Genomic DNA, 55,709 nt, shown 5'->3' with positions numbered 1-55,709 from the left:
GCCAGCGTGCCATTCCTCACCGGGCGTCACGCCAGCGTGGCGGACCGCTGCAGAAGGCGCTGCTAGTCGAGCAGCACCGTGGCGAAGGTGCCGATCTCGGTGAAGCCCACGCGGGCGTACGCGGCGCGCGCCACGGTGTTGAAGTCGTTGACGTACAGGCTGGCGGTTCGCCCGGTGCCGACGATCACCGCGGCGACCGTCGCGGTGCCGGCGGTGCCCAGGCCGGCCCCACGCCACTCCGGGTGCACCCATACGCCCTGGATCTGGCCCACGCCCGGAGACTGCGAGCCGACCTCGGCCTTGAAGACGACCTGGCCGTGCTCGAACCGCGCCCAGGCGCGACCGGCCGTGATCAGGCTGGCGACGCGTCGCCGGTAGCCGCGTCCGCCGTCGCCGACCCGCGGGTCGACACCCACCTCGCCGATGAACATGTCGACGGCGGCCACCAGGTAGGCGTCCAGCTCTTCGGGCCGGACCTGTCGCACCCCGGGGTCGAGCTCGCAGCAGGGGTGGTTGGACAACGCCAGCAGCGGCTGGTGGTCGCGCACGTCACGCGCCGGGCCCCAGGCCGCCTCAAGCCGCTCCCACATCGGCATCACCAGCTCGGCCCGGCCGACGAGCGACGAACAGCGCCGCGTCCCACGCATGGCCTCGTCGGCGAACGCGCTCAGATCGGCCGGCGCCCCGCGCAGCGGGATCAGGTTGGCGCCGGCGAAGCACAGCGACTCGTCGGCACCGCGCAACGTCCACAGTTCGCCGCCGATGGAATTGGGATCGATGCCGTGGTCGGCCACCCGCGCCGCGACCATGCACGACGCGACGGGGTCGGCGTCGAGCACCCGCCAGACGGCGGCCGCGTCGCGCACCACGGACACCCGTCGCTCACCGACAAGGCGGAACAGGGGCGGAGCCGACATATGGCGAACTCTCTGTGGTGCGAACTCTTCGACCGGGCGCTGGCGATAATCAGCTTACGGTGACAACAGGTGAACCGCTCGATGTTGCATCCGGTCCGCCGTCGGTGCCCATTTCCGCGGCGATTCGCATCGCCTCTTCGATCAAAGTCTCGACGATCTGGGCTTCGGGCACCGTCTTGATCACTTCGCCACGAACGAAGATCTGGCCCTTGCCATTTCCCGACGCGACGCCCAGGTCGGCCTCGCGGGCCTCCCCCGGGCCGTTGACGACGCAGCCCATCACGGCCACGCGCAGCGGCACGTCGAGGCCGTCCAGCCCGGCGGTCACCTCGTTGGCCAGCGTGTAGACGTCGACCTGCGCGCGCCCGCACGAGGGACACGACACGATTTCCAGACCGCGCGGCCGCAGGTTCAGCGATTCGAGTATCTGGATGCCGACCTTGACTTCCTCGACCGGCGGCGCCGACAGCGACACCCGGATGGTGTCGCCGATGCCGCGCGACAGCAGTGCGCCGAAGGCGACCGCGGACTTGATGGTGCCCTGGAACGCGGGGCCGGCCTCGGTGACCCCGAGGTGCAGCGGGTAGTCACATTGCTCGGCCAGCTGCTCGTAGGCGGCGACCATCACCACCGGGTCGTTGTGCTTGACGCTGATCTTGATGTCGCCGAAGCCGTGCTCCTCGAACAGCGAGGCCTCCCACAGCGCCGACTCGACCAGCGCCTCGGGGGTGGCCTTGCCGTACTTCTCCATGAACCGCTTGTCCAGCGAGCCCGCGTTGACGCCGATGCGGATCGGGATGCCTGCCGCACCGGCGGCCTTGGCGACCTCGCCCACGCGGCCGTCGAATTCCTTGATGTTGCCGGGGTTTACCCGCACCGCGGCGCACCCCGCGTCGATGGCGGCGAAGATGTACTTGGGCTGGAAGTGGATGTCGGCGATAACCGGGATCTGGCTGTGGCGGGCGATCTCGGCCAGCGCGTCGGCATCCTCCTGACGCGGGCAGGCCACCCGGACGATGTCGCAGCCGGCCGCGGTCAACTCGGCGATCTGCTGCAGCGTCGTGTTGACGTCGTGCGTCTTGGTGGTGCACATCGACTGCACGGAAATCGGATGATCGCTGCCGACCCCGACGTCACGGACCATCAATTGGCGCGTGGTACGCCGGGGAGCGAGCGTGGGCGCCGGTGTCTGCGGCATGCCCAGGCCAATGGTCATTTGCGCCACTCCTCCTCATCGCTACACTCTGCATCGTCGCCGGCGCGGGTCACGGTGTTGATTCCTTCGGTCTCGTTACTGGAAGAGCCTGATCGGGTTGACCAGATCGGCGGTCACGGTCAGCAGCATGTAGCCGACCACGAACACCAGCACGACGTACGTCGCGGGCATGAGCTTGAGGTAGTTCACCGGCGCGGCCGCGACCATGCCACGGGCCGACCGGATCAGGTTGCGGATCTTCTCGAACACCGCGATGGCGATGTGGCCGCCATCGAAGGGCAGCAACGGCACCAGGTTGATCGCGCCCAGGATCAGGTTCAGCTGGGCCAGGAAGAACCAGAACGCCACCCACAACCCGTGGTCGACGGTGTCGCCGCCGACGATGCTGGCCCCGACGACGCTCATCGGCGTCTCCGGGTCGCGCTGCCCGCCGCCTATGGCGTGCACCAGCGCACCGACCTTCGTCGGGATCGCGACGAGCGCCTTGCCCACCTCGCGAGTGAGGTCACCGGTGAAGGCGAGGGTGGCGGGGATCGCCGTCAATGGCCCGTAGTGCGTGGGCGCGACCTTGACCGCGCCGACGCCGATGGCGCCGACCGTCGAGGGTTGCTGCCGACCGCCCTTGGCGTCGGACCCGGTGCTCAGGTAGCGCTGGGTGGTTGTGACGTCGACGTAGGCGGTGATGGTCGTGCCGTTGCGCTCGGCGACGATCGGGACGTTGCCGTGCAGCTTGCGGATCGCGGCGGCCATGTCCTCGAAGGTCGAAACCGGGGTGTTGCCCACCTTGACGATGACGTCGCCTGGGCGGATACCGGCGAGCGCCGCCGGACCGGGCCCGGTGCAGTCCGCGACCTTGCCCGGCGCCACTTCCGGTGCCACGCAAGCGGTTTCGCCGACCACCGCCCGAGTCGGCGGATGCAGGTTCGGCAGGCCCCAGATCAGCGCGATGCCGTAGAGCAACACCAGGGCGATGACGAAGTTCGCGGCCGGACCGGCGAACAGCACCGCCACCCGCTTCCACACCTTCTGCTTGAACATGGCGCGGTCGGTCTCGTCGGGCGCCAGCTCCTCCACCGAGGTCATTCCGGCGATGTCGCAGAAGCCGCCCAGCGGAACCGCCTTGAGGCCGTACTCGGTCTCCCCGCGCCGGGTCGACCACAGGGTGGGGCCGAAGCCGACGAAGTAGCGCCGCACCTTCATGCCGGTCGCGCGCGCAACCCACATGTGCCCGCACTCGTGCAGGGCCACCGAGATCAGGATGGCCAGTGCGAACAGCACAATGCCGATAACGAACATCATCTGGTCTGCTGGACCTTTCTCACACCACTCCGGAGGCTTTTGCTGACACCTTGGCGGGCTGGACTTGTGCGACGGAACGCCGCGCCCGGTCACGTGCCCAGCGCTGCGCGTCGAGTACCTCATCCACGTTAGCGGGTACTTCCCCAAATTTGGGTGCCCACTGGTCGGCGGCGTGCAGCACGTCGGCGATGGTTTTGACGATCGCGGGGAACCCGACCCGGCCAGCGAGGAAGGCCTCCGCCGCCTCTTCGTTGGCCGCGTTGTAGACGGCGGTCATGCAGCCACCGGTCTGCCCGGCGTATCGGGCCAGTTCAACGGCGGGGAACACCTCGTCGTCCAGGGGCTCGAAATCCCAGCTAGAGGCCGTGCTGAAGTCGCAGCTCGCGGCCGCAGCGGGGACCCGCTGCGGCCAGCCCAGGGCCAGCGAGATCGGCAGCTTCATATCCGGGGGGCTGGCCTGGGCCAGCGTCGAGCCGTCGACGAAGGTGACCATCGAATGAACGATCGACTGGGGGTGCACGACCACCTCGATGCGGTCATACGCAATGCCGAACAGCAGGTGGGTCTCGATGAGCTCGAGCCCCTTGTTGACCAGCGAGGCCGAGTTCAGCGTGTTCATCGGGCCCATCGACCACGTCGGATGGGCGCCCGCCTGTTCCGGGGTGACGTCCTCGAGCTGTGCGGCCGTCCAGCCGCGGAACGGGCCGCCGGAGGCGGTCAGCACCAGCTTGGCGACTTCGTCGGCGGTCCCGCCGCGCAGGCATTGCGCCAGCGCGGAATGTTCGGAGTCGACCGGCACGATCTGCCCCGGCTTGGCGGCCTGGAGCACCAGCGGACCGCCGGCGATCAGCGATTCCTTGTTGGCCAGCGCCAGCCGGGCGCCCGACTCCAGCGCCGCCAGCGTCGGCCGCAGGCCCAACGCCCCCACCAGCGCATTGAGCACGACGTCGGCCTCGGTCTCCTGGACCAGCCGGGTGGCCGCTTCGGGCCCGGCGAAGGGGATGTCGCCGGCCCGCTGCGCCGCCGCTTCGTCGGCGACCGCGATGTTGGTCACACCCGTCTCGGCGCGCTGGCGCAACAGCATGTCCAGGTTGGCGCCCCCCGCCGCAAGGCCGACCACCTCGAAGCGGTCCGGGTTGGCGGCGATGACGTCCAGCGCCTGGGTGCCGATGGAGCCGGTGCTGCCCAGCACCAGCACGCGGAGCCGCTCCCGCGTTTGCCCGTCGGTCATCGGGTTGGTCACCCACTCATTGTGCCGCCCGGCACCGACCGGGGCCATCTGCCGGGCCACGCCCCCTAGCCCGCCCGGGGGTGTGCCAGAATTCTCCAAGGACAAGCCAATCCGATCCGAAGGGGATTTCGCCGTGGCCAGTACCGAGGTGGAGCACGTCAGCGGCGTCGATGCCGTCGAGGTCCCGTCGGCAGCGTGGGGTTGGAGCCGGATCAACCACCGGAGCTGGCACATCGCGGGACTGGTCGGCTTCGGCTTCCTGCTGGCGATGCTGCGCGGCAACCACGTCGGCCACATCGAGAACTGGTTCCTGATCGGTTTTGCGACGCTGATCCTGGTGGCTCTGATCCGCGACCTGTGGGGCCGTCGCCGCGGCTGGATCAGGTAGCCGTCACCGGTCGCCTCGCGGTTCATCCGCGTTCGGCGGCCAGCTGTCCGCAGGCGGCGCTGATTTCGCGTCCGCGAGTGTCGCGCACCGTGCACGAGACGCCCTTGCCGCGGACCCGCCGCACGAACTCCCGCTCCACGGCTTTCGGGCTGGCGTCCCACTCGCTTCCCGGGGTCGGGTTGAGCGGAATCAGGTTCACGTGCACCAGCGGCCCGAGCGCGCGATGCAGCCGCTGCCCCAATAGATCTGCGCGCCAAGGCTGGTCGTTGACGTCGCGGATCAACGCGTACTCCACCGAGACCCGGCGTCCGGTGACATCGGCGTAATAGCGTGCGGCGTCGAGGGCTTCGGTGATCTTCCACCGATTGTTGACCGGCACCAGCGTGTCGCGCAGTTCGTCGTCGGGCGCGTGCAGCGACAGCGCGAGCGTGACGCCGAGGCGTTCGTCGGCGAGTTTGCGGATGGCAGGCGCCAGGCCCACCGTCGACACGGTGACCGAACGGGCCGAGATACCGAATCCCTGTGGCGGCGGGGCGACGATGCGCCGCACCGCGGCGACCACGCGGGCGTAGTTGGCCAGCGGCTCCCCCATGCCCATGAACACCACGTTGGACAGCCGGTCGCCGAAGTCGTCGCGCAGGGCCGCGGCGCCGGCGCGGACCTGTTCGAGGATCTCGGCCGTCGACAGGTTGCGGGTCAACCCGCCCTGACCCGTCGCGCAGAACGGGCACGCCATGCCGCAGCCGGCCTGCGACGAGATGCACACCGTGTTGCGTTGCGGATAGCGCATCAGCACCGACTCGACGGTGACCCCATCGAGGGCCCGCCACAGCGTCTTCCGCGTCTGGCCGGCGTCGCAGGTCACGTCGGAGGCCGCGGTCAGCAGAATGGGGAACATCGTCTCGGCGATGGCGTCGCGCAATCCCGCCGGCAGATCGGTCATCTGCCGCGGATCGGCGATCAGGCGGCCGTAGTACTGATGCGCCAGCTGCTTGGCGCGAAACGCCGGCAGGCCCAGCTCCGCGACGGCGGACGCGCGGCCGTCCTCGTCGAGATCGGCCAGGTGCCGCGGCGGCCTGCCGGGGCGGGGCTCGGAGAAAACCAACTGTTGAACCATGACCTGTCCAGTATCGGTCACGTTCGGACCGGCCTAGCGAACGAGTGTCAGCACCGTCCAGGCCGCGACCGCCGATGGCAGCACCCCATCGAGCCGATCCATCAGGCCGCCGTGGCCGGGCAGCAGCCGGCCCATGTCTTTGATGCCGAGATCGCGCTTGACCTGCGATTCCACCAGATCGCCGAGCGTGCAGGTCAGCACCAGGACAACGCCCAACAACGCGCCGATCCACGGCGGCTTGCCGGCCAGGAAGGTCGCCGTCAGCGTCGCCGCGGTGATTCCGAACACCAGGGAACCGGCGAATCCCTCCCAGGACTTCTTGGGGCTGATCGCCGGGACCATCGGATGCTTGCCCAACAGCGACCCCACGGCATATCCGCCGGTGTCGGAGGCGACGACGGTGATCATCAGGCAGAACACCCGCCCCGCCCCGTCGTGCGGGTAGACCAGCAGCACGCCGAAGGACGCGAACAGCGGCACCCACGCGGCCAGGAACACGGTGGCCGAGGCGTCCCGGAGGTAGTTGGACGAAGAGCCGTCGGCCGGCTCCGTCCGTGTGCGGCTGTCCCGCATGAACAGCCGCCACACGTTACACACCACGACGGTGACGCCGAAGCCGGCCAGTGCGCCCGCGGCGTGGAAGGGCCAGGTCAGCCAGACGGTGAGCTGGCCCCCCGCCAGCAGCGGGATCACGGGTATGACGTAGCCGGCTTCGCGCAACCGCCGGACCACCTCATGGGTGGCCACGACGATGGCCAGGGCGACGATGGGGACCCAGAACCGCGGCGCGAACACCAGTGTCACCACCAGGACGCCGCCGATAGCCGTGCCCACCGCGATGGCGGCGCGCAAGTCGCGTCCGGCCCGGGATGCCTTTCCGGCCGGCTGTGCGACGGTGTCCTTGCCGGCGCGCGCTGGATCGTCGGGCGGGTCGGTTGCGCCGGGTTCTGGAGTGGCCACTGGTGTGGATGAACTTAGCTGCTGAGCGGTCGCTAGACCTCCAGCAGTTCGCCTTCTTTGTGCTTGACCAGCTCTTCGATCTGGGTGACGTACTGGTGGGTGGTCTTGTCCAAGTCCTTTTCGGCCCGGCCGACCTCGTCCTCGCCGGCCTCGCCGTCCTTGCGAATCCGGTGCAGCTCCTCCATCGCCTTGCGGCGGATGTTGCGCACCGAGACCTTGGCGTCCTCCCCCTTGCCCTTGGCCTGCTTGACCAGCTCCCGGCGGCGCTCCTCGGTGAGTTGCGGGACCGCCACCCGGATCAGGGTGCCGTCGTTGGTGGGGTTGACGCCGAGGTCGGAATTGCGAATCGCCGTCTCGATCGCGCCCACCTGACTGGCTTCGTAGGGCTTGATGACGACGAGGCGCGCCTCGGGCACGTTGATACTGGCCAGTTGCGTGATGGGCGTGGCCGCGCCGTAATAGTCGATCACGATCCGCGAGAACATGCCCGGGTTGGCACGCCCGGTCCGGATGGTCGACAGGTCGTCGCGGGCAACGGCTACGGCCTTTTCCATTTTCTCTTCCGCATCGAAGAGAGCCTCGTCAATCATGTGCGTCGCTCCTCTTCATTGCTGCGCTGCACGTCCTCCCACGGCACGTCATCGCGTCGTCGGTTTCAGGTGGTGACCAGAGTCCCGATCTTCTCACCAGCGACCGCCCGGGCGATATTGCCATTGGTCAGCAGGTTGAACACCAGGATCGGCATGCCATTGTCCATGCACAGGCTGAACGCGGTTGCATCGGCCACTCGTAGCCCGCGGTCGATGACCTCACGATGACTGATCGCGGCGATCAATTCGGCATCGGGATGCTGCCGCGGATCCGCGTCGAACACGCCATCGACGGCCTTGGCCATCAGGACCACTTCGGCGCCGATCTCCAAGGCACGCTGCGCGGCGGTGGTGTCCGTGGAGAAGTACGGCAGTCCCATACCGGCTCCGAAGATCACCACGCGCCCCTTCTCGAGGTGGCGCACGGCGCGCAGGGGCAGATAGGGCTCCGCGACCTGACCCATGGTGATGGCGGTCTGGACCCGGGTGACGATGCCTTCCTTCTCCAGGAAGTCCTGCAGCGCCAGGCTGTTCATCACGGTGCCCAACATGCCCATGTAGTCCGAACGGGTGCGTTCCATGCCGCGCTGCTGAAGCTGGGCACCCCGGAAGAAGTTGCCGCCGCCGATTACGACGGCGACCTGGACGCCGCCGCGAACCACCTCGGCGATCTGTCGCGCCACCCGCGCCACGACATCGGGGTCCAGGCCGACCTGGCCGCCACCGAACATCTCACCGCCGAGCTTGAGCAACACCCGCGAATACCTCGCCCTGCCGAGCGGCTGGCCAGAACCCGATCCGTTTTCCGGTGCAGATGTCGATACGCCGTTGCCGCCGGTTGCCGGCTCCGGCCTCGGAGCCGCCGAGCCGGCGACTTGGGGCTCCCTGGACTCCGTCATCAGACTCCTCGCATGAGAGTGCCATCCCGGGCGACCTCAATCCGGAACGGCATTTCACATCCTGCCTCATCGCAGCACAATGCGGCCTCGACGGGGTGCATTATGCGCACAGTTGGAGCGCCGGACCAATTTTCGAGTCTGGCGGTACCGAAATACCTCACGCCGATGTGCTTTCTGCCGACGCGCGTTTGAGCCACGGATGGCATGGGAATCCGCATCAACGCGGCAGAGATGCGGTCTTAAGCAATGAGGACCGGCCTCGCCGTATGACCGGGTCGATCGCTCGCGATCGCCGTTGAGCAATGGATCGCTCAGAGTACGCCAACGAGGAGGAAGCACTTCCATGGCTGAAGAAAACAAGTCCGGACCTGCCGAAGCTGTGAAAGGCGTCGTCGAAGACGTCAAAGGCAAGGCCAAGGAGGCCGTAGGCGCGGTGGCCGGTCGTGATGACCTCACCCGCGAGGGCCAGGCGCAGCAAGACAAGGCCGAGGCGCAGCGCGACGCGGCGAAGAAGGAAGCCGAAGCGGAGGCCGCGCGCGGCGGCGCCAAGGCGGCCGAGGAGCGCCAGAAAGACGCCCAGTAGCACGTCGTAGACGATGGGCCCGGTCCGTGAAAACGGGCCGGGCCCGTCGTTGTCCGCAGGCGCATCGGCCAGTACTGACCTCAAGTCGCATAGCTTTTGCATAGTTTCGGACGAGCTGGGTACCCACGGCTAGCGCTGTACGACATCTCCGCAGAGGTGCCTACGGACCGGGGGGAACCGGGACGTCACGAGGTTAGGAGATGCGGTTGGACGTGGTGGTGCTCACCGACGAGGACGACTTCGAATCTGCCCTCCCGTTGTCGACGTTCGCGCAACCGATGCGGCGCGCCAGCCTGACGGCGGACACCGACGGGCAGTGCGCCATGGCCGACATCGCCATCGTCGATGCGCGCACGAACATGGCGATGGCCCAGGATGTCAGCTCTCGGCTGACGACCGACAACCCCGGCACCGCGGTAGTGGCGCTCGTAGCACCGGCCGACGGTGCCACCGTCGAAGTCGACTCCCACTTCGATGACGTGATGCTGCCCGGCACCGGCGCCGAAGAGTTACAGGCCCGGTTGCGCCTTGCGATCAGCCGCCGGCGCAGCGCGGTCGAGGGCAGCCTGAAGTTCGGCGACCTCCTTCTGCATCCGGCCAGTTCCACCGCGTCGCTGGACGGCAGCGACCTCGGTTTGACGCTCACCGAGTTCAAACTGCTGAACTTCCTCGTGCAGCACGCCGGTCAGGCATTCACGCGAACCCGGCTGATGCGAGAGGCATGGGGCTACGACAGCACCGGCAAGGCGCGGACCGTCGACGTGCACATCCGGCGGCTGCGCGCCAAGCTCGGTACGCGCCACCGATTCATGGTCGACACCGTCCGCGGAGTCGGCTACCGAGCCGCAACGCCGCCGCAACCGGAATGGGTCGCCGGCTCGAGGCTCACACCGATCTGGACCTCGACGACAACTCCCGCGCGTGGTCCGATGAATCCGGAACCAGCAGAGCCCTGAGCAGCAGTCGATCAGCCAAAGAGCGGAAACGCACGCTTGCGCGCCAGCGCATCCATTCCGTCCTGGATCGCGTCTTGCACCTCGTGGTATTTGCGTTCGACGTATTGGTCGTCGTCCGCTCGCGCGGGATCGTTGTCGAGTTCCACGGCGGGCATGAACCGGGTTCTGATCTTGGCCGGCAGGGGCAGCTGCGGCAGTGCCGCCGGTGCGATCCCCCAGGGCAACGAGACGGCCAACGGAAATACCTTGAGCCGCAAGATACGGTCCAGGCGCAGGGTTTTCGACAACCGGTCACCGCGGATCAGCACAGGCATCGCGTCGGCGCCGCCGACGGTCGCGATCGGCACGATCGGTACGCCGGCCCGAATCGCCATCTTGACGAAGCCGGTCCGTCCCGCCAGGTTGGCCTGATCGCGCTCGGTCCACGGGCGCAATGAGTCCACTTCCCCGCCGGGCCACAGCGCCACGTCACGGCCTTCCGCCAATGCGGTGGCGATCGCGTCGGGCGCGGCCGGCAGCACCCCCATCGCTCGGAAGTACCGCCCGAACAAGGGGATTGCCATCAGCGCATCGTGGGCGGTGCCGTGCAGGGGCCGCTCCTGCCCGAACCGCCGCCACCATTGCAGGCCAACGGTCCAGGCGTCCCAGACGAATGGGGCCCCGGAGTGAATCCCCACCAGAAGCGCCGGCGGCTTCTCCGGAATGTTCTCCCACCCGTCGATTTCCATCCGAAACCAGTAGTCCACCAGCACATTCCACAGATATTTCTGTCGCTGCAGGGTGGTCTCGTCCTGGCCGGAAAGGTCCCATCGCGCCGCACGCTCGGCCACCCAGCCGCTCAGCCCGCCTGCTTGGTTGTCACGCCGTTCTTCCATCGCCGCGCGGGCGTCCTCGGCCTGCCGCCTCGCTTGGGCGCGTACCGGCGCCGGCCTGTGATCCGGGTTACTCATGCCGTACCGGGTACCCGATTCGGGCGCGCACGATTCCCCCGGACGCAAATCTCCCCGCGCCACTCGGCGTGGCGCGGGGAGCATTTGCAACCCGTTTAGGCGGTGTGCGGCGCCGGTGCGGGCGGGGCACCAGGTGCCGGTGCCGGGCTGTTCGGCGCGGCAGGCTCCGAGCCACCCTGCATGTTCGACGTCCACATCAGGATGTCCTGCATCCCGTCGTTGTAGACGACACCGTTCGGCGGCGCGCCGGTCACGTCGAAGTACAGCGTGCCGGTCGACTCGTTGCCCTGGGAGATCGGCGCCGGGTTGAGCCCATTAGGGGCACCGACCTTGTCGATCACCCGGTAGTTCTGGCCGTTGGGACCGCGGGCGATGAAATCGTTGACCATGGGAGTTACCAGCCCGCCGTCAGACCTGGCGGTGACGTCGGCCTGGTACAGCGTGCCTTTCGGCGTGTAGCCGGGGATGGTGACATTGCTGGGCTGCAGGTTGCTCACCGTGTAGTTGGTGATCAGCGGCCCGTCGACGAGCTGCTCGCTGGTGCCGAACCCCTGAATGTTGGGCGCGGCAGAAGCGGGCGTCGCGAAAAGGGTCGCCACCGCTATCCCCCCGGCAGCGGCAGCTGTCGCGACGGCAGTCTTGGTGACCTTCATTGTTCATTCCTTTCGTATCGAACAATTGCCCCCCTGAAGGGCATAGAGGTATAGCCAGCAAAATAGCCAACCCGCCGCCGTCTTAAACATCGGCAGTGATATCACGTGGTCAGCGGCGGAAATTCGATTGCATTCTTGAGCAGTATCTTTCGCATCAGGTGATAACAAATGCATCATTACTCACAGCCGCGCGTGACGATTAGGCCGAGTGCCGAAGGGTAATCGGTGCGCTAGGGCCGATCCGGCCTCGAAGCGGTCGAGGGCCTATTCAAGGCGGCCGCGAAGGGAGCAGTCACGTGCAACGCGGAGCGCGATTGAGGATCACAAATCACGTTGAATCGGTAAAGGAAATCGCATGGGTTTTGTAGCGCAACAACAATCCGTTCCCGGTGTGCAGGCGCAAATGGACCCGATTCCCGATTGTGGTGAAAACAGTTACCAGGGATCGGCAAAACTGCTGGGCAAAAGGGCGATCATCACCGGCGGCGACAGCGGCATCGGACGCGCGGTCGCGATCGCGTTCGCGCGCGAAGGCGCCGACGTGCTGATCGCCTACCTCAACGAGGACGACGACGCGCGCGACGTCGCCCGTTACGTCACCAGCGCCGGGCGCAAATGCGTGCTGGTGCCCGGCGATCTCTCCGACCCCGCGCACTGCCGCGCCGTCGTAGACCGGGCGGTGCAGGAACTGGGCGGCCTGGACATCCTCGTCAACAACTCCGCGTATCAGATGATGCGCAAGAGTCTCGACGAGATCAGCGACGAGGAGTGGGAGTACACCTTCCGGCTCAACATCGGCGCGTATTTCTATCTCGTCAAGGCGGCCGTGCCGCACATGAGCCCCGGCTCGTCGATCATCGGCAGCTCGTCGGTCAATTCCGATACGCCCAATCCCACGTTGGCGCCCTACGCGGCGACGAAGGCCGCCATCGCCAATTTCTCGGCCAGCCTGGCCCAGCTATTGGGCGACAAGGGCATTCGGGTCAACAGTGTGGCTCCAGGACCGATATGGACGCCATTGATCCCGTCGACCATGCCGCCGGACAGCGTGGAGTCGTTCGGCGACAACGTGCCGCTGGGACGCGCCGGTCAGCCCGCTGAACTCGCCCCGATCTATGTGCTGCTGGCCTCCGATGACGCGAGTTACATCTCCGGTGCGCGGGTGGCGGTGACCGGCGGGCGACCGATTCTGTAGGCGGCGGGGCTCCGGGTCGCCTGGCAACGTGTAACGGTGCGCTCACCGGGGTACAGCCCGAACGCAGGATGGCATCGACGTGACCAGTGCGGCGCGGTAGAAGGAGTGCAGATGAGCACAACAACGCGGGAGCCCGAGCCGATCGGGACCGATGACGACTTCGAGCTACTCGCCGACCAGGTCGCGGCTCTCAAAGAACTCGCGCGACTCGACGACGTCCCCGAGGGCCAGATCTACGACTTCGGAATCCGTTGGGGGGCAGCACTTGCCGGGCGGTTCCGGCGGCTGGTGCACTACAGCTGTCTTGGCCTGCTCGACGAGGCCGCCGAACGCCGGTTCCAATCCCTATGTGACGAGCTGCGTTCGGTGTCGGATTTGATCGAGAGGTTCGGTCTCGCCCGGCCACGGTTCACCGATACCCCGAGCCACCCCAGGTTGCGCTAGCTTGTCTCGCCCTGGCCCGGCTCGCGATGTCCTCGACATTGGAGATCTCCCGGTAGTCGGACAAGAACTCGTTGGCCGCCAACACGATTCCGGTGCGCGGCGCGGGGCAGCCGCCATTGCGGCAGGTCAACGCCACCATGAAGGCGTCGTCATCCTCGTCGAGGAACAGGAACCCGAGATACAGCGCGTGCCCTACGGCGAAATCCTTGGCGCCGCATCCGGCGCAGTGACCGCCCTTGACCGCCACCAGCTCTAAGACCCGTTCGCGCTCAACGCTTTGCAGGTCGATCAGCTCGGGCCGCACGCTCGTATCGGTCATCTCAGATCTCCACGTCCTTGTCGTAGTGGACGTTGTCCTCACGCCAGCCGCCCAGACCGTGGCCGATGCCGGAGTAGTCGTCGATGAACTCGATCTGGTTGATCCACTTCGCCATCTTGAAGCCGACCTGGGTCTCGACCCGTAATCGCAGCGGCGCGCCGTGCTTGATGGGCAGCGGCTTTCCGTTCATCTCGTAGGCCAGCAACGTTTGCGGCTTGTAGGCGAGTTCGAGATCGATCACCTCGTAGAACTGGCCCTCTCCTTCCGCGCTCGGCTCGTCGCGGCCGGTGTCTTGCATGGTCAGAAAGCAGATGTATTTCGCCTGCGGCAGGGGACGCACGTGGTCGGCGAGCTGGGCCAGCGGCACGCCACTCCACTGGCCGATGCTGGTCCAGCCCTGCACGCAGTTGTGCATCACGCGTTGCGACTGTCGATCGGCGAGGGAACGCAACTCGTCGAGGTCCAGCGTCACGGGGTTCTCCACCAGGCCGCCCACCCGCACACGCCAATCGACGAAGTTGTGCACGGCCATCACCTTGTACTCGGCGCTCGTCGGCGGCTTGCCGTTCACCCGGTGTTCCTTGGACGTCATGCGCTCGGGGTAGTTCTGCTTGGAATTCAGCGGCCGCAGTAGGACTTTGCGGGCGCGGGTGACCACGGCGCCCAGCACGCGGCGAACCTGAACGGGTCGGCGCAGACTCCACACCGTCGCCGCGATGTGCACGGCAACGATGGCCGCGATGATCACCAGCGACAAGACGGTGGCCCAGCCGATGTTGCGGACGGAGCCGAAGATCATTGCGGCGGTGAGCTGGCCCCAACTCCAGAAGAAGATCATCGACAGGTGGATGACGATGAAGACCAGGAAAGCGACCAGGCCGAGGAAGTGCAGGCTTCGCGCCCATTGCCGACCGCCCCACATGCGCACGTACCACGGGAACGCGGCCTCGATCGCCGGAGACTGCGCGGCGCCGGTCAGGATCTGAAACGGTGCCAACAAGAAGATCACGCCGGCGTAGGTCAGCTTCTGGATGGCATCCAGGGGTTCTCCGGGCAGCAGAGGCGGCAGGTTGAAACTCATGTAGGTGACGATGTCGTTCCACGCCTCGGGGAAGATCGACCATGAGGCCGGCCAATAGCGGTGCCACTGGCCGGTGGCGAACAGCAGGATGTAGTACGACAGCCCGACGAGGATCCAGCCGATCACCGAAAAGAAATGCCAGTGCCGGCCCATGCCCAGTTTCTTGTGGCCGGGCAACGAAAACAGGGAGCTGTAGTCCTCCTCCTCGTCGAGGGTGTCGTAAAGCTTGTTGATCGGCATTTCCTTGACCGTGAAGCGCGCCCACTCGCTGCCCGGCTTGCTGTCGTCATGCCAGTACAGCTTCGGGTGGGTGGACAGGATCTCGACGCCGCTGCGGATCACCAAAGTCAAAAACAACACGTTGAGCCAGTGGTCGATACGCAGCCACGCCGGGTAGTCAAGGACTGTCATGTCTTCACCGTTCAGTCGCGCCAATTCTGCCGTTGCGGATACGCCACGTTGATGCCGGACAAGACGGTGGTGTGCACGGCGATGAAGCCTGCGGCGAGCGCCATGGCAAGCGTCCCGGGCGCCAGGTCCCAGCGGCCGGTCAACGCCACCAGCCCGGGCAGGCCGGCGAACCGGCTGACCACATAGATCACCAGAAAGGCCGCGCTGATCAGACTGCCGGCAAACCAGCCCGCCTGCGGCACAAGAGGTTTGAGGGGAAACGCCATCGCCCCGGCGGCGGCGAGGCAGGCGGCGATCAGCACGACGACGTATACCAGGAAATACAGCGGTAGACCCGGCCGGCTGGCCAACAGATAGGCATGTATCGCCGCCAGGCCCACAAGCAGCGATGCGCCCAAGCCCGTCACCGTGCGTGGCAGATCAAAGGCGACGTAGCCGTTGAGCGTGAGGAGGGGCGAGGTGAAAACCTTGTGCCACGCTTTGAGCCACAGGCGTGCGAGCAGCCCGACCATTACCGCTGACTACCCGCCTGACCGGCCGACAAACTGATGTTCGGCAAGCTTTCAGCGTCTTCACAGTTTGCGTTTGGAAGCGGTGGGTCAGTAAGGGCCACAACGGTTCTGGGGTTCAGTGCTCTATGGCGGTCGTGGGCATCGTCGGGTACGCCGGCGCCACGCTCTGGCTCACGGTTGGATACGGGGCCACCGGATACGGAGTCGTCGGATAGGTGGTCGCCGGATACGGAGTCGGCAAAGAGGTGGTCGGGTACGGAGTTGTCGGATAGGAGGTGGTCGGGTGGGTGGAAGTCGGGTAGGTGGTGGTCGGGTAGGTGGTGGTCGGCGACGTCGTCGTCGCCGGTGGCTGCGTGGTTGTAACCGTCGACCGCGGCGGCTGCGATTCGGTCGACTCGGAAGTCGGTGAGACCGGGGCGGCGCTGGTAGTCACCGGCGGTGCTAGCCGCGACGATTCGACCGGCGGGGTTACGTTGCGCACGTTATCGGTCGGTCTGTTCCCGACGCCGCCCAGCCGCACGGCCAACCCGGCGGCCACGAGCAGCACCAGTGCGGCCGCGCCGGCGGTGCTGACCAGCACTGCCGAGCGTCGTAGCCACGGCCGTCGCCGCGGCCTGGCTGCGACCTGTGGAGCACCGCGGGAGACCTCAGCGCTCGGCGGGATCGCGCCGGCCTCCTCATGGTCTACAAGCTCGTCCTCGCGTGCAGGTATGGGCACCTCGCCGGAAGAGGCTTCCTGAGACCACGCCAGCGCGCGGTACGTCGCCGACTGGTCGCCGTCGGCGGCCGCTTGCCCCGCGGCGCTGTGGGCAGTCCCGGCCGCCCAGGCCGTCGGGCCCACCTCGGTGGCTGCGACGCCTTCCGTCCGGGCGGCTGGCGCCTGGCCTGCGACAGTTGCCGGGGCGCCGACGGCACGACATGGGCCCGGCGCACCGGCCGGAGAACGCAGTTGGGCCAGGACCGCTGCGCCGATAGCCGCACTCAACAGGGGTTGCGATGTCGTGACAACCGGCGCCTGCAAACGCTCCGACAATTGGTTGGTGATCAGCGGGATACAGGCACCACCACCGACCGTGGCGACCGCGGCGAGTCGCTGCGCCGGAATCTGATTGCGTTGCAACACATTTACGACGCAGTCGATGAAACGTTGCAGGGGTTCTTCGATGAGTTCCTCGAACTCGCCGCGGGTCAACCGGACGTCGGATCCGACACCGGGAAGATCAGCCGGGATGACGGCGACCGTCGCCGATGACAGCTGTTCCTTTGCGTTCCGGCATTGTTCGAGGCGACGACCCAGCGGAGCCAGCGGCGCGGTGTTGGCAGCGTCGGCACCCATGTTCGATGCGACGTGTCGCATGATTGCCTGGTCGAGCTGATTGCCGGAGAAGCCGCTGTAGCGCAACGTCGGAGCGATCTGACGGAAGTTGGCGGCGGCATCGGTGAGCGTGATGCTGCTGCCGCTCGCGCCGAAGTCGCACAGCACCACGCCACCGTCACTGGGAAATCCGGGTTGGGCGTACAGCGCGGCCAACGCGGCCGTGCCGTCGCAAATGAAAGCCGGTGGCGCCTCGGGCGCGAGGGCGGGGTACTCGCGCAGCGCCGCCCGCAGTGCGGCGACCTGACGCTCGTGCCAATGCCCGGGCACCGCGATGGCGACCGGGGCCCCACCGACGCTGCGCGCCATCCCGTCGAGCGCGGCGGCGGTGAGCGCCGCGGCGGGGTGACGCGTTCCGTCGGCGGCGGCTAACGGTTGGTCGTCTCCGACCCGCTCGACGAATCCGCCGAGAAGCAGGCCGGATTCGTCCAGGCGAGGATTCTCGCTCGGCGTGCCCACCTCCGGGGGCCGGTGGCCGTACATCGTCAAGACCGACGCGCGGGTCACCGGGGCGCTGCCGGTGCGCGCGGCCACCAGGTTGGCCGTGCCGATCGACAAGCCAAGCGGGCCGCTCATGTCTCCCCCGATCCTCTCCCGCCGGAATCCGTCGACAAACACCGCCACATCGGTGCAATGAACGACGCTGCGCGCGTCGAGTGATGGCAGCGCGGCCTGCGAGCCGGCGGATACACGGATTCCGAGTCATCGCGCTACGGCGCAGCCATCCCCCGACTCGGCGCTGCTCGTTTAACGCGATAGCCGCCTTCTTCCGGTGCGCACTCGCAGCGGCCAAAGGCATGGCGGATTAACCCTGCCGCAGGCTTCCCGATGCGAAAGCACTTTAAACGCGCCGCGAGCAAGACGGCCGTCGGTAGCGAAAACGAACCTGCTGTGTGCGCTACCGCGTCAGGTGGCTGGACCGCGGCAGCGCGCCACGGGCGAGCCGACGAGCCGAAATTCCTCGTTCTTGTCGAGTTGAGGATCGACGCCTTCCTGCAAGAGGATGATGATGTCCGAGCCGCCGAACTGGAAGTATCCGAACTCTTCTCCCTTGGCCATGTGGCGGCCGGGCACGGCGGTGAGCACCACCGACGACACGTGGGCCATGCCCACCGGAATGACCGCCACGATGCCGATATCGCCGCAATCCGATTGCGACGTATCGATGGTGACCACCCCGCGGGTCTGCGAGAACTCGTATCCGCTGCTGGCGCTGTCGCTGGCGGCGAACTCGTGTTCTTCCAGGCCCACCCGCATGAAGACTTTGCCCTCGATCCGGAAGGATTCCTTGACCATTCCGGCGACCGGCAGGTGGTAGCGGTGGTAGGCGTGCACCGGCAGCATGTAGTGGACGAAGGTGCCGCCCGCAAAGCTTTCGCTGTACTGGCTGCCTTCGATGAGTTGCTTGATGTTGCCGTACTTTTCGTTCTTGACGGTGGTGGCCGGGATGCTCGAGTCGGCATCGATGTCGTAGGCGTGCTGGTATTTGCAGTCGGCCGGTGAGGTGACCACCAGATTGGTGGTCGGTTCGGCGATCGGGCGCAGCCCGCCGTTGACTTCCCGCGCGATGAACTGGTTGGCGGTCAGCCATCCGCTGGGCGCATTCGGCACCCCATCGATCAACGACTCATGGATGCGGTACTCGGGCGCATTGTCGATGAACGACTGCAGGACTTCCGGACTGAACGATTGCGGTGAGTCCAGGAAATTACCCCACTGGCGGGCGAACTCGGTCATCCATTCCCGAAAGACACCGGAGCCCTGCGGCGACTCGTCCCCCTGGTCGACCAGGAAGTAGAAGTGCGCCATGCGATCACTGACCTCTTGCGCCTGCCGCTTTTCGTTCTTCCAGGCATCGGCATCCGACTCGTGTGGCACCCATCGGATGAAGCGGTTCAGATAGGCCTCGTACTCGCCGATGTCGCGCGGCCACTCGAGCGCGTTGTAGAGGTCCTGGTTCAGCTCGGCTTCGGCCCGTTGGCGGGCCTCCTGCAGAGACCGCTCAAGCCGATCGGCCAAACCCTGCTCTTTGTCCAAGACGCCGCGAAGTTCTTGGACGACGGGTTCCGGCTCGCTCATATCAGCACTCCTCGGTGTCAGTTGTGCGCGACCGCGCGCCAAAGTGCGTACCCGCGCTTTTCAACGGCAAACGGGCTCGCGGCACCGCGTTCAGCGGCCACGAACCCTGCGGTTGTACTTCATGATCGCGTCGACCAATTGCGACTTGTTCATCGTGGACCGGCCGGCGATATCGAGACGGCGGGCCAGCTCGAGCAGGTGCTTTTTGCTGGCGTTGGCATCGACGCCCTCGGCGGACTTACCCGTTGGCCGCAGGCCACCGCTCTCGGCCCGCTCGTCGGACGGGCCTTTCTCGTCCTTGGGTTCCCAGTGATCCCCGACCTTTTCGAAACTGTGCTTGACAGCGGCGTACGCCACCCGATGGGCGCGTTCGTCGCTGCCGTACTGTTCGGCCGCCGCGTCATGGGATTTCGCGAATGTGCGTTGGGCCTTGGCGCTGGAACGTTGCAGTGTGCTGGGCAATTCGCTCTTTTTGGCCGAGCCGCCCTTTGTCGTCTTCGGCATCGGACCTCCTCGGGTGCCGCAAGCGCTGCGGGTAACCGGTCGGTTACCCCGGCCGGCGCGCCGACAATCATGGTCTGCACAATGTGGGCATCGGGCAGCTCGAAATATGTCAATATCGTTGACATGATTCAGGCCGACGATGCTCCGCTGGGTTATCTCCTCTACCGGGTCGGGGCGGCCCTGCGACCCGAGGTCGCCACCGCGTTGGGTCCGCTGGGCCTGACCCTTCCCGAATTCGTTTGCCTGCGCATACTTTCGATGTTTCCGGGAATGTCGAGCGCCGAGTTGTCCCGCCACACCAACGTGACCCCGCAGGCGATGAACACCGTGCTGCGCAAGCTGGAAGAGGTCGGCGCCGTGGCGCGGCCGTCGTCGGTGTCCTCGGGACGCGCGCTGCCGGCGAACTTGACCGGCCAGGGCCGCGCCCTGCTCAAGCGCGCCGAAGGAGCGGTCCGCGGCGCCGACGCACGAATCTTGGCCAGGCTCACCGAGACTCAGCAGCGTGAGTTCAAGAAGATGCTCGAAAAGCTCGGATCCGACTAGCGCGATCGCGCGCCTCAGCTGGCGTCAATGCGCGCCCACGGCCGCGCCTCTTCGAGCTCGTAGGCCAATTCGAGCAGCAAAGATTCCTGCCCGATATCGGCCGACAACATCATGCCCACCGGCATCCCGTCGGCGGATTGCGCCAGCGGCAGCGAGATCGCGGGCTCGCCGGTGACGTTGTGCAGCGGGGTGAACGAAACCCAGTCGATCAGCCGGCTGACGACCTGCTGATAATCGGTGGGCGCCAGGAATCCGATGCGGGGCGTCTCGTCGGCGAGGGTGGGGGTGAGCACCGCGTCGTAGGTGCGGAAGAACTGAGCGGTGCGTCTGCGCGCCCGGCGCAGCCGCACGATCGCCATCGGAAGGCGGTGCATGTTGCGGCTGGTGTGTCGAAGCAGACCCAGCGTCAGGCTGTCCAGCTTGCTGCGATCGAACGTCTCGCCGAACAGGTGCCGCCCGCCGCTGACCTGGGCCAGCGACAAAAATCCCCAGTACATGACGAAGTCGTCGGCGAAACTGGGCGCCACCGGGGGCTCGTCGACGTGTTCGACACGGTGGCCCAGCTCCTCGAGCAGACCGGCGGACTTCAACGTCAGCTCCCGCACCTGAGGACTGCATTCGCGCTGTACCGATCGGGTCAGCACCGCGATCCGCAGCCGCTGCCGGCCGGGCCCGGTGACGTCCCCGACCGGTGCCAGCTTCGGGTTGCGCCAGATCCGTTCCGCCTCGCGGTAGAACGCCGCGGTGTCCCGCACCGAACGGGTCACGACGCCGTTGACGACGACGCCGACCGGCATCCGGCGCAGGGTCGCGTCCAGGGGCAGCCGTCCACGCGAGGGTTTGAGTCCGACCAATCCGTTGCAGGCGGCCGGAATCCGGATCGAACCGCCGCCGTCGTTGGCGTGCGCGATGGGCACGACACCGGCGGCGACGAACGCACCCGAACCCGACGACGAGGCGCCGGCGGTGTATTCGGTGTCCCACGGATTGCGCACCGGGCCCAGCCGCGGGTGCTCCGCCGAGGCGCTGAAGCCGAATTCGGACAGCTGCGTCTTGCCCACCGAGGTCAAGCCGGTGGCCAGGAACAGCTGGGTGAAGACGCTGTCCGCGACGGCATTCCAGCTCGTCCACGCGTCGGTGCCGTGCATGCTGGGCTGTCCGGCGACGTCCACGTTGTCCTTGATGAACGTCGGCACGCCGCCGAAGTAACCGTCGGCGGGATCCGCCGCGGCCGCCCGCGCTTGCTCAAAAGCCGCGTACGCCAACCCATTTAGCAGCGGGTCGACGGCCTCGGTGCGGGCGATCGCGGCCTCGACCACCTCGGCCCTGCCGACCCGGCCGGATTTCAGGGCGTCGGCCAGGCCGACCGCGTCCAGATCGCCAAGGGCATCGTCGCCGAACGCGTGCACGTGTCTCATGACACTGACGCTAGCCCGCGCGCCCGTCCCCCCGGGAGCTTTCCGGCTTGCGCCGGGGCGGATCGTGGTCAGGCCTTAAGCCTGACCCACCTCGAAGCGGACGAACCGCGTCACCGTGACACCGGCGTCGTCGAGCAGCGCCTTGACGGTCTTCTTGCTGTCGGACACCGACGGCTGCTCGAGCAGCACGGCGTCCTTGAAGAAGCCGTTCAGCCGGCCCTCGACGATTTTGGGCAGGGCCTGCTCCGGCTTGCCCTCCGCCTTGGCGGTTTCCTCGGCGATGCGGCGCTCGCTGGCCACCACGTCCTCCGGCACGTCGTCGCGCGACAGGTAGCGGGCCTTGAGCGCCGCGATCTGCAGCGCGACCGCGTGGGCGGCGTCGGTGTCCGAGCCCTGATATTCGACCAGCACACCGACCGCGGGGGGCAGGTCGGCCGCCCGCCGGTGCAGGTAGGTTTCGACGGTGCCGTCGAAGTTCGCGACGCGGCGCAACTCCAGCTTCTCGCCGATCTTGGCCGAGAGCTCCGCGATCGCCTGCTCGACGGTCTTGTCACCGACGGTGGCGGCCTTGAGCTCGTCGACGTCCGTGGCCTTCGACGACACGGCCGCGGCGACGATCTGGTCGGCCAGCGCCTGGAACTCCGCGTTCTTGGCGACGAAGTCGGTCTCGCTGTTCAGCTCGATCAGCGCGCCGCCCTGGGCCGCGACCAGGCCCTCGGCCGTCGCACGCTCGGCGCGCTTGCCGACGTCCTTGGCGCCCTTGATGCGGAGCGCCTCGACGGCCTTGTCGAAGTCGCCATCGTTCTCGGCCAGCGCGTTCTTGCAGTCGAGCATGCCGGCGCCGGTGAGTTCCCGGAGCCGCTTGACGTCGGCGGCGGTGAAGTTCGCCATTTCAGCCTTCCGTGGGTGGTGTTGGTTCGGGGGCGCCCGCAGCGGCGTCGGTGGGGGCGGTGGCGGTGGCGGAGGCCAGCAGCTCCTGCTCCCATTCGGCGAGCGGCTCGGCGGCCTCGGCTTCGGGCTTGCCGTCGCCGCGGCCGACGCCGGCGCGCGCCTGCAGCCCCTCGGCGACCGCGGAGGCGATCACCTTGGTCAGCAACGCGGCCGACCGGATCGCGTCGTCGTTGCCCGGAATCGGGTAGTCGACCTCGTCGGGGTCGCAGTTGGTGTCCAGGATCGCGATGATCGGGATGTTCAGCTTGCGGGCCTCCGCAACCGCGAGGTGCTCCTTGTTGGTGTCGACGACCCAGATGGCCGACGGCACCTTGGCCATGTCGCGGATACCGCCGAGGCTGCGCTCGAGCTTGTTCTTCTCGCGCGTCAGCATCAAGATTTCCTTCTTGGTGCGGCCCTCGAAGCCACCGGTCTGCTCCATCGCCTCGAGCTCCTTGAGGCGCTGCAGCCGCTTGTGCACGGTGGAGAAGTTGGTCAGCATTCCACCCAGCCAGCGCTGGTTCACATACGGCATGCCGACGCGGGTCGCCTCGGCGGCGACGGATTCCTGCGCCTGCTTCTTGGTGCCGACGAACAGGATGCTGCCGCCATGGGCGACGGTCTCTTTGACGAACTCGTACGCCTGGTCGATGAAGGTCAGCGTCTGCTGCAGGTCGATGATGTAGATGCCGTTGCGGTCGGTGAAGATGAACCGCTTCATTTTGGGATTCCACCGGCGGGTCTGGTGCCCGAAGTGGGTGCCGCTGTCGAGCAGCTGCTTCATGGTTACGACGGCCATGGTCATGCCTTACTTGTGTCGGTTGTCGCCTGGCATCGGGTGAGGCCGGGCCCTGGCGGCTGCTGCGATGCCGGACCCTGTTAAGGGACCGCCCGGCATGCGATTGCGTTCTCCTCGTAAAACCAGAGACGCGATGCAGACGCGCGAAGTCAGCCCGCGAACGAGCTGCGAGGAAGCAGTTTACACGGATTCAGCAGGTGGTTTTGCCACGCTTCCCCAACCGGGGCCGCTCATCCACAACAGCGGCGCGGCCGGGTAGCCATGCCGGCGCTGGCGCGCTGAACTGCCGGGATGCGGTGGAGGGTGCTGCTGCTCTGTGCGGGCCTGGTCAGCGCGGTGCCGGCGGTGGCCGCCGAGGATCGCCTGGACTGGCCGCTGCGCCCGCCGCCGGCCGTCACCCGTTCGTTCGACGCCCCTGTGCAGGATTGGCATCCCGGCCACCGGGGTGTCGACCTGGCCGGTGTTGCCGGTCAGCCGGTGTACGCCGCGGGCGCCGCGACGGTGGTGTTCGCCGGGCTGTTGGCCGGGCGGCCGGTGGTGTCGCTGGCCCACCCCGGCGGGTTGCGCACCAGCTACGAGCCGGTCCGGGCGGCCGTGCGGGTCGGCCAGCCGGTGACGGCGGCGACCGTGATCGGCGAGCTGATGGCCGGACACGCCGGGTGCCCGGTCGCGGCGTGTTTGCACTGGGGCGCTATGTGGGGCCCGGCCTCGGGTGCGGAATACGTCGATCCGCTGGGCCTGCTGAAGTCCACGCCGGTCCGGCTCAAACCGCTGAACCGCTGAATCGGCTCACGCGCGAGGGTGGGCCTGATCGTGCACCGCGCGCAGCCGCGACACCGCGACGTGGGTGTACAGCTGGGTGGTCGCCAGGCTGGAATGGCCGAGCAGCTCCTGGACGACGCGCAGGTCAGCGCCGCCTTCGAGCAGATGGGTGGCCGCGCTGTGCCGCAGGCCGTGCGGCCCCATGTCCGGCGCGCCGTCCACCGCGGCGACGGTCTGATGCACGACCGTTCGCGCCTGGCGAACGTCGAGCCGGCGACCCCGCGCGCCCAGCAGCAGCGCCGGGCCCGACTCCGCGGTCGCCAGCGCCGGGCGGCCGTCGGCCAACCACGAGTCGAGCGCCTCGCCGGCCGGCCCCCCGAACGGCACGCTGCGCTGCTTGTTGCCCTTGCCGAGCACTTTGACGAGCCGATGATGCGTGTCGACGTCGTCGATGTCCAGGCCGCACAGCTCGCTGACGCGGATCCCGGTGGCATACAACATCTCCACGATCAGCCGGTCCCGCAGCGCCATTGGATCACCTTGCTGCGCACCGGATTTGGCGGCGGCCATGGCGTCTGCGGCCTGGTCCTGGCGCAGCACCGAGGGCAGCGTGCGGTGCGCTTTGGGGACCTGAAGCCGGGCCGCCGGATCGGCGGTCAGCAGGCCGCGCCGCACGGCCCACGCGGTGAAGGCCTTGACCGCCGAGGTGCGACGGGCCAGCGTCGTGCGGGCGACACCGCCCGCCGCCGCGGCCGACAGCCACGAGCGCAGCAGGGGCAGGTTCAACCCATCCAGACCGGCGCCACGGTCCTCGATGAAGGCGAGCAGCGAGCGCAGGTCGCCGAGGTAGGCGCGGCGGGTATGCGCCGATCGATTGCACTGCAGATGCAGGTACTCGTCGAACTCGTCGAGGATCGCCTGCACTCCCCCACGGTCGCAGGGCGGAGTTTGGCGCTCTAGTCGACGCGCCGAAGCGTGTCCGGGGTGAGATCTTTGAGCGTGGGGTAGCCGTCGACGGCCATGATGAGGTCCGCTTCGGCCAGGATCGAGCGCAGCACGTGCACGATGCCGTCGACGCCCCCGAGCGCCAGGCCGTACGCGTACGGCCGGCCGACGCCCACGGCCGTGGCCCCCAGCGCGAGCGCCTTCACGACGTCGGCGCCGCTGCGGATCCCCGAATCGAACAGGACCGGCAGCCCGTCGGCCGCCTCGACGACGCCGGGCAGGCACGCGAGGGCGGGCAGGCCGCCGTTGGCCTGGCGGCCGCCGTGGGTGGAGCAGTAGATGCCGTCCACGCCGCCGTCCTTGGCGCGCCGCGCGTCATCGGGGTGACAGATGCCCTTGATGATCAGTGGCAGGTTGGTCAGTGACCGCAGCCAGCCGAGGTCGTCCCAAGTCAGCGGGTTTCCGAAGGTCGTTACCCACTGCAGCACGGTGCCTTGCGGGTCCTCTTCCGGCGGGCGTTGCAGGCTCGCGCGGAAGACCGGGTCGCTCGTGTAGTTGCTCAGGCAGAGACCCCGCAGCTGCGGGAAGTTGGCGGTGGTGAGGTCGCGCGGGCGCCACCCGGGAATCCAGGTGTCGAGGGTGACGATGATGCCCTGGTAGCCGGCGGCTTCTGCCCGCTGGACGAGGCTGGCGGCCAGGTCACGATCCTTGGGTGTGTACAGCTGGAAGAAGCCCGGGGCGTCGCCGAACTGCGCGGCGACGTCTTCCATCGGGTCGGCGGTCAGGGTGGAGACGACCATCGGGACGCCCGTGGTCGCCGCCGCGCGTGCGGTGGCCAGGTCGCCGTGGCCGTCTTGGGCGCAGATGCCGATGACCCCGATCGGCGCCATGAACAGCGGCGACGGCAAGGTCAGGCCGAACAGCTCCACCGACAGGTCGCGAGCCGCGGCACCGACGAACATGCGCGGTATCAGGCCCCAGTGATCGAACGCCTCCCGGTTGGCCCGCTGCGTGCGCTCGTCACCCGCGCCGCCGGAGACGTACGACCAGACCGACGGCGGCATGGCCCGTTCGGCCCGGGCCTCCAGCTCCGCGAACGCCATCGGCAGCGCGGGCGCCACCCCGCCCAGGCCCTTGAAGTAGATCTCGTTCTGGTAGTCGCCGAATGCCATGGGAAAGACAATGCCAGGCGGGGGTCAGGCTGACGAGTTCGCCGACTCTGCCTGCGCCAGTTCCTTCTTCCATTGCCGGAAGGTCTCTTCGGTGCGGCCGCGGCGCCAATACCCCGAGATGGACGACGCCCACTTGGCGTCCACACCGCGCTCCTTGCGGATGTAGGGGCGCAGATTGTGCATGACGGCCTGGGCCTCGCCGTGAATGAAGACATGCACCTGCCCGGGCAGCCAGGGGGCGCTCGTCACGGCCTCGATCAGCGGCGCGTGGTCGCCGGCGCGGTCCTCGGGAACCAGGTCGGCGCGCCCGCCGCGGTAAACCCAATGCACCTCGACGCCTTCGGGTGCGGTCAGCGGTATCTCGTCCTCTTGGCCCGCGACCTCGATGAACGCCTTACCGACCGCGCTGGGCGGCAAGGCTTCCAGCGCCGCGGCGATGGCCGGCAGCGCCGATTCGTCGCCGGCCAGCAGGTGCCAGTCGGCGGCCGGGTCCGGTGTGTACGCCCCGCCGGGTCCCATCAGGTAGATCGGCTGACCGGGCCGGGCGGTGGACGCCCACTGACCCGCGATGCCGTGCTCTCCGTGCACGACGACGTCGAGTGTGATGCGGCGCTTCTCGATGTCGACGTGGCGCACGGTCAGCGTCCGCACCGAGGGCTTTTTCTCCGGCGGCAGGTCGGCGAAGCTGTCGAGGGTCAGCGGCCCGGGCAAGCCGGCCACGTCGACGTCGTCGGCGACGAACACCAACTTGACGTAGGAGTCGGTGAACTTGCTCGGCACGAAAGCGTCAAAGTCGTTGCTCCCGAGCACTATCCGCACCATGTGCCGTGTGAGTTGTTCGGTACCGACAACTTCGAAGCGTTGCAGTGGTCGACCCGCCACGTGTCCTCCTGTCCAAACCCCAACCCCCGGTCGACTATACGAGTCGCGTCGTTGATACGCCCTGACCTGCGGTGACCCGTACTATTCGCCACCGCCCGTCCTGGCGCTGCACCAGGCCGGCCAGCTCGAGCATCGCCAGCGGCCCCAGCGCCAGCTCGGGCACCATGCCCGACGCGACGGCAATCTCGTCGACCGTGGCCGCGCCGCGGCCCGGCAACGCCTCATAAACGCGGCGCTCGGCGTCGCTGAGGCCGTCGAGCGGCGTCGTCGGATGCGGCTCGTCGCAGGCCAGTTCGCCGATGTGGCCGACAAGCTCGACGACATGCTCGGCGCGGGTGACCAGCTCGGCGCCGTTGCGCAGCAGGGCATGGCAACCCGCCGACGCCGACGACGTGACCGGCCCCGGCACCGCCGCGACCACCCGCCCCAACGCCCGCGCCCACGCCGCGGTATTGGCAGCGCCGCTGCGCAGGCCGGCTTCCACCACCACGGCGGCCCCCACCACGGCGGCGACCAGGCGATTGCGGGTCAGGAACCGGTGGCGGGCCGGGCGGATGCCGGGCGCGTATTCGGTGAACACCAAACCCTGCTGGCCGATCCGGTGCAGCAGGGCGGTGTGACCGCTCGGGTAGGGAACGTCGAGCCCGCCGGCCAGGACGGCCACGGTGACGCCGTCGCAGTCCAGCACGGCGCGGTGCGCCGCGCCGTCGATGCCGTAGGCGCCGCCCGAGACCACCGCGACGTCGCGCCGCGCCAACCCGCCCGCCAGTTCACCGGCGACGTGCTCGCCGTACGTGGTCGAAGCGCGCGTCCCGACCACGGCCGCGGCCCGCTGGGCGGCCTCGTCGAGCCGCACGGGGCCCAGCGCCCACAACACCATCGGCGAAACCATCGGCGCACCTCCGCCGGCTCGCGGTGCGGCACCGTGGAAGGCCGCGAACGCCAGCAGCGGCCACTCGTCGTCGTCCGGGGTGATCAACCGTCCGCCACGCCGTGCAAGCATCTCGAGATCGGCTGCGCTGCAGTCGATCTCGCGCCTAGCCTCGGTACGCCGGGCCAGGCCGTCGTCGACCAGCCCGCGCCGGATCCGCTCGGCGGCCTCCACCGGGCCGACGCGCTGCACCAGAGCCGCAAGTTCGGCGCAGGGCGGCTCGGCCACCCGGGACAGGTAGGCCCACGCGCGCAGCGCGGTTTCGCCGTGCGCCGTCGTCATCGCCGCGCCCCCGGTTGGCGGAAGCTCAGTGCGGCGGCGACTTCATCGGTCCCGGGAGACGTGCGGCCGGCCAGGTCGGCCAGGCTCCACGCGACCCGCAACGTCCGGTCGAGGCCTCGGATGCTGAGCAATCCGCGATCCAGCGCCCTTTGCAGCGGCTCCATCGCCGCGTTGCCGAGGCGGAATTTCCGGCGGAGCAGCGCCCCACTGACTTCGGCGTTGGTGCGAAATCCGTGGGGCAGCCAGCGCTGGGCGGCGGCCGCGCGGGCCCGCGCCACCCGGTGGCGGACCTGCGCCGTCGATTCAGCGTCCCCGCCCGCGAACGCCCCCGCCTTCACCTGATGCATTTCCACGCGGAGGTCCACCCGGTCCAGCAACGGCCCCGACAGCTTGCCCAGGTAGCGGCGTTTGGCCGCCGCCGCGCAGATGCAATCCTGCGGGTCAGCAGGGGCGCACGGGCACAGGTTGGCGGCCAGCACCAGCTGGAATCGCGCGGGATAACACGCCACCCCGTCGCGGCGGGCGAGGCGGATCTCGCCGTCCTCCAACGGTGTTCGTAGGGCTTCCAGCGCGCTGAGCCGGATCTCGGCGCACTCGTCGAGGAAGAGCACTCCGCGATGCGCGCGGCTGACGGCGCCCGGTCGGGCCATCCCGGACCCGCCGCCAACGAGCGCGGCGACGCTGGAACTGTGATGTGGCGCCACAAAAGGCGGTCTGGTGATCAACGGCGTGTCGCCCGACAGCAGACCGGCGACCGAGTGGATCGCCGTGACTTCCAGGGACTCGGCCTCGGTCAGCGGCGGCAGCAACCCCGGAAGGCGTTGGGCGAGCATGGTTTTGCCTACTCCCGGCGGCCCGGTGAGCATCAGGTGGTGCGCTCCCGCGGCGGCCACCTCCACCGCGAACCGCGCCTGCGTCTGCCCGACCACGTCGACCAGATCCGCCTCGGGCTCGTCGCCCGTGGGCTGCGCGTCGATCCTGCCGCCCAGGGCGCCGCCGCCGCTGAGCCACTTCTGCAGCTGCCCCAGGGTGCGGACGCCCCACACGTCGATGCCGTCGACCAGGCTGGCCTCGGCGAGGTTGTCCGCCGGAACCACCACGTCCGGCCAGCCGTCGCGCTTGGCGGCCAGCACGGCGGGCAGCACGCCGCGCACCGGCCGGACCCGCCCGTCCAGGGACAGCTCGCCGAGCAGCACCGTTTTCTCCAGCCGGTCCCAGGGTTTCTTGCGCTGCGCGGACAACACCGCGGCGGCCAAGGCGATGTCGTACACCGACCCCATCTTGGGCAGCGTCGCCGGCGACAGCGCCAGGGTGAGCCGCGCCTGGGGCCACTCGTTGCCGCAGTTGGTGACGGCCGCCCGGACGCGGTCGCGCGATTCCTGCAGGGCCGCATCGGGTAGGCCCACCAGGTGCACGCCCGGCAGCCCGGAGGTGATGTCGGCTTCGATCTCCACGATCTGTCCGTCCACGCCGCGCACCGCGACAGAGAACGCGCGTCCCAGCGCCATCAGCCGATCCCCCGCAGATGGGTGATCTCGGGGGTGCGGCGGCGCCCGACCCGTACCCCGATCACGTCGATGCGGAGCGCCGCGCAACGCTGGTCCTGGCCGGCCAGCCATAGGCCCGCCAGCCTCCGCAGCCGCAGCACCTTGCGCGGGGTGACGGCGTGGGCCAGGCCCCCGTATCCGTCCCCGGTGCGGGTCTTCACCTCGACGAACACCACCGTCGACGTTGCGTCGTCGCGGGCGATGATGTCGAGTTCGCCGTAGCGGCAGCGCCAGTTGCGCGCCACGATCCGCAATCCCATCCGCATCAGGTGATCCGCGGCCAGCGCCTCGCCCATCGCACCCAGCTGGATCCGGGTCATCGTCGTTTCGGTCGTCATGGGGGCCAAGGTGCCCCGCACCCCCGACGAGACGGGCCATCTTCGCGACCCGCGGCCGCCCGCACCGGCCGGTTATCCCCAGTCCGTCGCCCATCCACAGCCGGGCGGTGACATGCGGGTCCGGCCCGCCGACAATTGCGTTCTCACGCCCCCGCGGCCAGCGCTTCCAACGTCTCGGCCGACGAGTGCAGCGGACGCCAGCCCAGTTGGGTCTTGGCCTTGGTGGTGTTCATCACCATCGAGGTCCGCGCAGTGTGCAGCCATTCCAGCATGGACGGCACCCGCGGCACCCGCGAGATCGCCGCCGAGGCCGCCGTCGCGGCGACCGCGGGGACCCGCACGGGGCGCCCGCCCAGCGCCCTGGCCACGTCGGCCACGGTGACCACCCCGTCGCCGGCGAGGTTGTACACCCCCGGCGGCGCCGGCGCGGTGGCGGCCAGGGCGATCGCCGTCGCCACGTCGTCGTGGTGGACCAGTTGCAGCGGGTAACCCGGATCGGGCACCACGGGCTTGAGGACCGGGACGGCTTTGACCACCGCACGCACCGGACCGGGCAATTGATTCCACGGCATGGCGTCCGCCAGGGCGGTGGCGTTGGGCCCGGCCACCACGCAGGGCCGCAGAACATAGACCTCGAGGGACGAATCCTTGGTGATGTCGGCAAGCAGCGCCTCGCAAGCCGCCTTCTGCTCGGAGTAGTAGTGCTCCGGGGATCCCCGGGCGGGCACGTCCTCGGTCAGCGGGACGGGATTGTCGGAGTGGTAGCCGTATGCCGCCACCGACGAGGTGTACACCAGGCGCCGGGGCCGGTCGGCCGCCACCGTCGCCTCGAACACGTTGCGGGTACCTTCGAGATTCACTCGCGCGCTCTCGTCGCGCGAACCCATGATGATGAAGGCCAGGTGGATCACCACATCGGCCTGCGCCACCAGCGCATCGACGGCCGCGCGGTCCAGGATGTCGCCCTGCTGGTAGCTGGTCTTCAGCCAGCCCCGCGACGACGGGTCAAACGGCCGGCGAGCCATTCCGATGATCGCGTCGACGGAGGGTTCGCGCTCCAGCGCCGTCACCGCGGAGATACCGATCTCCCCGGTCGGCCCGGTCACCGCGACGGTCACTCCCATCAGAAAATCCTTCCCTCCCTTGGCCACCTGAAACTCCGCGGGCGTGATAGAACCATCTTTTCAACCTCTCGCGATCCGTGAGCGGTTGGACGTGCGGGCACTCCGCATCCGCAGCGAGGGCTTGGCGGTCGCCGGTGACCGGCCAAGATGCCGAGATCGGCCGCAACCGCACCGACCAGCGTGTAAGGCTGGTGGCGGCGACCGGTAATTTACGGCGATCGGAAGCGGACACACCGCCGACACCGAAGCGAGGAAGCAGCATGGCGGACGAATTGAAAACCGGCGCGGACGCATCCGTGAACGGCGGGGAGAAGGCCGACCCCGCGACGGTTTTCGCCGCCCTCGCCGAGATCATCTACCAGGGCTCGGACGTCAACCAGATGTACGCGGCCATCTGCGTGGCCGCCACCCTGACCGTGCGGGGCTGTGATCACGCCAGCCTGTTGGTGCGCGAGAACGACAAATACATCACCGTCGGTGCCAGTGACCGGCTGGCCCAAGCCATCGACGACCTCGAACGGCGGGCGGGTGACGGCCCGTGCATCGACGCCATCGAGGAGGAGACGCCGCAGATCGACCCGGACCTGACCACGCCGTCGATGTGGCCCAAGCTGGCCAAGGTACTGGTCGCAGAGACTCCGGTGCGCGGCGCGATGGGATTTCGGCTTCTGGTCGACAAGCGCAAAGGGGCCGCGCTCAACTTGTTCAGCGACACCCCGAACATGTTCGACGCCGAGTCCGCCGGCCGGGCCGCGGTGCTGGCCGCGTTCGCCAGCGTCGCCATCAACGCGGTCGCCAAGGGCGAGGACGCGACGAGCCTGCGGCGCGGACTGCTCAGCAACCGCGAGATCGGCAAGGCCGTCGGCATGCTGATGTTGCTGCACGACATGAGCGAGGACGAGGCGTTCGACCTGCTGAGGCGCCACTCCCAGGCGCTGAACATCAAGCTGGCCGATGTCGCGCGGGAGGTCATCGAGCAGCGCGGCCGGCTGCCCAGCCCCGGCGACGACCAGAATCCGGCGGATAGCTAGCGCCGGGCTACTCGGGAAGCCGCAGCTCCGGCTTTTCGACCTCTTCGATGTTGACGTCCTTGAAGGTGACCACCCGCACCTGTTTGACGAACCGCGCCGGCCGGTACATGTCCCACACCCATGCGTCGGACAGTCGCAGCTCGAAGTAGACCTCACCGTCGGCGTTGCGCGGTGTCATCTCCACGCTGTTGGCCAGGTAGAACCGCCGTTCGGTCTCCACGACGTAGCTGAACTGGCCGACGATGTCCTTGTATTCGCGGTACAGCGAGAGCTCCATCTCGGTTTCATACTTTTCGAGATCTTCTGCACTCATTCGCTCAGACGTCCTTCTCCCGGACAGCTCTCCGCGGGAATCCCGGCGCTAGCTGCCGTTCGCCGGGGCGGCAATCCTGATCCCATCTTTCCTCACCGATATCCGTCGCGCTGCAGCGGTGGGTCCGGTTGACAGTCGGCCACCACCCGCTCGCCCGACCCGTTGGCCACGCGCCGCACGTTGATGAACGAATAACGATGCTCGGCGCATGGGCCCAGCCGGGCCAGCGCCGTGCTGTGCGCCGGCGTGCTGTACCCCTTGTGCAGGGCGAAGCCGTAGCCGGGATGGTCGGCTTCCATCGCGACCATCAACCGGTCCCGGCTGACCTTGGCCAGCACGCTGGCCGCCGCGATACACGCCGCGACCGCATCGCCGCCGATTACGGGCAGCGACGGGACGGCCAGCCCGGGCACCCGGAACCCGTCGCTCAGGACGTAGCCGGGCCGGACGGACAGCCCGGCGACGGCGCGGCGCATTCCTTCGATGTTGGCGACGTGCACGCCGCGCCGGTCCACCTCGGCGGGCGGGATGAACACCACGTGATAGGCCAGCGCATACCGGCGAATCAGCGGGAACAGCTTTTCCCGGGCGGCCTCGGTCAGCTTCTTGGAATCATCAAGCGCGGCAAGGCTTTCCATTCGCCCCGGTCCGAGCACACAGGCCGCCACCACCAGAGGCCCGGCACAGGCGCCGCGGCCGACCTCGTCGACGCCGGCCACCGGCCCCAAACCGCTGCGGTACAGCGCGGATTCCAGGGTGCGCAACCCCGACGATTTACGGATCACCGTCCGCGGCGGCCACGTCGTGGCCACGGCTACCGATTCTGTTGCGGGTTCACCGATCCCACGCCGCCCCACCGGGACGGCGGCCACACGATGAACCTTGCTTTCCCGATCACGTTGGACACCGGCACGGTTCCCGACGTCGGGTCGCCGGTGCACAGCACGCCCTTGAGGGCTTCGGCCGGCACGCTGGTGCAGTGCGCCCGCGAATCCGCCGAATGCGTGCGGTTGTCGCCCATCACCCACAGCCGCCCGGCCGGGACGGCGACGGGCCCGAACTCGCTGCCGAGGCAGGGGTACACCGACGGGTCGGCGGCCATGGTGGTGCGGTCGAGGTACGGCTCCTTCAGCGGCTTGCCGTCGACCGTCAACCCGGTGTCGGCCCGGCACTGCACCGTCTGCCCGCCGACCGCGATGACCCGCTTGACCAGATCGTTCTCGTCGGGCGGCACGAACCCGATGAAGGACAGCGCGTTCTGCACGAAGCGCAGCACGGTGTTGTTGGACCGGATCGACTTGTAGCCGAGGTTCCACGGCGGCGGGCCCTTGAAGACGATGACGTCACCGGGCCGCGGAGCGCTGAAACGGTAGGTGACCTTGTCGACCATGATCCGGTCACCGACGCAGCCCGTGCATCCGTGCAGCGTGGGCTCCATGGACTCCGACGGGATCAGGTAGGGCCGCGCCACGAAGGTCAACATGACGTAGTAGAGGACGACGGCGATCACCGCGAGGATCGCGAACTCGCGCAACGTCGAACGCGTGGAGTCCACCGGTTCGCCCTCGTCGGGCCTATCCGCCACCCGCTCCGGTTCGGGGACCTCGCCGGGGGTGGGGTCGGCCTCGCCTTCGCGCGTCTCCGGGTTGCGGGTAGAGACCTTCGGATCTGACTCGCCGGCGTGGGGCTCGGGCTTCGATGAATCCGCGGTATCGGTCACGAGATCAGCGTAGCCAGCGCGCGTCGTGGCCCGATCAACCGGCGCACCGGAGAAACGATGGGACGAATCAGTAGCGCCGCCAAGGCGTCCCGGCTCAGCGCTTCTCCTTGATCTTGGCCTTCTTGCCGCGCAGCTCACGCAGGTAGTACAGCTTCGCGCGGCGGACGTCACCGCGGGTCACCACCTGGATGTGGTCGATGTTGGGCGAGTGCACCGGGAAGGTCCGCTCGACGCCGACGCCATAGCTTTCCTTGCGCACGGTGAAGGTCTCGCGGATGCCGCCGCCCTGGCGACGGATCACCACGCCCTTGAACACCTGGATACGCTCCTTGGCGCCCTCGATGACCTTGACGTGCACGTTGACGGTGTCACCCGGGCCGAACACCGGGATATCGTCGCGCAGCGACGCCTGATCGACGAAGTCCAGCCGGTTCATGCGAGACACTTCCTTGAGGTCGCGGCCGACGGCAGCTACCCACACTCAGGTGTGAGGCGGTCGCCAAGCCGATGGTTTCGGGCTTTCTGGCGTATCTCGCAGCAGGCGGGAAACGGCTCAACCGGCCTGCAACCGCTGGAGACAACTGGTCAATTGTGCCAGATGGGGCGCATACCGCGGAAATCACAGCGAGTCGGCGGTTCACAGCGCGCCAAACGCGCTGGTAAATGGTAAATATGACTGGGGTCCCGCACGGGAGCGTGATGCCCGGTGCCGGTAGCGCGAGGGGCCCCGCTGCTGCACTGTGCCGATGTCACGCCGGAGGAGAGGAAATGCGGGTACATCCGCTGACGCTGATCACCGCCACCGCGGCGGTGACGTTGGTGGTTGCCGCCGGTTCCGAGGCGCTGGTCCAGGCGAAGGTGTACAGCTTGCCGGTTACCGCGCCCGTCCGGGTCGTCTCCGCGCCACCCACCTCGGCTCCCCCGCAGTCGGCCACGCTGATGGTCGAGGCGGCCGCTCCCCCGCAGCCGGCCCAGGCGCTACCGAGCCCGGGATTCGGCCAGCTGCAGGCCCGCGTCCAGCGCGCCGCCGACGAGGCCGCCGGCAGCGGCGCCGCCCTGTCGGTGGCCATCCTCGATCGGTCCACCCATCAGCTGGTCGCAAATGGAAACAGCCAGGTCATCGGCACCGCCTCGGTGGCCAAGTTGTTCATAGCCGACGATATGCTGCTGCACGAAAGCGAGGGCAAAGCGCCGCTGAGCGCCGATGACCGCCAAGCCCTGGACATCATGCTGGAGTCATCCGACGACGGCGCGGCCGAGCGGTTCTGGGGTCAAGGGGGCGGAGCCGCCATCATCACCGAGGTGGCCGCCCGCTACGGCCTGTCCTCCACCACCCCGCCCAGCGATGGGCGGTGGTGGAACACCATGAGCTCGGTGACCGACCTGATTCGCTACTACGAGATGCTGCTGGACGGATCGGGTGGCCTGCCGGCCGATGAGGCCAAGATCATCGTCAACGACCTGGCGCAGTCCACCCCCAACGGGCTCGACGGCTATCCACAGCGATTCGGCATCCCGGACGGCCTGTACGCCGAGCCGGTCGCGGTCAAGCAGGGCTGGATGTGCTGCATCGGCAGCGACTGGATGCATCTGTCGACCGGGGTGATCGGGGCTGACCGCCGCTACATCATGGTGGTCCAGTCCCTGCAGACCGCCGATGACGCCACCGCCCGCGACACCATCACCCGCGCGGTCAAGACGATCTTCCCCGAGGGCCGCATCGACGCGCCCCGGCATGGGCTCTAGCGGCCCGAATCGCCTTCGTGCTCAGAGCCTTCGGGCTCGAGTAGTTCGGGCCGGCGCTCCCGGGTGCGCTGCAGCGAGATTTCCCGGCGCCACGCCGCGATCCGCGCGTGGTCACCCGACAGCAGCACCTCGGGCACGTTGAGCCCGCGCCAGCTGGGCGGCCGGGTGTAGCTGGGACCCTCAAGTCGCCGGCCCAACGCCGGCGAGTGCGAATCCTCTTGGTGTGACGCGGGATTGCCGAGGACGCCGTCGAGCAGGCGCAGCACGGCCTCGATCATCACCACGGCCGCCGACTCCCCGCCGGGCAGCACGTAGTCGCCGATCGAAACCTCCTCGACCCGCATCCGCCGGGCGGCATCGTCGATGACCCGCTGGTCGATCCCCTCGTAGCGGCCGCACGCGAACACCAGGTGGGCCTCGGCGCTCCAGCGCGCGGCCGTCGCCTGCGTGAACAATCGGCCTGCCGGGGTGGGAACAATCAACAGCGTTTCCGCAGAGGCGATTTCGTCGAGCGCCTCGCCCCATACCGGCGCCTTCATCACCATCCCGGGTCCGCCGCCGTAGGGCGAATCGTCGACCGAGCGATGCACGTCATACGTCCAACGCCGCAGGTCGTGCACTCGCAGATCGACGACGCCGGACTGGATCGCCTTGCCGGGCAACGATTGCCGCAGCGGATCCAGATAGGCCGGAAAGATCGTGACGACGTCGATTCTCATATCGAAGATCCCGTTACAGGTCCAGCAGGCCTTCGGGCGGGTCGATCTCGACGGTTCCGTCCTCCAGCGACACCGCTGTGACGATCGCGGTCACGAACGGCACCAGCACTTCCCGATTCCCATCGCCGGACTCGCCCGCTTCGCGCCGCACCGCCAGCAGTTCACCCGCCGCGGTGTGCAACACCTCGGCCACGACGCCGACCTGCTGGCCCGCGATGGTGCGCACGCGCAGGCCTTCGAGCTGATGGTCGTAGTAGGTGTCCGCCTCGTCGATGTCGGGCAAGTCCTCGGAATCGACGACGAACAGGGTGCCGCGCAGCGCGTCGGCGGCGTCGCGGTCCGCGACGCCGGCCAGGCGGACCAGCAGCCGACCGCCGTGCTCGCGCACGCTTTCGACGACACAGCTGCGTTCAGCACCGCCGCGAGAAGCCTTGGCGCGCAACGTGTTGCCCGGCGCGAACCGGGCGTCGGGGTCGTCGGTGCGGATTTCCACCACCAGCTCGCCGCTGATGCCGTGGGCTTTCACCACGCGCCCGACGGTCAACTCCAAGGGAGTTCCATGCGCAGCACCGGCCTACTGGTCGGTGTCCACCACGTCGACGCGGATGCCGCGACCGCCGATCCCAGCGACCAGCGTGCGCAGTGCGGTTGCGGTGCGGCCTCCGCGGCCGATCACCTTGCCCAAGTCGTCGGGGTGGACGTGGACCTCGACGGTCCGCCCCCGGCGGCTGGTCACCATGTCCACCCGCACGTCGTCGGGGTTGTCGACAATCCCGCGAACCAGGTGCTCCACAGCGTCAACGACAACCGTACTCATCGCCGCGGTCAGCTTTCGGTGGTGGGCTCGGCCTGCTCGCCGCCCTCGGCGGGAACCTCGGCCTCAGGGGCGGCGGCCTCCGCGGGGGCCTCGGCCGCGACCTCGGCCTCGGCGGACCCCTCCGCGGCCTTCGCGGCCTTCTTGGCCGGGGCCTTCTTCTTCGGCTTCGCGGCCTCCGTGCTCGGTCCGCCGTCGGCCTCGGCCAGCGCGGCGTTGAACAGCTCCAGCTTGCTGGGCTTGGCCGGGGCGACCTTCAGGCGGCCCTCGGCGCCCGGCAGGCCCTTGAACTTCTGCCAGTCGCCGGTGATCTGCAGCAGTTTGCGGACCGGCTCGGTGGGCTGGGCCCCCACGGACAACCAGTACTGGGCGCGCTCGGAGTCGATCTCGATGAGGCTCGGCTCTTCCTTCGGGTGGTAGCGGCCGATGACCTCGATGGAGCGGCCGTCGCGGCGGGTGCGCGCGTCGGCGACCGAGATGCGGTACTGGGGATTGCGGATCTTGCCAAGCCGGGTGAGCTTGATCTTCACAGCCATGGTTAAGCGCTCCTGTATGTGTCACGCTGCAATTCAGCGATCGGGGCCCGATGCCCGGATCCGGTTTTGCCTCGCGTGTATGACCGGTCGGCGATGCGTAATCGCTCGGCGGACAGCCGCCCATTGTGCCAGACCAGGGGCGGCGATCAGAAATCGCGCGCGCTCAGGGACCACATCACCGCGCCCAGATTGCCGTCATGGTCGTGATCTGGTCGCGAGGCACAGCCCTGACGGCAATCTCGGCGCCGCAACCCGCGCTCACATCACTTTCTGGAAGACCTTGGTCTCCGCCCGCCTGGTCATGCGCCAGCCGTCGGGGGTGCGCACGAACTCGTCGTCGTACCAGAGTCCGCAGAACAGCACCTGGTCCTTGTCGCCGCCCAGCACCATGGGGTTGAAGCAGATCACCCGTGAGGCGGCCGTGTCCCCGTCGATCCGGACCGAGAAGTTGCCCAGCATGTGCGCGTACACCGGGAAGTTGGGCAGCACCTCGGCCAGCCACTTCTTCACCTCGGGGTAGTGGCCCTCGATGCCGCCCAGCGCCGTGTAGTCGATGTAGGCGTCGGGCGTGAACACCTTGTCCAGGTCGTCGAATCGGCGAGTGTCGATGGCGGTGGAGTAATCCACCAGAAGCTGCTGTATTTCGAGGCGGTCGGAGATTTCGGCCAGGCTCAACATGCAACGGACAGTACTGAAGATCTGTCGAGACCAGGGATGGAAGTTAGACTTTTCGGCCATGCGGAAGCTCACGGCCCTGGGATTCAGGATGGCCGCCACCCTGCTCGCGCTCGGTACCTGCACAGCCGTCACCATGTCGACTGCGTCGGGCGACAGCACGCAGCCGGTCGGCTCGATTCCCATTCCCGACGGCCCCGCGCAGACGTGGATCATTGCCGACCTCGACAGCGGTCAGGTGCTCGCCGGTCGCGACCAGAACGTGGCGCACCCGCCGGCGAGCACCATCAAGACGCTGTTGGCGCAGGTGGTCCTGGACTCGGTGAGCCTGGACTCGACCGTCGTCGCCGACGTCGCCGACACCCAGGTGGAGTGCAACTGCGTCGGCATCAAACCGGGCCGCACCTATACCGCCCGCCAACTCCTCGACGGCCTGCTGCTGGTCTCGGGTAACGACGCCGCCAACACCCTGGCGCACATGCTGGGCGGGCCGGACGTCACCGTCGCCAAGATGAACGCCAAGGCGGCCTCGTTGGGTGCCACCAACACGCACGCGGCGACGCCGTCCGGCCTGGACGGCCCCGGGGGTTCGGGCGCGTCGACGGCGCACGACCTGGCGGTCATCTTCCGCGCGGCGATGGCCAATCCGGTGTTCGCGCAGATCACCGCCGAGCCGTCGGCGATGTTCCCCGGCGACAACGGCGATCACCCGATCACCAATCAGGACGAACTGCTGCAGCGCTATCCCGGCGCGATCGGCGGCAAGACCGGCTTCACCAACGCCGCCCGCAAGACCTTCGTCGGGGCCGCCGCACGCGGTGGCCGCCGGCTGGTGATCGCCATGATGTACGGGCTGATCAAAGAGGGCGGGCCGACGTACTGGGATCAGGCGGCGACGTTGTTCGACTGGGGATTCGCGCAGAGCCCGCAGGCCGGCATCGGCTCGCTGTAGCTTTTCATCAGGAGTCGGCACCCGGCAGTGCCGCGGCCAGCAGCGCCATCAGCACCGGAATGCGTTGCGCCGCAATGTCGGGCTGCGGCAACACCCCCTCGATCACGGCGGCCCCGTCGAACACGTTGCGCATCAGCGCCGCCAGGACCGGGACGGTGCCCCGGGGGAATGCGTCGACGCCGGGCAGCGCCCGCGCGGCCTCGTCGATCTTCGCAGCATACTGCGCGAGCTCGTGTTGCAAAGTGTCCCTGAGCTTTTCGTCGGTGCGCGCCGCGACCGTGAGCTCGTAGATCACGGCGTTGATCGGGCGGCTGGTGATGTCTCGCAGGATCTCGAGCACCGCTTGCAGCGCCGGGCGGTCGGCCGGTATCTCGGCGACTCCCTTGGTGAACGACTCCAGCTGACGGCGCAACACCTCCGAGGCGGTCGCGGCCATGAAGTCGCCCATGGTGTCGAAGTGCCGGAACAGCGCACCGACTGAGACCCCGGCCCGCTTGGCAATGACCGCCGCCGACGCCTTGGCGTAACCGACCTCGATGATGGTGGCGATGCAGGCGTCGATGAGCCGCCCGACGGTCTCCTCGCGGCGCTGCTGCTGAGTTCTGGCCATGTCAGGCGGTGACTTTCGGCACGTCACGCTCGCGGCGGGCGCTCTGTCTCGCCCGCAGGTACCGGCCCGACCGCACGAATTGCCCGTAGCCGTCCCGGAATTCGCCTTTGGAGTGGCTTCCACCGTAGACGACCACACCGCCCACACCGGTGGCGACGACGGCGTCGTTGTTGCGGTTGACCATGCGCCGCAGGCCGCCGTAGAACGGCACCGCTTCTTCGTAATAGCCGTCGACGGATTCGTTGAGTCCGGCCGGGTCGATCACCACGAAATCCGCACGGTCACCCTGCCGCAGCGTGCCCGCGTCGACGCCGAACCATTCCCCGAGTTCACCGGTGAGCCGATGCACCGCGCGCTCGATCGACATGAAGGGCGCGCCGGCGCGATAGGCGTCCCGGGCGCGCTTGAGCATCCGCAATCCAAAGTTGTAGAACGCCATGTTGCGCAGGTGCGCTCCGGCATCCGAGAAGCCCATGTGCACGCTGCCTTCGTTGGCGAGCGCGTCCAGCAGCTTGGGGCGATGATTGGCGACGACCGTCGTCCACCGGACGTTGCGTTCACCGTTTTCGACGAGCACGTCCAGGAATGCGTCGAGCGGGTGCAGCTTGCGCTCGTCGGCAATCACGCCAAAGCTCTTGCCGATCAACGACTTATCCGGGCATTCGACGATGACCGCGTCGTGGAAGTCGCGGTGCCACAGCGACGGTCCGAGCTTGACGCGGTCGAACTCGCGACGGAACCTGCGGCGGTAATCCTTATCAGCCAGCAACGCGTTGCGCTCCAACTGGTCTCGCAGGTGCAAGGCGGCCGTTCCGGCGCCGAACTCCTCGAAGACGGGCAGGTCGATTCCGTCGGAGTACAACTCGAATGGCACCGGCAGGTGCTGGAATCGCACATCAGAGCCCAACAGCTTGTTCAGCAGACGAGTCCCCGGACCGAACACGTACACCGACAGCGGCATCGACTTGGCGTCGGCGGACACGAGCATGCTCATTCGAACGCCCTTGCCCCAGTTGAGCAATCGGCTGCTGGCCAAAAAGAAGAGCATTCCGGTCGACGGCTTCGCCACGTTGGGGGCGCTTTGCAGGATGCGGCCGCGCTTGCGCAGGACCTTGATCAGTCTGCGCCGTTCCCGCCAGGTCGCGAAGGTGGACGGCAGGGCGCGGGAGCGGAACCGTTCGCCGTCGAGCTTGTCGATGGGCGCGTCCATCCCGGACATGCCGAGCACTCCGGCGTCGAGGGCCTCCTCCAGCAGTTGGGCCATCTTCTCCACCTCGCCCTGGGTGGGACGCACCGTGGAGTCGGTGGCCCGATCCAGTCCCAGCACCGCGGTCCGCAGGTCCGAATGACCAAGCAGTGAACCGATATTGGGGCCCAGCGGCAGCGCGTCGATCGCCTCGATGTACTCCGCGGCCGTCGACCAGGTCCGGCGGGAATCCAACGCGCCGAAGACGTATTCGCGCGGCACCGCCTCCACCCGGCTGAACAGGTCGGCGGCGTCCTGGGAATCGGCGTAGACCGTCGACAACGAGCAGTTGCCCAATAGCACCGTGGTGACGCCGTGGCGCACCGACTCGCGCAGCCCGGGATCCAGCAGCACCTCGGCGTCGTAGTGGGTGTGCACGTCGAGGAAGCCGGGAACGACCCACTTGCCGGCCGCGTCGATCACCTCGGGGCAGCCGGTCTCATCCAGCGGCTCCGCGCAGACCGTGGCCACGATGCCGTCGCGGATGCCGAGCGTGCGCGTCAGGGGCGCGCTGCCCGTGCCGTCGAACCACAATCCGTCGCGGATGATGACGTCGTAGGCCATGGGTCCCCTCTCGTTGCTGCCGGAACGCTAACATAGATAGCAAGCACTCGCAATCTTTTCCGCCAGGCCTCCGGAGTTCCCGCGATGGTTAGTGTGCGACATCGAGGGGCGCCGGCGTCGCAATCCCGGTCGTCTCGGCGCGGCGGGCCAGATGTGCGATGACCCCGTGGTGCGGCTAAGCCGGTGACCGGAAGATGTTGCCGCGCAGCATGATCAGGTCGGGAGTGTTCAGCACGGCGGCGCTCGAGCGCGGGTCGCTCGAGTAGCACAGCAAGTCCGCGGAGGCCCCGTGATAGAGGGCGGGCCGGCCGAGCCAGCGGCGCGCGTCCCAGCACGCCGCGCCCAGCGCCTCGGTGGGGCTCATGCCGATGCTCTTGAGCGCTTCGACCTCGTCGGCGATGCGCCCGGGGGCGACCATGGTGCCGGCGTCGCTGCCGGCGTAGATCGGCACGCCCGCCTCACGGGCCGCCGCGATCCGGGACAGCCCGCGCGCATGCAGGTCACGCATGTGCGCCGCGTAGGCCGGATACTTCGAGGCGGCCTCGGCGATCCCGGGGAAGTTTTCGATGATGTTGACCAGCGTCGGGACCAGCACGGTGCCGTGCTCGACCATCAGCTCGATGGTGTCGTCGTCCAGGCCGGTTCCGTGCTCGATGCAGTCGATGCCGGCGCTGATCAGGCCGGGCAGCGCGTCTTCACTGAAGACGTGCGCGGTGACCCGGGCGCCGTGGGCGTGCGCGGTCTCGATGGCGGCCTTGAGCACGTCGTCGGACCACAGCGGGGCCAGATCGCCGACGCTGCGGTCGATCCAGTCGCCGACCAGCTTGATCCAGCCGTCGCCGCGCCTGGCCTCCTCGGCCACCGCCTGCGGCAGTTGCCATTCGTCTTCCAGCTCGCGCGAGAAACCCGCGGCATAGCGCTTGGGTCTGGCCAAATGCTTTCCGGCACGGATGATTCGGGGCAGATCGTCGCGGTCGTCGAGGCTGCGGGTGTCGGTGGGCGACCCGCAGTCCCGCAACAGCAACGCGCCGACATCGCGTTCGATCTCGGCCTGGGCGATCGCGTCGTCCAGCGGGATCTCGCCATGCTCGCCGAGGCCGACGTGGCAGTGGGCGTCGACCAGCCCGGGCAGAATCCAGCCGCCGTCGAAGACGGTGTCGGCTCCGGCGACGGGTTCGGCGCTGATCCGGCCGTCGACGATCCACAGTTCGATCTCGGTCTCGTCGGGCAGCCCCACGCCCCGCACGTGCATGCGCACCGTCGGCTAGTTCCGATGGTGACGACCCGCTTCGCCCGGCACCGCCGCGCTCGCGATCGTCACGATTTATTGCCCGGGAACTTCAGCTTGGACAGATCGAAGTCGGCCAGACCGGGCGGCAGTTCGTTGAGGCCTTCGGGCATCTGGGACAGGTCGGGGAATCCGGCCGGCATGCCCTGCATCAGGGGGTTCCGCGCCTTCGGCGGCGTCGGGCCGCGTCCGCCCTTCTTGCCCTTCTTGCCCGCCTTGCCCTTGGCCCCCTTGGACTTTCGCGTCGCCGACTTGCGGCCCAGACCGGGGATGCCCATGCCGCCGAGCATCGACGACATCATCTTGCGGGCCTCGAAGAAGCGGTCCACCAGCTGGTTGACCTCGGACACGGTGACGCCCGAGCCGTTGGCGATGCGCAGCCGCCGCGACGCGTTGATGATCTTCGGGTCGGCGCGCTCGGCGGGGGTCATGCCGCGGATGATGGCCTGCAGGCGGTCGAGCTGGCGGTCGTCGACCTGGGCCAGCGCGTCCTTCATCTGCCCCGCGCCCGGCAGCATGCCCAGCAGGTTGCCGATCGGGCCCATCTTGCGGATGGCCAGCATCTGCTCCAGGAAATCCTCGAGCGTCAGCTCGCCGGTGCCGATCTTGACCGCCGCGGCCTCGGCCTGTTCGGCGTCGAAAACCTGCTCGGCCTGCTCGATCAGGCTCAGCACGTCGCCCATGCCCAGGATGCGGCTGGACATCCGGTCGGGGTGGAAGACGTCGAAGTCCTCCTGCTTCTCGCCGGTGGAGGCGAAAAGGATTGGGACGCCGGTCACCTCGCGCACCGAGAGCGCCGCGCCGCCGCGGGCGTCGCCGTCGAGCTTGGTCAGCACCACACCGGTGAAGCCGACGCCCTCGCGGAACGCCTCGGCGGTGGTGACGGCGTCCTGACCGATCATCGCGTCCAGCACGAACAGCACTTCGTCGGGATTGATCGCGTCGCGGATGGCCGCGGCCTGGGCCATCAGCTCGTCATCGATACCGAGGCGGCCGGCGGTGTCGACGATGACGACGTCGAAGTGCTTGGCCTGCGCCTCGGCGAGTCCGGCCGCCGCGACGGCGACCGGGTCGCCGGGCCCGGATTCGGGGGACGCGCCGGGATGCGGCGCGAAGACCTGTACCCCGGCGCGCTCACCGACCACCTGCAGCTGGTTCACCGCGGCCGGGCGCTGCAGGTCGCACGCCACCAGCAGCGGGGTGTGCCCCTGTCCGCGCAGCCAGGCGGCCAGCTTGCCGGCCAGCGACGTCTTACCGGAACCCTGCAGGCCGGCGAGCATCACCACGGTCGGCGGGGTCTTGGCGAACGCCAGCTGGCGGGTCTGTCCGCCCAGGATGCCGATGAGTTCTTCGTTGACGATCTTGACGACCTGCTGCGCCGGATTGAGGGCGCCGGAGACCTCGGCGCCCTGGGCGCGGTCCTTGATCCGGGTGATGAAGGCGCGCACCACGGGCAGCGACACGTCGGCTTCCAGCAGCGCCAGCCGGATTTCGCGAGTGGTGGCCTCGATATCAGCGTCGGTCAATCGACCCTTGCCGCGTAGCCCTGCCAGGGCACCGGTCAATCGGTCGGACAGCGATTCAAACACCCCGCCAGCCTAGTGGCACTGCAATCTGGCGCGAGCGTCACGCTGGCGTGGCCCACGGCGTCGGGCGCCACGCTGGCGTGACGCTCGGCGGGAGCTTGACGGCCGGTCCGCCGCCAGCAAAGGTCGGCTCATGCTCGAGGTGATCGGCAAGGGGTCGTGCACCGAAGCGCATCCGGTGCCGCTGCTCTTCGTGCACGGCGGCTGGCATGGCGCGTGGTGCTGGGAACACTTCTTGGACTTCTTCGCCGAGGCCGGCTACCGCGCGGTCGCGATGAGCCTGCGCGGACACGGCGCCAGCCCCACGGCCAAGCCGCTGCCGAAGGTGTCGATCCGCGACTACATCGATGACGTCCGCACGGTGGCCGACGACCTGGGCGGCGCGCCGGTCCTGGTGGGTCATTCCCTGGGCGGTTTCGTGATCCAGCGCTACCTCGAAGATCGCAGCGCGCCGGCCGCGGTGCTGGTGGGCTCGGTGCCGCCGCAGGGCGTGCTCACGCTGGCGTTGCGGGTGTGGCGGCGGCGACCCTCGATGACGATGGAATCGTGGAGCGATCCCACGCTGCTGAAGTTCCTCGCCACCCCGGCGCTGGCCCGCGAGTACCTGTTCTGCGTCGACACGCCCGAGGCCGTCGTCGAATCGTGCCGGCAACGCGCGGGGGCCGAGAGCGTTCGCGCGGCGATGACCGACCCGATCGTCCGTCGCGTCAGAACCAAGCGGGTGACCACGCCGATCTTGGTGCTGGGCGCCTTGCACGACGGCTTCGTCAGCGTCCGCGAGGTGCGCAACACGGCGCGCGCCTACCGCACCGAGCCGGAATTCTTCTCCATGGGCCACAACATGATGCTCGAACCGGGCTGGGCCGACGTTGCCGGACGCATCCACGAATGGCTGCAGACCCGCGAAACGGTGAGCCCGACACAGTAGCCGGTCGAGTCGTTACTGCGCCGAAAAGCGTTGGCGTGCTAGATTTCACAGCCGCGACTCAATCGAGTCAGCCGCGTCGGCGAGCAATGAACGGGGGGCCTGTGTCGATGCCGCTCGGCGACATCCAGGCGCGGGCCGACGACGCAGGCGTGCTGCGCGGCTGGCAGCGCAGGGCGCTGGTCAAGTACCTCGCCGGCCGGCCGCGCGATTTCCTGGCGGTGGCCACCCCGGGCGCGGGGAAAACGACGTTCGCCCTACGGGTGGCGGCCGAACTGCTCGGCCAACGCGCCGTGGAGCACGTCACCGTCGTGGTGCCCACCGAGCACCTGAAGGTGCAGTGGGCGCAGGCCGCGCAGCGCTACGGCCTGGCCCTGGACCCGAGGTTTACCAACAGCAACCCGCGGATCGCGCCGGAGTATCACGGCGTGATGGTCACCTACGCGCAGGTGGCCGCGCATCCGACGTTGCACCGGGTGCGCACCGAGCAGCGCAGCACCCTGGTCATCTTCGACGAGATACACCACGGCGGTGACGCCAAGACGTGGGGCGACGCCATCCGCGAAGCCTTCGGCGACGCCACCCGCCGGCTCGCGCTGACGGGCACGCCCTTTCGCAGCGACGACAGCCCCATCCCGTTCGTGACCTATGAGGCGGGCCCCGACGGGGTACGGCGTTCGCGGGCCGACCACACCTACGGCTACACCGATGCGCTTGCCGACGGCGTGGTCCGGCCGGTGGTCTTCCTCGCCTACTCCGGGGAGGCGCGGTGGCGCGACAGCGCCGGCGAGGAGCACGCGGCCCGCCTCGGCGAGCCCCTGTCGGCCGAGCAGACCGCGCGCGCGTGGCGCACGGCGCTGGACCCAGCCGGCGAATGGATGCCCGCGGTGATCACCGCCGCGGATCTGCGGCTGCGCCAATTGCGCACGCACATACCGGATGCCGGTGGAATGATCATCGCCTCCGATCAGACCGCCGCGCGCGCCTACGCCGCCCTGCTGACGAAGCTGACCGGCGAGGCGCCGACGCTGGTGCTCTCCGACGATCCCGGATCGTCGGCGCGCATCAGCGAATTCGCCGCGAGCACCAGCCGCTGGCTGGTCGCGGTGCGCATGGTCTCCGAGGGCGTCGACGTGCCGCGGCTGTCGGTCGGGATCTACGCCACCAGCGCCTCGACGCCGCTGTTCTTCGCCCAGGCGGTCGGCCGGTTCGTGCGGTCGCGCCGCCCGGGGGAAATCGCGAGCATCTTCGTGCCGTCGGTGCCGAACCTGCTCCAGCTGGCCAGCGAGCTGGAGGCTCAGCGCAACCACGTGCTCGGCGAGCCGCACCGCGTCTCCGAGGGCGACCCGCTCGAGGGCGATCCGGCCACCAAGACGCAGGACGAGAAGAGCGACCTCGACAAGGGGTTCACCTCACTGGGTGCCGACGCGGAACTCGATCAGCTCATCTTCGACGGATCGTCGTTCGGCACCGCCGCTCCGGCCGGCAGCGAGGAGGAGGCGGACTACCTCGGCATCCCGGGGCTGCTCGATGCCGAGCAGATGCGCGCGCTGCTGCACCAGCGTCAGGACGAACAGCTGCAGAGGCGGGCCCAAATGCAAAAGGAGGCCGGATCGCGGGCGGGCGTGCAGGCCCCGTCCGCCACCGTGCACGGCCAGCTTCGGGAGCTGCGCCGCGAGCTGAACACCCTCGTTTCGATCGCCCACCACCGGACGGGCAAGCCGCACGGGTGGATTCACAACGAGCTGCGTCGCCGCTGCGGTGGCCCGCCGATCGCCGCGGCGAGCCGCGAACAGCTGCGCGCTCGCATCGACGCGGTGCGCCAGCTCGCCGCCGAACATTCGTGAGTGGGCGCCGCGAGCCGCTTGCGGGGGACGGGTCGCCCCATCACACTCAGTCGCCGACGGGTTCCTCGAGCACCTCGACCGCCGGGCCGCCCAAGACGGCCAGCAGGCTCTGCTCGACCCCGTCGCGCGCGCCGTGCTCGGCGCCGGCGGCCGCATCGGCCACTTCGGCAGGCACCGTCACGCAGAAGACGTCCGCCGCGGTCGACCCGAAGGTGTTGACCTTCGCCCAGACGATGTCGGTGCCCGCCACCTCCAGCGCGCGGGTCAGCAGGGCGAGCAATCCGAGTCGGTCCATGGCGCGCACCTCGACGATCAACTGGTCGGGTGAGGCCGAGTCGATCCACAGGATGCGGGGCGGCGCGCTCGACCGCGTGACGGGCACCCCGACCTGGACCTCACCCGCCCGGCCGGTGGCCGCGCTGACGGCGTCGCTGTCGCGCTTTTCCAGCGCGCCCAACACGTCGACGTCGCCGGCCAGCGCGCCGGTGAACTGCTGGCGCAGCAGGCCCGCTTCCGGCGGTGAGCCGAACAACGGCGACACCACGAATTCGACGATCGCGAATCCCTCATGGGTGCTGGCCGAGGCCGAATGGATGCGCAGCGAGTTCAGCGCCAGCACCGCGGCGGCCTTCGACACCAGTCCCCGCTGATCCGGCGCGGCCATCACCACATCCAGACGCTCGCCGCCGCTGGGCTTGATGTCCACGTGGACGCCGCGATCGGCAGCCAGCGAAAGATACTGCGGTGCGGCGGGTTTCGCCTCGGGGAGCGGCTCCCCCGCCATCACCAGCCGGCAGCGCCGGACCAGATCCTCGATCAGCGACGCCTTCCACTCGCTCCACACCCCGGGGCCGGTGGCCCTCGAATCTGCCTCGGTCAGGGCGTGCAGGACTTCGAGCAGCAGCGCGTCCCCGCTCAGCGCTTTCACCACGCGCTCAATGGTGTTGGGGTCGTTGAGGTCGCTGCGGGTGGCCACCATCGGCAGCAGCAGGTGGTGGCGGACGAGCTGCGCGAGCAGCTCGGTCTCGGCCGACGAGATGCCCAGCCTGGGCCCGATCTCGAGCGCCAGACCCGCGCCCAGCACGCTGTGGTCGACGCCGCGGCCCTTGCCGATGTCGTGCAGCAGCGCGCCCAACGCGAGCAGGTCGGGCCGCGCCACCCGCGTCGACAGCGGTGCGGCGTTGACGGCCGTCTCGATGACGTGGCGGTCCACCGTCCACTTGTGCGCGACGTCGCGGGGCGGCAGGTCGCGGATGGCGTCCCATTCCGGCAGCAGCCGGCCCCACAGCCCGGTGCGGTCGAGCGCTTCGATGGTCGCCACGGTGGTCGGCCCGGCGGACAGCACAACCAGTAAGTCGTCCAACGACTCTCGCGGCCATGGCACCGGCATCTCCGGCGCGCCGGCGGCCAGCCGGCTCAGCGTGGCGGCGCCGATCGGCAACCCCGTGTCGGCCGAGGCGGCAGCCACCCGCAACACCAAACCGACGTCGGTGTCGGGGCGCGCGTCGCGGGCAAGGACGATCTCTCCGGCATATTCGACGACACCCTCGTCCAGCGGACGCCGCTTGGGCCGGCGCACCAGGGCCGTCACCCCGCGCCGCGGCAGGGCGTTCTCGGCGGTCCGGATGCCGGTCTCGGCATGGTAGGCGATGGTGCGCCCGGCGTCGGATAGCTTGCGCGCCAAGTCAAATCGGTCCCCGATGTGCAGGGCGGCGCTGATCTCGTCGGCGTATTGGGCCTGCAGCTGATCGCGTCCGCGGCCCGACACCCGGTGCAGCTCGGTGCGCACGTCGAGCAGCGTCAGGTGGGCGTCGTCGAGCGAACCCCCGGGAGATTCCGGACGCGCCATGCCGTGGCGGTCGATCAGCTGGGCGACACCCAGCGCGTCGAGCAGTTGCACATCGCGCAGGCCGCCGCGACCCGACTTCAGGTCCGGCTCGGCCCGCTGCGCTATCCGTCCGCAGCGGTCCCAACGCGTCTGCGTCATTTCGACGAGCTCGTTCATGCGGGAGCGAATCGCGCTGCGCCACTGTCGTCGAGCGCCGGCGATCAATTCGTCGGACAGCCGGGCGTCGCCGGCGATGTGGCGGGCGTCCAGCATGCCCAGCGCCGCGATCATGTCGGCGTTGGCGACACCGAGGGCCCCGGAAACGGTCCGCACGCTGTGGTCGAGCCGAACGTTGGCGTCCCACAACGGATACCACAACTTGTCGGCTACCGTGCCCAGCACGTCGTCGGACTTGTTGTCGTGCAACAACATCAGGTCCAGGTCGGAATGCGGCAACAACTCGTGGCGGCCCAGTCCACCGATGCCGACGATGGCAAAGCCGCTGTCGTCGGTGATCCCGATCTCGTCCGCCTTGGCCATCAACCAGGATTCGTGCAGGTCCAGCCAGGCGTGCCGCAGTTCGGCGGCGTGCAGCTTGCTGCCCTCGGACAGTAGTTGGCGCCGCGAAGCGGCCAAATCGACTGCCCCGCAGGCGCTTTCCGTCCCAGCCAGCTGCCCGGACGGATCGGGGTCGTTCGGGGTCATGCCCTCCCGGCCCGCCCGGGTCGAATCAGCAATTGACAGCGGATGTCATAGCGCATCGGTTCCGCGCTCGCCGGTGCGCACCCGCACAATGGTTTCCACGGGGCTCACCCACACCTTGCCGTCGCCGATCTTGCCGGTGCGCGCGGCCCGGACGATGCTGTCCACGACCTTGTCGACGATGGAGTCGTCGACGACGACCTCGATGCGCACCTTGGGCACGAAGTCGACCGAATACTCGGCGCCCCGGTAGACCTCGGTGTGACCCTTCTGCCGTCCGTAGCCCTGGATTTCGCTGACCGTCATCCCCAGGACGCCCGCGTCCTCCAGAGCGGTCTTCACGTCATCGAGCGTGAACGGCTTTACGATCGCGGTGATCAGCTTCATGACTGCTCTGCCTCCACTTTGTCGCCCACTCGCTCCTCCTCCAGGCCATTGCGGGTATCCGCCACAGCGACCCGGGGCGGCAGAACCGAACCGGTAGCCACGGCGAAATCGTAACCACTCTCGGCATGCTCGGCCTCGTCGATGCCCGAGGCTTCCGCCTCCGGGTTGAGACGAAGCCCGATGGTGTACTTCAGGATCAACGCCAGGATCAGCGTAACCACCCCAGAGTAGATGAGGACGCTGAACGCGCCGACTGCCTGCCGCTCGAGCTGGGCCCAGCCGCCCCCGTAGAACAGGCCCTTGGACACCCCGGTGACGCCGTTGATGGCCGGGCTCTCCGGCGCGGCGAGCAGCCCCACCAACAGGGTGCCGGCCAAGCCGCCGACCAGATGCACCCCGACCACGTCGAGGGAGTCGTCAAAGCCCAGCTTGAATTTCAGGCCGACCGCCAGCGCGCACACGACGCCGGCCACCAGGCCCACCACCAACGCGCCCAGCACGTTGACCGACGAGCACGACGGCGTGATGGCCACCAGCCCGGCGACGATGCCGGACGCCGCGCCCAGCGTCGTCGCCTTGCCGTCGCGGATCCGCTCGGTGAGCATCCAGCCCAGCATCGCGGTCGCCGTCGCGACCGTGGTTGTCATGAAGGTCGACCCGGCGACACCGTTGGAGCTGGTGGCCGATCCGGCGTTGAACCCGTACCAGCCGAACCACAGCAATCCGGCGCCGAGCATCACGAACGGCAGGTTGTGCGGCCGGAACAACGTCGTGGGCCAACCGCGCCGCTTGCCCAGCACGATCGCCAGCATCAGGCCCGCCACACCGGAATTGATGTGGACCGCGGTCCCGCCCGCGAAGTCGATCGCGTGCAGCTTGTTGGCGATCCAGCCGCCCTTCTCGGAGGCGAAGCCGTCGAACGCGAAAACCCAGTGGGCGACCGGGAAATAGACGAACGTCGCCCATAGGCCGGCGAACACCAGCCAGGCGCCGAACTTCAGCCGGTCGGACACCGCGCCCGAGATCAGGGCGACGGTGATGATCGCGAACATCAGCTGGAACGCCACGAACACCGTGGCGGGCAAGGTACCCGCCAGCGGAATGTCCGTTGCCGCAACGCCTTTGCTTGGATCGGCGGCCGTAGCGTTGACGCCGATGAGGCCCTTCAGGCCCCAGAACGACGTCGGCTTCCCTACGACACCGGCCCCGGCGTCGTCGCCGAAGGCGAGCGAATAGCCGTAAAGCACCCAGAGCACGGTGACCACGCCCATCGCGCTGATGCTCATCATGAGCATGTTCAGCACGCTTCGGGCGCGCACCATGCCGCCGTAGAAGAACGCCAGACCCGGCGTCATCAACAGCACCAGCGCGGAACTGGCCAGCATCCAGGCGGTATCGCCGGTATTGGGCTGGCCCAGTATCGGGTATGTCACTCGCAATCTCCTCCGCTCGGCCCACAACTGGCCGCCAGAAACACGTCTGATGGCCTGTCCCAGAACATTGCGAGATTGTTGTTTCGGCGATGGTGCCGCCATGTTTCGGCGGGATTAACGTCCCGCTCGCCGTGTAAGGGGTGTCAGCCCAGTAGCGCGTCGACGAAAGCGGCCGGTTCGAACGGCGCGAGATCGTCGGGGCCTTCCCCGAGCCCCACCAGTTTGACCGGCACGCCGAGTTCCTGTTGAACCCGAAAGACGATGCCCCCCTTGGCCGTCCCGTCCAGCTTGGTCAACACCGCGCCGGTGATCTCGACGACCTCGGCGAACACCCGGGCCTGGGCCAGCCCGTTCTGCCCGATGGTGGCGTCAAGGACCAGCAGCACCTCGTCGACCGCGGCGCGCCGTGTTACGACCCGCTTAACTTTGTCGAGCTCGTCCATCAGCCCGACCTTGGTGTGCAGCCGGCCCGCGGTGTCGATGAGCACCACGTCGGCGCCCGCGGCGATGCCCTTGTCGACCGAGTCGTACGCCACCGAGGCCGGGTCGGCGCCCTCGGCGCCGCGCACCACCTCCGCGCCCACCCGCGACGCCCAGGTCTGCAGCTGATCGGCCGCCGCGGCGCGGAACGTGTCGGCGGCGCCCAAGACGACGCGCCGCCCGTCGGCGACCAGGACCCGGGCCAGCTTGCCGACGGTGGTGGTTTTTCCGGTGCCGTTGACCCCGACGATCAGCAGCACCGAGGGGTGGTCGGCGTGCGGCAGCGCCCGGATCGACCGGTCCATGCCAGGCTGCAACTCCTTGATCAGCACGTCGCGCAGCACGGCCTTGGCGTCGGCCTCGGTGCGCACGTCGCTGCCGGCCAGCCGGGTGCGCAGCTGCGCGATCACCGATTCGGTGACCACCGGCCCCAGGTCGGCGATCAGCAGTGTGTCCTCGACGTCCTGCCAGGCGTCCTCGTCCAGGTCGCCGCCGCCGATCAAGCCCAGCATGCTGCGACCGAGCGCGTTCTGCGATCTGGCCAGCCTGCCGCGCAGCCGTTCCAGTCGGCCCTCGGTGGGCGCGATCTCCTCGATCTCGGGGGCGGCCGGGGGCACCTCGGGGGCCGCCGGAACCTCCGGTGCCGGGGCCTCGGGCGCGGGGGCCTGCGGCGCCGGCGCCGGGGCCGGCGAGGCGGGGGCCTCGGGCACCGGTTCGGGAAGCTCGACCTCGGAAATGGTGCGCCGCGGCGCGTCGCGTGGGATGGCGGCGTCGTCACCTACCCCGGGCAGCCCGGTCGTGTCGAGCCGATCGGCGGTCGTGGTCTGGCTGAAGGTGATGCCCGAGGACGCGGTGTAGCCGCCGGAACGGTCGATGGCCCCGGGTTCGGGCCGGGTCGAGAAGCTGATGCGCCGCCGCCGATACCGCAGCAGGCCCAGGACCAGCGCGGTGATGACGACCAGGGCAGCGACGACCGCGATGGCGATCCAAAGACCTTGGGACACGCTGACATTGTTTCAAGCGGTCGGGTGCGGGGTGGTCACCGGGCCTTACTCGACGGCGCCGACCAGCTGCTCCACCTGCTGGCCCCGCATCCGCTGCGAGATCACCGCGGTGATGCCGTCGCCCTGCATGGTCACGCCGTAGAGCGCGTCCGCGACCTCCATCGTCGGCTTCTGGTGGGTGATGATGATGAGCTGGGAGCGCGCCCGCAGCAGCTCGAACAGCGAGATCAGCCGTCGCAGGTTGGTGTCGTCGAGGGCGGCCTCCACCTCGTCCATGATGTAAAACGGCGACGGGCGGGCCCGGAAGATCGCCACCAGCATCGCCACCGCCGTCAGCGCCTTTTCACCGCCGGATAGCAGCGACAGGCGGGTGATCTTCTTGCCCGGCGGGCGGGCCTCGACCTCGATGCCGGTGGTGAGCATGTCGTCGGGATTGGTCAGCCGCAGCCGGCCCTCACCGCCGGGGAACAGCACGGTGAAGACCTCGGTGAACTCGCGTTCGACGTCGGCATACGCCTCGCTGAACACTTGCAGGATGCGGGCGTCGACCTCGTCGACCACCCCGAGCAGGTCCTTGCGCGCGGCCTTGACGTCCTCGAGCTGGGTGGACAGGAAGTTGTAACGCTCTTCGAGCGCGGCGAACTCCTCCAGCGCCAACGGGTTGACCCTGCCCAGTTCGGCCAGCTCGCGCTCGGCCCGTTTGGCGCGGCGCTCCTGGGTGGGCCGGTCGTAGGGAATCGGCGCGGGCGCGAAAACCTGTTCGCCGCGCTCCTTGGCCTGCTCGTATTCGGCCATCTCCAATTCGGAGGGCGGCAGTTGATTCTCCGGGCCGTACTCGGCGATCAGGTCGGCCGGCGCCATGCCGAACTGCTCGAGCACCATCTGCTCGAGCTGCTCGATGCGCATCGCCGCCTGGGCGTTGGCCACCTCGTCGCGGTGCAGCGAGTCGGTCAGGGCGGCCACCCGCGCGCTCAACGCGTTCACCTCGGCGCGCACCGCCGCCATCGCGGTCGCACGCTCCTGGCGTTCGGCGGCCAGCGCGTCGCGGATTTTGGACGCGGCGTCGACGACGCCGGTCAATCGCTGCGCCAGCAGGCGCCCGGCGTCGGCCACCGCCGCCGCCACCGTGGCGGCGCGTAGCCGCGCCTCCCGCGCCTGCTGGGCCCGCAGCCGGGCCTCGCGTTCGGCCGCGGCCGCGCGGCGCAACGAATCCGCCCGTCCGCGAACCGCATTCGCGCGCTCCTCGGCGGTCCGCACCGCCAGCCGGGCCTCGACTTCGACGCTGCGAGCGGTCTCGGTGGCCGCGGCGATCTGCTGACGGTTTACCGGATCTTCCGTCGGCGCGTGCTGGGTCTCCTGGGCGTTGCGCAGCCGGGTTTCCAGTTCGGTGACTTCGGCGACGGTCTGGGTCCGGCCCGCCTCGAGCTCCTCGCGCTGCCGCAGCAGCCTGCTCCACTCGTCTTCGGACGTCCGGGCCTCCTGACCGAGCCGTCCCAGCTGCTCGTACATCCCCGAGATCTCGCTGTCGGACTCGTTGAGCGCGGCCAGCGCCTGCTCGGCCGAGTCCTGACGGGCGGCCTGCTCGGTCAGCGCGCCCGACAGCGCCGCGCTCAGCTGGGCCACCCGCGCTTCCGCGGCGGTGAGCTCGTCGCCGGCCTTGTCGATCTCCGAGGTCACCTCGAGCGTCGAGGGCTTGCGGTCCGACCCGCCGCTCACCCGGCCGGCGCCAACCAGGTCACCGTCGAGCGTGACCGCGCGCAGGTGAGGGTGCGCCGCCACCAGCGCCAGGGCCTGGTCCAAATCGTCGACCACCGCGACACCGGAGAGCATGGCCGTGATCGCGCCGCGCAGCCGGGCCGGCGCGTCGATCAGGTCGAGCGCCCACAGCCCGCCCGCCGGGGCGGCCTGCGGCGCAGGCTGATCGGCGGGCCAGTCTCCCAACACCAGCGCG

The 55,709-nt window shown here is 68.6% G+C and carries 54 protein-coding genes and 2 pseudogenes; 12 read left to right on the top strand and 44 right to left on the bottom strand.

Going from position 1 to position 55,709, the window contains the following annotated elements; genetic code table 11:
* Positions 1-62: 62 nt before the first annotated feature.
* The 4 genes from AC5Y30_RS14610 to dxr form a co-directional block, all read right to left on the bottom strand.
* A complete protein-coding gene (locus tag AC5Y30_RS14610) occupies positions 63-917 on the bottom strand; it encodes a GNAT family N-acetyltransferase (protein WP_499919178.1) in 855 nt (284 codons plus the stop codon).
* A gap of 49 nt (positions 918-966) precedes the next feature.
* Positions 967-2,133, bottom strand: coding sequence for a flavodoxin-dependent (E)-4-hydroxy-3-methylbut-2-enyl-diphosphate synthase (gene ispG, locus AC5Y30_RS14605; RefSeq protein WP_499919177.1), 1,167 nt, complete (start codon positions 2,131-2,133; stop codon positions 967-969).
* Between the two features lie 75 nt (positions 2,134-2,208).
* A complete protein-coding gene (locus tag AC5Y30_RS14600; protein ID WP_499919176.1) occupies positions 2,209-3,432 on the bottom strand; it encodes a M50 family metallopeptidase in 1,224 nt (407 codons plus the stop codon).
* A gap of 19 nt (positions 3,433-3,451) precedes the next feature.
* The gene (dxr, locus tag AC5Y30_RS14595; protein ID WP_499919175.1) at positions 3,452-4,675 is read right to left on the bottom strand and encodes a 1-deoxy-D-xylulose-5-phosphate reductoisomerase; all 1,224 of its coding nucleotides are present in this window, start codon (positions 4,673-4,675) and stop codon (positions 3,452-3,454) included.
* Between the two features lie 121 nt (positions 4,676-4,796).
* On the opposite strand from dxr, the gene AC5Y30_RS14590 reads away from it, so the two are divergent.
* Positions 4,797-5,051 carry a DUF2631 domain-containing protein gene (locus AC5Y30_RS14590; RefSeq protein WP_499919174.1) on the top strand — a complete coding sequence of 85 codons (255 nt, stop codon included), beginning with the start codon at positions 4,797-4,799 and terminating at the stop codon, positions 5,049-5,051.
* 22 nt (positions 5,052-5,073) lie between these two features.
* Here AC5Y30_RS14590 and rlmN read toward each other — a convergent pair whose 3' ends face one another.
* The 4 genes from rlmN to pyrH form a co-directional block, all read right to left on the bottom strand.
* Complete coding sequence (gene rlmN, locus AC5Y30_RS14585) at positions 5,074-6,168, bottom strand: dual-specificity RNA methyltransferase RlmN (protein ID WP_499919810.1); 1,095 nt, start codon at positions 6,166-6,168, stop codon at positions 5,074-5,076.
* 33 nt (positions 6,169-6,201) lie between these two features.
* Complete coding sequence (locus AC5Y30_RS14580; protein WP_499919173.1) at positions 6,202-7,128, bottom strand: phosphatidate cytidylyltransferase; 927 nt, start codon at positions 7,126-7,128, stop codon at positions 6,202-6,204.
* 32 nt (positions 7,129-7,160) lie between these two features.
* Positions 7,161-7,718 carry a ribosome recycling factor gene (gene frr / locus AC5Y30_RS14575; protein WP_067130836.1) on the bottom strand — a complete coding sequence of 186 codons (558 nt, stop codon included), beginning with the start codon at positions 7,716-7,718 and terminating at the stop codon, positions 7,161-7,163.
* 65 nt (positions 7,719-7,783) lie between these two features.
* A complete protein-coding gene (pyrH, locus tag AC5Y30_RS14570; RefSeq protein WP_499919172.1) occupies positions 7,784-8,617 on the bottom strand; it encodes a UMP kinase in 834 nt (277 codons plus the stop codon).
* A 343-nt stretch (positions 8,618-8,960) separates the two neighbouring features.
* Here pyrH and mbp1 point away from each other — a divergent pair, with 343 nt between their 5' ends.
* Together mbp1 and AC5Y30_RS14560 are read left to right on the top strand one after the other, a co-directional pair.
* Positions 8,961-9,200 (top strand): microaggregate-binding protein 1, encoded by a 240-nt coding sequence (gene mbp1, locus AC5Y30_RS14565; RefSeq protein WP_499919171.1) that lies wholly within the window; start codon positions 8,961-8,963, stop codon positions 9,198-9,200.
* 200 nt (positions 9,201-9,400) lie between these two features.
* Positions 9,401-10,156 (top strand): winged helix-turn-helix domain-containing protein, encoded by a 756-nt coding sequence (locus tag AC5Y30_RS14560; RefSeq protein WP_499919170.1) that lies wholly within the window; start codon positions 9,401-9,403, stop codon positions 10,154-10,156.
* 11 nt (positions 10,157-10,167) lie between these two features.
* Here AC5Y30_RS14560 and AC5Y30_RS14555 read toward each other — a convergent pair whose 3' ends face one another.
* Positions 10,168-11,106 (bottom strand): lysophospholipid acyltransferase family protein, encoded by a 939-nt coding sequence (locus AC5Y30_RS14555; protein WP_499919169.1) that lies wholly within the window; start codon positions 11,104-11,106, stop codon positions 10,168-10,170.
* A 95-nt stretch (positions 11,107-11,201) separates the two neighbouring features.
* The gene (locus tag AC5Y30_RS14550) at positions 11,202-11,759 is read right to left on the bottom strand and encodes an MPT63 family protein (protein WP_499919167.1); all 558 of its coding nucleotides are present in this window, start codon (positions 11,757-11,759) and stop codon (positions 11,202-11,204) included.
* 355 nt (positions 11,760-12,114) lie between these two features.
* On the opposite strand from AC5Y30_RS14550, the gene AC5Y30_RS14545 reads away from it, so the two are divergent.
* Both AC5Y30_RS14545 and AC5Y30_RS14540 read left to right on the top strand, forming a co-directional pair.
* Positions 12,115-12,954, top strand: a complete 840-nt coding sequence (locus AC5Y30_RS14545; RefSeq protein WP_499919165.1) for an SDR family oxidoreductase — start codon at positions 12,115-12,117, stop codon at positions 12,952-12,954.
* Positions 12,955-13,065: 111 nt separating this feature from the next.
* The gene (locus AC5Y30_RS14540) at positions 13,066-13,398 is read left to right on the top strand and encodes a hypothetical protein (protein ID WP_499919162.1); all 333 of its coding nucleotides are present in this window, start codon (positions 13,066-13,068) and stop codon (positions 13,396-13,398) included.
* Here the strand turns inward: AC5Y30_RS14540 and AC5Y30_RS14535 are convergent.
* From AC5Y30_RS14535 to AC5Y30_RS14510, 6 genes are all read right to left on the bottom strand, one after another.
* Complete coding sequence (locus AC5Y30_RS14535; RefSeq protein WP_499919158.1) at positions 13,364-13,717, bottom strand: hypothetical protein; 354 nt, start codon at positions 13,715-13,717, stop codon at positions 13,364-13,366. The two genes, AC5Y30_RS14540 and AC5Y30_RS14535, sit on opposite strands and share 35 nt — an antisense overlap.
* 1 nt (position 13,718) lies before the next feature.
* Positions 13,719-15,209: a molybdopterin-dependent oxidoreductase gene (locus AC5Y30_RS14530; RefSeq protein WP_499919156.1), complete on the bottom strand. Its 1,491-nt coding sequence runs from the start codon at positions 15,207-15,209 to the stop codon at positions 13,719-13,721.
* Between the two features lie 11 nt (positions 15,210-15,220).
* On the bottom strand, positions 15,221-15,721 hold the full coding sequence (locus tag AC5Y30_RS14525) for an oxidoreductase (RefSeq protein ID WP_499919153.1): 501 nt from the start codon (positions 15,719-15,721) through the stop codon (positions 15,221-15,223).
* 115 nt (positions 15,722-15,836) lie between these two features.
* On the bottom strand, positions 15,837-17,672 hold the full coding sequence (locus tag AC5Y30_RS14520) for an Hsp70 family protein (RefSeq protein ID WP_499919151.1): 1,836 nt from the start codon (positions 17,670-17,672) through the stop codon (positions 15,837-15,839).
* Between the two features lie 330 nt (positions 17,673-18,002).
* Entirely contained in the window at positions 18,003-19,175 is a 1,173-nt protein-coding gene (locus AC5Y30_RS14515; protein WP_499919148.1) for a phosphatidylserine decarboxylase, read from the bottom strand.
* Between the two features lie 90 nt (positions 19,176-19,265).
* The gene (locus AC5Y30_RS14510; protein WP_499919143.1) at positions 19,266-19,679 is read right to left on the bottom strand and encodes a ChaB family protein; all 414 of its coding nucleotides are present in this window, start codon (positions 19,677-19,679) and stop codon (positions 19,266-19,268) included.
* Positions 19,680-19,802: 123 nt separating this feature from the next.
* On the opposite strand from AC5Y30_RS14510, the gene AC5Y30_RS14505 reads away from it, so the two are divergent.
* A complete protein-coding gene (locus tag AC5Y30_RS14505; protein WP_499919139.1) occupies positions 19,803-20,222 on the top strand; it encodes a MarR family winged helix-turn-helix transcriptional regulator in 420 nt (139 codons plus the stop codon).
* A gap of 14 nt (positions 20,223-20,236) precedes the next feature.
* On the opposite strand, the gene AC5Y30_RS14500 is transcribed toward AC5Y30_RS14505, so the two are convergent.
* The 3 genes from AC5Y30_RS14500 to rpsB form a co-directional block, all read right to left on the bottom strand.
* Positions 20,237-21,640, bottom strand: coding sequence for an amidase (locus AC5Y30_RS14500; RefSeq protein ID WP_499919135.1), 1,404 nt, complete (start codon positions 21,638-21,640; stop codon positions 20,237-20,239).
* A 75-nt stretch (positions 21,641-21,715) separates the two neighbouring features.
* Positions 21,716-22,531 (bottom strand): translation elongation factor Ts, encoded by an 816-nt coding sequence (gene tsf / locus AC5Y30_RS14495; RefSeq protein ID WP_499919130.1) that lies wholly within the window; start codon positions 22,529-22,531, stop codon positions 21,716-21,718.
* A gap of 1 nt (position 22,532) precedes the next feature.
* Positions 22,533-23,369 carry a 30S ribosomal protein S2 gene (gene rpsB / locus AC5Y30_RS14490; RefSeq protein ID WP_499919129.1) on the bottom strand — a complete coding sequence of 279 codons (837 nt, stop codon included), beginning with the start codon at positions 23,367-23,369 and terminating at the stop codon, positions 22,533-22,535.
* 291 nt (positions 23,370-23,660) lie between these two features.
* On the opposite strand from rpsB, the pseudogene AC5Y30_RS14485 reads away from it, so the two are divergent.
* Positions 23,661-24,146: pseudogene (locus AC5Y30_RS14485) on the top strand (M23 family metallopeptidase); the annotation flags it as partial.
* Between the two features lie 12 nt (positions 24,147-24,158).
* Here AC5Y30_RS14485 and AC5Y30_RS14480 read toward each other — a convergent pair.
* The 7 genes from AC5Y30_RS14480 to AC5Y30_RS14450 all read right to left on the bottom strand — a co-directional run bounded on the left by AC5Y30_RS14480 (position 24,159) and on the right by AC5Y30_RS14450 (position 31,352).
* Positions 24,159-25,055 (bottom strand): tyrosine recombinase XerC, encoded by an 897-nt coding sequence (locus tag AC5Y30_RS14480; RefSeq protein ID WP_499919126.1) that lies wholly within the window; start codon positions 25,053-25,055, stop codon positions 24,159-24,161.
* Between the two features lie 32 nt (positions 25,056-25,087).
* On the bottom strand, positions 25,088-26,248 hold the full coding sequence (locus AC5Y30_RS14475) for a lactate 2-monooxygenase (protein ID WP_499919124.1): 1,161 nt from the start codon (positions 26,246-26,248) through the stop codon (positions 25,088-25,090).
* Positions 26,249-26,272: 24 nt separating this feature from the next.
* Complete coding sequence (locus tag AC5Y30_RS14470; protein ID WP_499919121.1) at positions 26,273-27,130, bottom strand: siderophore-interacting protein; 858 nt, start codon at positions 27,128-27,130, stop codon at positions 26,273-26,275.
* Between the two features lie 34 nt (positions 27,131-27,164).
* A complete protein-coding gene (dprA, locus tag AC5Y30_RS14465; RefSeq protein ID WP_499919118.1) occupies positions 27,165-28,343 on the bottom strand; it encodes a DNA-processing protein DprA in 1,179 nt (392 codons plus the stop codon).
* On the bottom strand, positions 28,340-29,851 hold the full coding sequence (locus AC5Y30_RS14460; protein WP_499919115.1) for a YifB family Mg chelatase-like AAA ATPase: 1,512 nt from the start codon (positions 29,849-29,851) through the stop codon (positions 28,340-28,342). Before AC5Y30_RS14460 ends, dprA begins: the two co-directional genes overlap by 4 nt.
* Positions 29,851-30,228, bottom strand: coding sequence for a YraN family protein (locus AC5Y30_RS14455; protein WP_499919112.1), 378 nt, complete (start codon positions 30,226-30,228; stop codon positions 29,851-29,853). The genes AC5Y30_RS14460 and AC5Y30_RS14455 overlap by 1 nt, the downstream gene beginning before the upstream one ends.
* Before the next feature lie 143 nt (positions 30,229-30,371).
* Positions 30,372-31,352 carry an NAD-dependent epimerase/dehydratase family protein gene (locus AC5Y30_RS14450; protein ID WP_499919108.1) on the bottom strand — a complete coding sequence of 327 codons (981 nt, stop codon included), beginning with the start codon at positions 31,350-31,352 and terminating at the stop codon, positions 30,372-30,374.
* Between the two features lie 260 nt (positions 31,353-31,612).
* On the opposite strand from AC5Y30_RS14450, the gene AC5Y30_RS14445 reads away from it, so the two are divergent.
* Complete coding sequence (locus AC5Y30_RS14445) at positions 31,613-32,383, top strand: GAF and ANTAR domain-containing protein (RefSeq protein ID WP_499919104.1); 771 nt, start codon at positions 31,613-31,615, stop codon at positions 32,381-32,383.
* A 7-nt stretch (positions 32,384-32,390) separates the two neighbouring features.
* On the opposite strand, the gene AC5Y30_RS14440 is transcribed toward AC5Y30_RS14445, so the two are convergent.
* From AC5Y30_RS14440 to rplS, 4 genes and pseudogenes are all read right to left on the bottom strand, one after another.
* Positions 32,391-32,696, bottom strand: coding sequence for a DUF2469 domain-containing protein (locus tag AC5Y30_RS14440; RefSeq protein WP_003875077.1), 306 nt, complete (start codon positions 32,694-32,696; stop codon positions 32,391-32,393).
* Between the two features lie 4 nt (positions 32,697-32,700).
* Positions 32,701-33,508 (bottom strand): annotated as a pseudogene (locus tag AC5Y30_RS14435) (ribonuclease HII).
* Positions 33,509-33,510: 2 nt separating this feature from the next.
* Positions 33,511-34,416 carry a signal peptidase I gene (gene lepB / locus AC5Y30_RS14430; protein WP_499919101.1) on the bottom strand — a complete coding sequence of 302 codons (906 nt, stop codon included), beginning with the start codon at positions 34,414-34,416 and terminating at the stop codon, positions 33,511-33,513.
* Between the two features lie 94 nt (positions 34,417-34,510).
* Positions 34,511-34,852, bottom strand: a complete 342-nt coding sequence (rplS, locus tag AC5Y30_RS14425) for a 50S ribosomal protein L19 (protein WP_067130769.1) — start codon at positions 34,850-34,852, stop codon at positions 34,511-34,513.
* A gap of 332 nt (positions 34,853-35,184) precedes the next feature.
* Between rplS and AC5Y30_RS14420 the strand changes: the two genes are divergently transcribed.
* Positions 35,185-36,162 carry a serine hydrolase gene (locus tag AC5Y30_RS14420; RefSeq protein WP_499919098.1) on the top strand — a complete coding sequence of 326 codons (978 nt, stop codon included), beginning with the start codon at positions 35,185-35,187 and terminating at the stop codon, positions 36,160-36,162.
* On the opposite strand, the gene trmD is transcribed toward AC5Y30_RS14420, so the two are convergent.
* The 5 genes from trmD to AC5Y30_RS14395 form a co-directional block, all read right to left on the bottom strand.
* Complete coding sequence (gene trmD / locus AC5Y30_RS14415; RefSeq protein ID WP_499919096.1) at positions 36,159-36,881, bottom strand: tRNA (guanosine(37)-N1)-methyltransferase TrmD; 723 nt, start codon at positions 36,879-36,881, stop codon at positions 36,159-36,161. The two genes, AC5Y30_RS14420 and trmD, sit on opposite strands and share 4 nt — an antisense overlap.
* 13 nt (positions 36,882-36,894) lie before the next feature.
* Positions 36,895-37,431: a ribosome maturation factor RimM gene (rimM, locus tag AC5Y30_RS14410; protein WP_499919092.1), complete on the bottom strand. Its 537-nt coding sequence runs from the start codon at positions 37,429-37,431 to the stop codon at positions 36,895-36,897.
* 24 nt (positions 37,432-37,455) lie between these two features.
* Complete coding sequence (locus AC5Y30_RS14405) at positions 37,456-37,698, bottom strand: RNA-binding protein (RefSeq protein WP_003878715.1); 243 nt, start codon at positions 37,696-37,698, stop codon at positions 37,456-37,458.
* 8 nt (positions 37,699-37,706) lie between these two features.
* The gene (rpsP, locus tag AC5Y30_RS14400) at positions 37,707-38,231 is read right to left on the bottom strand and encodes a 30S ribosomal protein S16 (protein WP_499919089.1); all 525 of its coding nucleotides are present in this window, start codon (positions 38,229-38,231) and stop codon (positions 37,707-37,709) included.
* A 258-nt stretch (positions 38,232-38,489) separates the two neighbouring features.
* Positions 38,490-38,909, bottom strand: a complete 420-nt coding sequence (locus AC5Y30_RS14395) for a nuclear transport factor 2 family protein (protein ID WP_499919085.1) — start codon at positions 38,907-38,909, stop codon at positions 38,490-38,492.
* A 58-nt stretch (positions 38,910-38,967) separates the two neighbouring features.
* Between AC5Y30_RS14395 and AC5Y30_RS14390 the strand changes: the two genes are divergently transcribed.
* Positions 38,968-39,858 carry a D-alanyl-D-alanine carboxypeptidase family protein gene (locus AC5Y30_RS14390; RefSeq protein WP_499919084.1) on the top strand — a complete coding sequence of 297 codons (891 nt, stop codon included), beginning with the start codon at positions 38,968-38,970 and terminating at the stop codon, positions 39,856-39,858.
* Positions 39,859-39,865: 7 nt separating this feature from the next.
* Here the strand turns inward: AC5Y30_RS14390 and AC5Y30_RS14385 are convergent, their stop codons facing one another.
* From AC5Y30_RS14385 to ffh, 4 genes are all read right to left on the bottom strand, one after another.
* Positions 39,866-40,468 carry a TetR/AcrR family transcriptional regulator gene (locus tag AC5Y30_RS14385; RefSeq protein ID WP_499919081.1) on the bottom strand — a complete coding sequence of 201 codons (603 nt, stop codon included), beginning with the start codon at positions 40,466-40,468 and terminating at the stop codon, positions 39,866-39,868.
* A 1-nt stretch (position 40,469) separates the two neighbouring features.
* A complete protein-coding gene (locus tag AC5Y30_RS14380) occupies positions 40,470-42,278 on the bottom strand; it encodes an N-acyl-D-amino-acid deacylase family protein (RefSeq protein ID WP_499919079.1) in 1,809 nt (602 codons plus the stop codon).
* 175 nt (positions 42,279-42,453) lie between these two features.
* The gene (locus AC5Y30_RS14375; protein ID WP_499919077.1) at positions 42,454-43,530 is read right to left on the bottom strand and encodes a metal-dependent hydrolase family protein; all 1,077 of its coding nucleotides are present in this window, start codon (positions 43,528-43,530) and stop codon (positions 42,454-42,456) included.
* A gap of 65 nt (positions 43,531-43,595) precedes the next feature.
* Positions 43,596-45,155 (bottom strand): signal recognition particle protein, encoded by a 1,560-nt coding sequence (ffh, locus tag AC5Y30_RS14370; RefSeq protein ID WP_499919075.1) that lies wholly within the window; start codon positions 45,153-45,155, stop codon positions 43,596-43,598.
* A 130-nt stretch (positions 45,156-45,285) separates the two neighbouring features.
* On the opposite strand from ffh, the gene AC5Y30_RS14365 reads away from it, so the two are divergent.
* Both AC5Y30_RS14365 and AC5Y30_RS14360 read left to right on the top strand, forming a co-directional pair.
* Positions 45,286-46,080, top strand: coding sequence for an alpha/beta hydrolase (locus tag AC5Y30_RS14365; RefSeq protein WP_499919074.1), 795 nt, complete (start codon positions 45,286-45,288; stop codon positions 46,078-46,080).
* A 107-nt stretch (positions 46,081-46,187) separates the two neighbouring features.
* Positions 46,188-47,924: a DEAD/DEAH box helicase gene (locus tag AC5Y30_RS14360; RefSeq protein WP_499919809.1), complete on the top strand. Its 1,737-nt coding sequence runs from the start codon at positions 46,188-46,190 to the stop codon at positions 47,922-47,924.
* 46 nt (positions 47,925-47,970) lie between these two features.
* Here AC5Y30_RS14360 and AC5Y30_RS14355 read toward each other — a convergent pair whose 3' ends face one another.
* The 5 genes from AC5Y30_RS14355 to AC5Y30_RS14335 all read right to left on the bottom strand — a co-directional run.
* On the bottom strand, positions 47,971-50,457 hold the full coding sequence (locus tag AC5Y30_RS14355) for a [protein-PII] uridylyltransferase (protein WP_499919073.1): 2,487 nt from the start codon (positions 50,455-50,457) through the stop codon (positions 47,971-47,973).
* Between the two features lie 45 nt (positions 50,458-50,502).
* The gene (gene glnB, locus AC5Y30_RS14350; protein WP_144956377.1) at positions 50,503-50,841 is read right to left on the bottom strand and encodes a nitrogen regulatory protein P-II; all 339 of its coding nucleotides are present in this window, start codon (positions 50,839-50,841) and stop codon (positions 50,503-50,505) included.
* Positions 50,838-52,226 (bottom strand): ammonium transporter, encoded by a 1,389-nt coding sequence (locus tag AC5Y30_RS14345; protein WP_499919808.1) that lies wholly within the window; start codon positions 52,224-52,226, stop codon positions 50,838-50,840. Before AC5Y30_RS14345 ends, glnB begins: the two co-directional genes overlap by 4 nt.
* Positions 52,227-52,417: 191 nt before the next feature.
* On the bottom strand, positions 52,418-53,758 hold the full coding sequence (ftsY, locus tag AC5Y30_RS14340; RefSeq protein ID WP_499919072.1) for a signal recognition particle-docking protein FtsY: 1,341 nt from the start codon (positions 53,756-53,758) through the stop codon (positions 52,418-52,420).
* Between the two features lie 45 nt (positions 53,759-53,803).
* A partial coding sequence (locus tag AC5Y30_RS14335) for an AAA family ATPase (RefSeq protein ID WP_499919071.1) occupies positions 53,804-55,709 on the bottom strand: 1,906 nt, incomplete at its 5' end.

It is taken from the genome of Mycobacterium sp. NGS27 (assembly GCF_059813005.1).
Note: the sequence above shows the minus strand (reverse complement) of the source record. Positions and strands in the feature narration are given on the sequence as shown.

Bases quoted from the DNA above. Each gene is read 5' to 3' on its own strand.
- AC5Y30_RS14610 (WP_499919178.1), bottom strand. From the start codon at position 917: ATGTCGGCTCCGCCCCTGTTCCGCCTTGTCGGTGAGCGACGGGTGTCC.
- ispG (WP_499919177.1), bottom strand. From the start codon at position 2,133: ATGACCATTGGCCTGGGCATGCCGCAGACACCGGCGCCCACGCTCGCT.
- AC5Y30_RS14600 (WP_499919176.1), bottom strand. From the start codon at position 3,432: ATGATGTTCGTTATCGGCATTGTGCTGTTCGCACTGGCCATCCTGATC.
- rlmN (WP_499919810.1), bottom strand. From the start codon at position 6,168: ATGGTTCAACAGTTGGTTTTCTCCGAGCCCCGCCCCGGCAGGCCGCCG.
- frr (WP_067130836.1), bottom strand. From the start codon at position 7,718: ATGATTGACGAGGCTCTCTTCGATGCGGAAGAGAAAATGGAAAAGGCC.
- pyrH (WP_499919172.1), bottom strand. From the start codon at position 8,617: ATGACGGAGTCCAGGGAGCCCCAAGTCGCCGGCTCGGCGGCTCCGAGG.
- mbp1 (WP_499919171.1), top strand. From the start codon at position 8,961: ATGGCTGAAGAAAACAAGTCCGGACCTGCCGAAGCTGTGAAAGGCGTC.
- AC5Y30_RS14560 (WP_499919170.1), top strand. From the start codon at position 9,401: ATGCGGTTGGACGTGGTGGTGCTCACCGACGAGGACGACTTCGAATCT.
- AC5Y30_RS14555 (WP_499919169.1), bottom strand. From the start codon at position 11,106: ATGAGTAACCCGGATCACAGGCCGGCGCCGGTACGCGCCCAAGCGAGG.
- AC5Y30_RS14550 (WP_499919167.1), bottom strand. From the start codon at position 11,759: ATGAAGGTCACCAAGACTGCCGTCGCGACAGCTGCCGCTGCCGGGGGG.
- AC5Y30_RS14545 (WP_499919165.1), top strand. From the start codon at position 12,115: ATGGGTTTTGTAGCGCAACAACAATCCGTTCCCGGTGTGCAGGCGCAA.
- AC5Y30_RS14540 (WP_499919162.1), top strand. From the start codon at position 13,066: ATGAGCACAACAACGCGGGAGCCCGAGCCGATCGGGACCGATGACGAC.
- AC5Y30_RS14535 (WP_499919158.1), bottom strand. From the start codon at position 13,717: ATGACCGATACGAGCGTGCGGCCCGAGCTGATCGACCTGCAAAGCGTT.
- AC5Y30_RS14530 (WP_499919156.1), bottom strand. From the start codon at position 15,209: ATGACAGTCCTTGACTACCCGGCGTGGCTGCGTATCGACCACTGGCTC.
- AC5Y30_RS14525 (WP_499919153.1), bottom strand. From the start codon at position 15,721: ATGGTCGGGCTGCTCGCACGCCTGTGGCTCAAAGCGTGGCACAAGGTT.
- AC5Y30_RS14520 (WP_499919151.1), bottom strand. From the start codon at position 17,672: ATGAGCGGCCCGCTTGGCTTGTCGATCGGCACGGCCAACCTGGTGGCC.
- AC5Y30_RS14515 (WP_499919148.1), bottom strand. From the start codon at position 19,175: ATGAGCGAGCCGGAACCCGTCGTCCAAGAACTTCGCGGCGTCTTGGAC.
- AC5Y30_RS14510 (WP_499919143.1), bottom strand. From the start codon at position 19,679: ATGCCGAAGACGACAAAGGGCGGCTCGGCCAAAAAGAGCGAATTGCCC.
- AC5Y30_RS14505 (WP_499919139.1), top strand. From the start codon at position 19,803: ATGATTCAGGCCGACGATGCTCCGCTGGGTTATCTCCTCTACCGGGTC.
- AC5Y30_RS14500 (WP_499919135.1), bottom strand. From the start codon at position 21,640: ATGAGACACGTGCACGCGTTCGGCGACGATGCCCTTGGCGATCTGGAC.
- tsf (WP_499919130.1), bottom strand. From the start codon at position 22,531: ATGGCGAACTTCACCGCCGCCGACGTCAAGCGGCTCCGGGAACTCACC.
- rpsB (WP_499919129.1), bottom strand. From the start codon at position 23,369: ATGGCCGTCGTAACCATGAAGCAGCTGCTCGACAGCGGCACCCACTTC.
- AC5Y30_RS14475 (WP_499919124.1), bottom strand. From the start codon at position 26,248: ATGGCATTCGGCGACTACCAGAACGAGATCTACTTCAAGGGCCTGGGC.
- dprA (WP_499919118.1), bottom strand. From the start codon at position 28,343: ATGACGACGGCGCACGGCGAAACCGCGCTGCGCGCGTGGGCCTACCTG.
- AC5Y30_RS14460 (WP_499919115.1), bottom strand. From the start codon at position 29,851: ATGGCGCTGGGACGCGCGTTCTCTGTCGCGGTGCGCGGCGTGGACGGA.
- AC5Y30_RS14455 (WP_499919112.1), bottom strand. From the start codon at position 30,228: ATGACGACCGAAACGACGATGACCCGGATCCAGCTGGGTGCGATGGGC.
- AC5Y30_RS14450 (WP_499919108.1), bottom strand. From the start codon at position 31,352: ATGGGAGTGACCGTCGCGGTGACCGGGCCGACCGGGGAGATCGGTATC.
- AC5Y30_RS14445 (WP_499919104.1), top strand. From the start codon at position 31,613: ATGGCGGACGAATTGAAAACCGGCGCGGACGCATCCGTGAACGGCGGG.
- AC5Y30_RS14440 (WP_003875077.1), bottom strand. From the start codon at position 32,696: ATGAGTGCAGAAGATCTCGAAAAGTATGAAACCGAGATGGAGCTCTCG.
- rplS (WP_067130769.1), bottom strand. From the start codon at position 34,852: ATGAACCGGCTGGACTTCGTCGATCAGGCGTCGCTGCGCGACGATATC.
- AC5Y30_RS14420 (WP_499919098.1), top strand. From the start codon at position 35,185: ATGCGGGTACATCCGCTGACGCTGATCACCGCCACCGCGGCGGTGACG.
- trmD (WP_499919096.1), bottom strand. From the start codon at position 36,881: ATGAGAATCGACGTCGTCACGATCTTTCCGGCCTATCTGGATCCGCTG.
- AC5Y30_RS14405 (WP_003878715.1), bottom strand. From the start codon at position 37,698: ATGAGTACGGTTGTCGTTGACGCTGTGGAGCACCTGGTTCGCGGGATT.
- rpsP (WP_499919089.1), bottom strand. From the start codon at position 38,231: ATGGCTGTGAAGATCAAGCTCACCCGGCTTGGCAAGATCCGCAATCCC.
- AC5Y30_RS14395 (WP_499919085.1), bottom strand. From the start codon at position 38,909: ATGTTGAGCCTGGCCGAAATCTCCGACCGCCTCGAAATACAGCAGCTT.
- AC5Y30_RS14390 (WP_499919084.1), top strand. From the start codon at position 38,968: ATGCGGAAGCTCACGGCCCTGGGATTCAGGATGGCCGCCACCCTGCTC.
- AC5Y30_RS14385 (WP_499919081.1), bottom strand. From the start codon at position 40,468: ATGGCCAGAACTCAGCAGCAGCGCCGCGAGGAGACCGTCGGGCGGCTC.
- AC5Y30_RS14380 (WP_499919079.1), bottom strand. From the start codon at position 42,278: ATGGCCTACGACGTCATCATCCGCGACGGATTGTGGTTCGACGGCACG.
- AC5Y30_RS14375 (WP_499919077.1), bottom strand. From the start codon at position 43,530: ATGCACGTGCGGGGCGTGGGGCTGCCCGACGAGACCGAGATCGAACTG.
- AC5Y30_RS14365 (WP_499919074.1), top strand. From the start codon at position 45,286: ATGCTCGAGGTGATCGGCAAGGGGTCGTGCACCGAAGCGCATCCGGTG.
- AC5Y30_RS14360 (WP_499919809.1), top strand. From the start codon at position 46,188: ATGCCGCTCGGCGACATCCAGGCGCGGGCCGACGACGCAGGCGTGCTG.
- AC5Y30_RS14355 (WP_499919073.1), bottom strand. From the start codon at position 50,457: ATGACCCCGAACGACCCCGATCCGTCCGGGCAGCTGGCTGGGACGGAA.
- glnB (WP_144956377.1), bottom strand. From the start codon at position 50,841: ATGAAGCTGATCACCGCGATCGTAAAGCCGTTCACGCTCGATGACGTG.
- AC5Y30_RS14345 (WP_499919808.1), bottom strand. From the start codon at position 52,226: ATGCTGGCCAGTTCCGCGCTGGTGCTGTTGATGACGCCGGGTCTGGCG.